The following is a 56,960-nucleotide window of genomic DNA, read 5'->3' as shown; positions in this document are numbered from 1 at the left end:
TCATTGGACAGGCCCTTGATTTGGTATCCCGTTACGATTCTCTGCGTAACCCACTGACTTCTCTGGGGGATTACCTCGACCCCGAACTCATCTCTCGTTGCCTTGCCGAATCAGGTACTGTAACGCTACGCAAGCGCCGTCTTCCCCTCGAAATGATGGTCTGGTGTATTGTTGGCATGGCGCTTGAGCGTAAAGAACCTCTTCACCAGATTGTGAATCGCCTGGACATCATGCTGCCGGGCAATCGCCCCTTCGTTGCCCCCAGTGCCGTTATTCAGGCCCGCCAGCGTCTGGGAAGTGAGGCTGTCCGCCGCGTGTTCACGAAAACAGCGCAGCTCTGGCATAACACCACGCCGCATCCGCACTGGTGCGGCCTGACCCTGCTGGCCATCGATGGTGTGTTCTGGCGCACACCGGATACACCAGAGAACGATGCAGCCTTCCCCCGCCAGACACATGCCGGGAACCCGGCGCTCTACCCGCAGGTCAAAATGGTCTGCCAGATGGAACTGACCAGCCATCTGCTGACGGCTGCAGCCTTCGGCACGATGAAGAACAGCGAAAATGAGCTTGCTGAGCAACTTATAGAACAAACCGGCGATAACACCCTGACGTTAATGGATAAAGGTTATTACTCACTGGGACTGTTAAATGCCTGGAGCCAGGCGGGAGAACACCGCCACTGGATGATCCCTCTCAGAAAGGGAGCGCAATATGAAGAGATCAGAAAACTGGGTAAAGGCGATCATCTGGTGAAGCTGAAAACCAGCCCGCAGGCACGAAAAAAGTGGCCGGGGCTGGGAAATGAGGTGACAGCCCGCCTGCTGACCGTGACGCGCAAAGGAAAAGTCTGCCATCTGCTGACGTCGATGACGGACGCCATGCGCTTCCCCGGAGGAGAAATGGCGGATCTGTACAGTCATCGCTGGGAAATCGAACTGGGATACAGGGAGATAAAACAGACGATGCAACTGAGCAGGCTGACGCTGAGAAGTAAAAAGCCGGAGCTTGTGGAGCAAGAGCTGTGGGGTGTCTTACTGGCTTATAATCTGGTGAGATATCAGATGATTAAAATGGCAGAACATCTGAAAGGTTACTGGCCGAATCAACTGAGTTTCTCAGAATCATGCGGAATGGTGATGAGAATGCTGATGACATTGCAGGGCGCTTCACCGGGACGTATACCGGAGCTGATGCGCGATCTTGCAAGTATGGGACAACTTGTGAAATTACCGACAAGAAGGGAAAGAGCCTTCCCGAGAGTGGTAAAGGAGAGGCCCTGGAAATACCCCACAGCCCCGAAAAAGAGCCAGTCAGTTGCTTAACTGACTGGCATTACGGCGTAATGCCGGTATTTTTTTACAGAAGAGGGTACGAATGCGTTTCATTTTGGTAGGCATCATGGTTGCTTTGCTGAGTGGTTGTGGCAGCATCATCAGTCGCACCATACCGGGGCAGGGGCATGGCAATCAATATTATGAGCCTGTACATAGATTTGTGTAATTGCCTGATTTTGATATGTTCAATCCAGCATCAAATGAAGGTTAATTTATGGACGAAAAACAGTTACAGGCTCTGGCTAACGAACTGGCCAAAAACCTCAAAACCCCTGAAGACCTCAGTCAGTTTGATCGGCTGCTGAAAAAGCTCAGCGTTGAAGCCGCTCTCAATGCAGAGATGACACACCATCCTGGGTATGAGAAAAATCAGTCCAGACCAGGAGCTAACTCCCGCAACGGTTTTTCCACAAAGACCGTTATCACAGGCGACGGTCCACTGGAACTGCGTACTCCGCGCGATCGTGACGGTACCTTCGAACCACAACTGGTAAAGAAAAATCAGACCCGTATTACCGGGATGGATAACCAGATCCTCTCGTTGTATGCCAAAGGGATGACCACCCGTGAGATAGCTGCTGCGTTCAAAGAACTGTATGACGCAGATGTTTCACCGGCACTGATATCAAAGGTTACCGATGCCGTGATGGAGCAGGTTGTAGAATGGCAAAACCGACCACTGGATGCTGTTTACCCCATTGTTTATCTTGACTGTATCGTCCTGAAAGTTCGGCAGGACAGTCGCGTCATCAACAAATCGGTGTTCCTGGCACTGGGCATCAATATCGAAGGTCAGAAAGAACTGCTGGGTATGTGGCTGGCCGAAAATGAAGGGGCGAAGTTCTGGCTCAATGTGCTGACTGAACTGAAAAACCGCGGTCTGAACGATATCCTCATCGCCTGTGTGGATGGCCTGAAAGGCTTCCCGGATGCCATCAACACAGTATATCCGAAGGCCCGCATCCAGTTATGCATCGTGCATATGGTGCGCAACAGCCTGCGCTTCGTGTCATGGAAGGACTACAAAGCCGTCACTCGCGACCTGAAAGCGATTTATCAGGCTCCCACGGAAGAGGCAGGCCAGCAGGCACTGGAAGCGTTCGCTGCGGCCTGGGACTGTCGCTATCCTCAGATAAGCCGAAGCTGGCAGGCTAACTGGCCGAATCTTGCCACGTTCTTCGCTTATCCAACGGACATCCGCAAAGTGATCTATACGACGAATGCCATCGAGTCGCTAAACAGCGTGATCCGCCATGCGCTCAAAAAGCGTAAAGTGTTCCCGACAGACGACTCGGTGAAAAAAGTGGTGTGGCTGGCAATCCAGTCTGCGTCCCAGAAATGGACGATGCCGTTGAAGGACTGGCGAATGGCAATGAGCCGCTTTATTATCGAGTTCGGTGACCGCCTGGACGGTCACTTCTGAGAAAAGGCATTTACACAGAATCTTAAACAGGCTCAATATTATCCAGGTGTGCAATGGGATGTGCGTGACTCCGCATGGCGCTATGTCACGATCCTTGATCTTCCATTCTCTTTAGTCTTTGATACCTTACTGCTGCCGATCGACATTCACCACGGAGCATATGAGTAATTAACGTTCATCCCACTCATCGGCTGCTGTGCGCCCTTCTTCGGTATCCAGCGGAGGCTCAAGCTGGAATTCGCCTTCGTCCCATTCATGCAGAGTATTTTCTTCCTGCCATTCCTGGCGGATTTCAATCTCATCATAATCGCCATCAAATATGCTCTGTGCGGCTTCTCCACTGAACATTGGCAGGCATTCACCTTCTTCGCCTTCATCGGCGTAAAACTCAACCTGCCACATAATGTCGCCATCTTGCAGAATGTATTTTTGGACATTGAACTGTTGCACATTCGCTTCTTCGGCGTCGATGCCGGGATTGTCAGCAAGAAATTCTTCGCGTGCGGCATCAATGGCTTCTTCAAGCGTTGCGTACATAGTCATCACGATTCTCCCTTTGATTTGATGAGGTATTCAGGGAAAGAATAGCTGATTCTCCGCTTTTGCAAGTATGAAAGGCGAAAAATCAGTTCGATACCTGGGGGAATCGGCGGCGACGCAGGCTGTTCCAGGAATAGACAGCGTTAAACAGAACGACTCCGGCAGTAACCAGAAATACTGCCCGGAAGCCATAGTTTGCTGAGATAGCGGCCCCCATCAATGGCCCCGTAACGTTGCCAATATCACGAAACGACTGGTTATAACTGAAAATGCGACCGGCGATTTGGTTGGTCGAATTGTAAACCAGCAGCGTCTGTACGGCGGGGAGCAAAGCACCATCTGCAGCACCGAGTAAAAACCGTAAAATCCCCAGTTGCAATGGCGTCTGGACATAAGACATTGGGATCAACAGCAGTACAGAAAAGATCACCGGACCACATATTCAGCTCACTGTGACCGGTGACGCCAAGTTGCTCAACGTAGAGGGGTAAGAACGGCATCACCAGACTGAAGGCGGCGCCGGTGAGAAAACAACCTAGCCAGGCAACGATCAGGTTTCGTTTCCAGTTTATGGAGGTGTCATTATCAGAGGGTGACATAGCAATCCGCTGTTGGTGCGCCAGGCGCGGTGAACATAAGAAGAAAAAATAAGCACACTAATTATGCGCCTGACTTATAGGTGGTGCAACGCAGAGAGCTTTTATCGCTAAATCAGGGGATTTGATGCTGACAGGCCGGATGTGATGCAGGCATCTTATCCGGCCTGTGAATATGTATTAATAGCGAGAAGGTACGCCTTGCGGGCGCGTTTTAAAGCGACGATGCAGCCACATGTACTGTTCCGGCGCCATCATGATGCATTTTTCTACCACTTTATTCATCCACGCAGCGGTGGTTTCAGCGTTATCCAGCGGAGGTGAACACTCTGGCGGCAGCATGATCAATTGATACCCTTTGCCATCTGGCTTACGACGCGGAACAAACGGCACCAGACACGCACCAGACATTCTGGCCAGCATCCAGGTGCCGCTGGTGGTCGCCGCCTGTTCAACGGCAAACAGCGGCACAAAAACGCTTGAGCGTGGACCGTAATCGTGATCTGGTGCATACCAGACCACTTCGCCTTTCTTCAGTGCTTTAATCATTCCTTTTAAATCTTTGCGATCGAGCATCGATTTATTCGAACGCAGACGCCCCCAGGTTTGCAGCCAGTCGATCAATGGATTATCGTTCGGGCGATAGACACCGATACCCGGTTCCTGCATACCAAATTGCCTTGCGCCCAGTTCCAGAGTCAGAAAATGGATGCCAACTAACAGGATGCCGCGCTTTTGTGCCTGCACGTCACGGATATGTTCCATGCCGATCACTTCTGTCCAACGGGCAACCCGACGGTCCGGCCAGAACCATGCCATGCCAGTCTCCATCAGCCCCATGCCAACGGATTCGAAATTCTTCACCACCATTTCACGGCGTTCCTGTTCACTCATCTCCGGGAAGCACAGTTCCAGGTTGCGGTGCACAATTTTGGCGCGTCGTTTCATAAAACGTAACGCCAGTCGTCCCGCCGCGATGCCGAGGCGGTAGATAATTGGGTAGGGTAACTGAACGACCAACCAAAGTACGCCAATACCCAACCAGGTTAACCAATAACGCGGATGAAGCAGTGCGGTGGAGAACTTGGGTAGATTCGTCATATCAATCCTGTCTTTCAACCTATACGGGCAATTGTATGTATTGTCGCATTTTTTCGTCCGCAACCAAAATTTGTGACCGGGGATTGGGTGAAATTGCCGCGCATGTAAATCATTATTAATTTTTAATGTGCAAATGTAGCGTAAAATGTGTGGATGTTAATTATCGATAATTGCTATATGATGCCGCGGATTTTTACTTACCCACCCGCAGGAACCGTACACCATGCCAGTGTTACACAACCGCATTTCTAATGACGCGCTGAAAGCCAAAATGCTGACCGAGAGCGAACCACGCACCACCATGTCGTTCTATAAATATTTCCAAATTGCCGATCCCAGGGCGACCCGCGATGCTTTATATCAGCTATTTACTGCGTTGAATGTCTTTGGGCGGGTCTATCTGGCACGTGAAGGGATCAACGCACAAATCAGCGTACCGGCGAGCAACGTAGAGACATTTCGCGCACAGCTTTATGCTTTTGACCCTGCTTTAAACGGATTACGTCTGAATATTGCGCTGGATGATGACGGGAAATCCTTCTGGGTGCTGCGCATGAAAGTCCGCGAACGAATTGTTGCCGATGGTATTGACGATCCTCAATTTGACGCCAGTAACGTCGGGGAATATCTACAAGCGGCGGAAGTGAACGCCATGCTTGACGATCCAGATACGCTGTTTATCGACATGCGCAACCACTATGAATACGAAGTGGGGCATTTTGAAAACGCGCTCGAAATTCCGGCTGATACCTTCCGTGAGCAACTGCCGAAAGCGGTTGAGATGATGCAGGCGCATAAAGATAAAAAAATCGTGATGTACTGCACCGGTGGTATTCGTTGCGAAAAGGCCAGTGCCTGGATGAAACATAGCGGATTCAATAAAGTCTGGCATATCGAAGGCGGCATTATTGAATACGCCCGCAAAGCGCGGGAACAAGGTCTGCCGGTCCGCTTTATTGGTAAAAATTTCGTTTTTGATGAGCGGATGGGAGAGCGCATCTCTGATGAAATTATCGCGCATTGTCATCAATGTGGCACACCGTGCGACAGCCATACCAACTGCAAAAATGATGGTTGCCACCTGCTGTTCATTCAGTGTCCGGCGTGCGCCGAGAAATTCAAAGGCTGTTGTAGTGAGATTTGCTGTGAAGAAAGCGCGTTACCGCCAGAAGAACAGCGACGTCTCCGTGCCGGGCGGGAAAATGGCAATAAGATCTTTAATAAATCACGTGGACGCCTGAACATGACACTGGTTATTCCTGATCCAACAGAATAAACATTCGTGCCGGATGCGTGTCATCCGGCAACATCTCAGCACTACTTCTGTTGTATGCCTTCAACCGAAATAATCAGATCAACTTCCTGCGAAGCCGCGCCTAAATCTGTCTTGATATTGAAGTCTTTTAGCTTAATTTTCCCTTCAGCCTCAAAACCCGCACGTTTACCGCCCCATGGATCGTCGCCCTGGCCAATCAATTTCGCTTCCAGCGTTACTGGTTTGGTCACGCCATTCAGCGTCAGATCACCAGTAATATCCAGCTCGTCACCGTTTTTCTTCACGCTGGTGGAGGAGAAGGTTGCCTGTGGATATTTTGCTGTATTAAGGAAATCCGCGCTGCGGAGATGTTTATCGCGCTCGGCGTGATTGGTATCAACACTGGTGGTGTTAATAGTCACATTCACTTTATCGGCTGCAGGATCCTTTTCATCAAACGTAAATGTACCGTCGAAATCTTTAAATGTGCCGTACAACCAACTGTAACCCAGATGCTGGATGCGGAAATTGACAAAGGCGTGCTGGCCTTCTTTGTCAATTTTATAATCGGCGGCGATAGCTGAACCGGCAGAGAACATCAGTGAAGCGAAGGTTAAACCAAGCAGGCTTTTTTTCATTTTTTAAACTCCATAGTCAGATGACGATTTTCCCAGCATGCGCTTCAGGGTGTCGTCTTTATCGATGAAATGATGCTTCAGAGCCATAAATCCGTGCATAACGGACAGAACGATCACGCTCCACGCCAGCCAAAAATGCAGGGCACCGGCTAAGTCAGCCTGCGCTCCAGTATCGGCAAGGGTTGCGGGAACGTCAAACCAGCCAAAAACGCTGATCGGTTTGCCATCGGCGGTAGAGATCAGATAGCCACTGATGCCAATGGCGAAGAGCAAGAGGTACAGCGCAAGATGTCCAGTCTTTGCACCAAGACGAGTCATAAGCGAATAATTTTGCAACGGACCTGGCGGTGGGGATATGACACGCCACAGAATACGAACAACCAGCCCCATCATTAACAGAATACCGATGCTTTTATGCAGTTCTGGTGCTTTGTGATACCAGCCATCGTAATAACTGAGCGTTACCATCCACAGACCCAAAGCAAACATGCCATAGACAATGATTGCACTTAGCCAATGAAAGGCTGTTGATATAACGCCATAGCGTTCAGGGGTATTTGTAAGTGGCATAAGGGCATCCGAAACATATTTGCGAGAGAATGAAAATGGCGTGTCGGAGAATGAATTGCAACTTAAAAATAACAATTCGAATGATATTTATTTTTATTTCAATAATTTTGATTTAATAATGAAGAGATCTTCATAAGATTAGTTGTTTCAGGATGAGTGAAATCTGGTGAATGCGGTTATTGCAGGAATAAGCTTATTCAAATTTTTACACCAAATGAAAGAGATATTAAATATTTGTCAATTTATGTCAGTGATTGCGGGTTAGAAATAAAATACATAGATGAGATCCATAATCGCCAGCAGTGACCAAAGAACAAGATAAAGCATGAAGTGTTCGCGAATATTATTGATGAGATAGTTCACCAAACGACGCATTAAAAAACTCCTGTAAAAACGGCCTCATTTTGGAGTAATGCCAGTCAGTTAAGCAACTGACTGGCTCTTTTTCGGGGCTGTGGGGTATTTCCAGGGCCTCTCCTTTACCACTCTCGGGAAGGCCCTTTCCCTTCTTGTCGGTAATTTCACTAGTTGTCCCATACTTGCAAGATCGCGCATCAGCTCCGGTATACGTCCCGGTGAAGCGCCCTGCAATGTCATCAGCATTCTCATCACCATTCCGCATGATTCTGAGAAACTCAGTTGATTCGGCCAGTAACCTTTCAGATGTTCCGCCATTTTAATCATCTGATATCTCACCAGATTATAAGCCAGTAAGACACCCCACAGCTCTTGCTCCACAAGCTCCGGCTTTTTACTTCTCAGCGTCAGCCTGCTCAGTTGCATCGTCTGTTTTATCTCCCTGTATCCCAGTTCGATTTCTCAGCGATGACTGTACAGATCCGCCATTTCTCCTCCGGGAAAGCGCATGGCGTCCGTCATCGACGTCAGCAGATGGCAGACTTTTCCTTTGCGCGTCACGGTCAGCAGGCGGGCTGTCACCTCATTTCCCAGCCCCGGCCACTTTTTTCGTGCCTGCGGGCTGGTTTTCAGCTTCACCAGATGATCGCCTTTACCCAGTTTTCTGATCTCTTCATATTGCGCTCCCTTTCTGAGAGGGATCATCCAGTGGCGGTGTTCTCCCGCCTGGCTCCAGGCATTTAACAGTCCCAGTGAGTAATAACCTTTATCCATTAACGTCAGGGTGTTATCGCCGGTTTGTTCTATAAGTTGCTCAGCAAGCTCATTTTCGCTGTTCTTCATCGTGCCGAAGGCTGCAGCCGTCAGCAGATGGCTGGTCAGTTCCATCTGGCAGACCATTTTGACCTGCGGGTAGAGCGCCGGGTTCCCGGCATGTGTCTGGCGGGGGAAGGCTGCATCGTTCTCTGGTGTATCCGGTGTGCGCCAGAACACACCATCGATGGCCAGCAGGGTCAGGCCGCACCAGTGCGGATGCGGCGTGGCGTTATGCCAGAGCTGCGCTGTTTTCGTGAACACGCGGCGGACAGCCTCACTTCCCAGGCGCTGGCGGGCCTGAATAACGGCACTGGGGGCAACGAAGGGGCGATTGCCCGGTAGCATGATGTCCAGGCGATTCACAATCTGGTGAAGAGGTTCTTTACGCTCAAGCGCCATGCCAACAATACACCAGACCATCATTTCGAGGGGAAGACGGCGCTTGCGTAGCGTTACAGTACCTGATTCGGCAAGGCAACGAGAGATGAGTTCGGGGTCGAGGTAATCCCCCAGAGAAGTCAGTGAGTTACGCAGAGAATCGTAACGGGATACCAGATCAAGAGCCTGTCCAATGTGCATAAAAAAATCCGGAAACGAGTGAGCGTTTCCGGATTCTTACACAGCCACTGGATCGGTCAACTGATCCTTAACTGATCGGCATTACCTCATTTTGGAGGCCGTAATGATGATTATTGGAAGCGGGAAAGTCTGAATGGCGTCAAATCAAAATTGCTTTTTTTGTCTTGTGCAAAGTCAGCGGCTATTTCCCCTAAAACCGACGCAAATTTAAAGCCGTGCCCACTCAGGCCGGTAATCAGCAGCGTATTATCGTGATCGGGCAGGGTATCGATAATAAAATCTTCGTCAGGCGAATTATCATAGGTGCAGGAAGCGCCGTACAGGCAGCAGCCAATACCTGGCAACACCTGGCGCAAGAATGGGAAGGCTTCAGAACCGTCGCTGGTAATTTCCGCAAATGGAACTCGTTCATCCGCGGAATGAATCACCTGACCACCGTTATGTTTACCAATCTTCAGAGCGTCATTTTCGGCAGGAAAACCGTAATATTGATCGCCATTGGGCAGTTCGCCAGTAAACGCCGGAAATTTATTTTTAATGCTATAACGACCATCTGCCTGATACCAGGCAAATACTTTGCGTACTGGCTGAATCGGGAGTTCTGGTAGCAGGTCTTTTACCCAGGTTCCCGCGCAGACGATCGCTTTCTTTGCCTGATACTCGCCATCAGCCGTTGTAATGGTTACGCCGTTGTCATCATGGTGAATAGCGGTGACCGGGCAATTAAACAGTTGCGCGCAGCCAGCTTCATTCGCCAGTTTGATCCAGGTTTTAATCACCAGTTCACTGCGCAAAAAGCCGGAATCAGCTTCAAATAAGCCGATGTAGTTGTCCGGGACGCGTATTTCCGGCCAGCGGGCCATAATCGCTTGCGCATCCAGTTTTTCGATGTTGAGTTGCCACTGTTCCGCACTGTGGGCAACGTTGGTGAGGAATTTGGAGTCAGAAGGACCAAGGTTGATGACGCCAGAGCGCACAAAAATAGGGTCTTCTTCGTTGTAATGGGAGAGTTCATCCCACAACGTTTGCGCGCGAAGCACTAACGGAACATATTTTTCGCCTTCACCATAAGCATGGCGAATTAATCGCGTATCACCGTGGTGACTGCCGTGTTGATGTGGTGGCATATGGGCGTCGGTCATCAGCACTTTCAAACCGGCCTGGGTGGCATAATACCCGGCTGCAGCACCTACGGAACCGCTGCCAATAATGATGAGATCGTATTTCATTTTTTTCTCTCTGCTCTCATGGTACAAGCAGAGTAATTAAGTGAATGCAGATATACAACCCAGAAATGGTAAAGGCACCGGTCAGGTGCCTTTTGGGTGGATGGTCATGTCATGTTAATGACGCCGATACTCATTTACATGGAAATCACCAGATTCAATTTTGGCGATTCCTGCTTCTAATATCGAAATAAATTGTCTGGCAACATCAGTAGTTAACCAGAGTGTCTGACCAACTTCAGTCCCTTCCTGCTCGGACTTATTTGGGGTCTGGTAGTGCAAACGCAACATCAGCGCATCATAGCTATCAACGGTGCTGATGTCCCACCCTACGAGCGGATGAGTCTGAATGACTTCATTGTTTTTTTCCATCATGGCCCCCTAATTCGTGTTACTAGACAACGTTATTCGAGGTTCAATGCGTTTTTATCTGAAGCAACTTCAGTATACCAATAAGTAAGGGTGTTCACCGAATTTTTAAAGGGGGAAAGAGATATTTTTTTGGTTTTAAGATTTATATGAACAATAAAACAGCATGTCATTCATATTTTTTTAGCATATTGTGCAATTATTTTGAGGAAGTGTAGAAGATTTGTACGCAAAATAAAAAAGCCGGGGCGACCCGGCAAAACAAACATTACTGCATATTATTCGCTAACGAACCAGTCATCTGCGCTTTCCCATGTTTCTTGCAGAATTTCGCTAATACGTTGTTTATCTTCTTTTGTCGCGCCAATAACCGATAAATTATTGGCTGAAGCATAACGAACAGACACATGGCTTTCGTTATCAGGAAACGCATACTGAATACGGCGGGAAAGTTCACCTGCCAGAGCGTCAATAGCCCCGGCAGGTAATGGAGAAGTTTTCGCGATGGTGACTTCAATTCTCATAATAGCCCCCTGTTAAATATGCTGGTTATTTATACAGGTAAAATAACCTAATGACAACAGGATGCTACGTTTTTTTATTGTTTAACTGTCCAGCGAACCGTTTCTCCGGCCAGGAATGGCACCAGCGTGTCGTCGGTCAGAGCGATGCTTTCAGCAACTTGTTGCTCTTCGCGTACCAGTTCAATAAACGATTCGTTGACCGGTAAACCATAGAACTGCGGGCCGTTTAAAGAACAGAACGCTTCAAAGTGCTGCAACGCATCCATTTCTTCAAATACAGTGGCGTAACTGCCCAGCGCCGTTGGTGCATTAAAACAGCCTGCACAACCGCAGCTACTCTCTTTGCGATGACGTGCATGTGGTGCGGAGTCAGTCCCGAGAAAAACGCGATTAAAGCCACTGGCGACCAGCTCACGCAGTGCCTGTTGATGCACATTACGTTTGAGAATGGGCAGGCAGTACAGGTGCGGACGTACACCGCCAACCAGCATATGGTTACGATTAAACATCAGATGCTGGGGGGTAATAGTAGCGGCCAGCAATTCATTACCGTCACGAACATATTCGGCAGCATCTTTAGTGGTGATGTGCTCAAAAACCACTTTCAGCGCAGTCAGGCGCTGGCGCAGTGGCTCCATAACCGTTTCAATAAAGCGGGCTTCACGGTCAAAAATGTCGATATCGGCGTGTGTAACTTCTCCGTGCACCAGCAGCGGCATGCCAATTTTTTCCATTCGCTCAAGTACCGGCATGATAGTGTCAACCGACGTCACACCGTGGCTGGAGTTGGTGGTAGCGTTTGCCGGGTAAAGTTTTGCCGCGGTGAACACGCCTTCGTTAAATCCACGCTCCAATTCATTGGGGGCCAGCGAATCTGTTAAATAACAGGTCATCAGCGGGGTGAAATCGTGTCCGGCAGGTACGGCGTCAAGAATACGCTGGCGATACGCTACGGCAGCTTCGACGGTCGTTATGGGCGGAGCCAGATTGGGCATAACGATGGCCCGGCCATAAGTTTTGCTGGTATACGGCACGACAGTTTTTAACATGTCGCCATCGCGGAGATGAAGGTGCCAGTCGTCTGGGCGGCGGATCTTTAATACCTGGGATGGTGCAGTCATTAATCTCTATGCTCCGGCTGAAGGGATGTTTTTGCCGGACACAAAGGATAAGCGGAAACGTTTTCCTTTGCACGAAAAATAAAGGGCGCGAATGCGCCCTTCGTGTTTAATCAGTAAACGGAATGACAATTTCGCCAGGTTTCACCTCAATACCTTTCGCCAGTTTTTTCGCCATTGCTTCACCCTGACTACCATCTTCGCGCAGAACGTAAGCCGGTTGCTGGTTGAAGTAATTGCGTAGTGCCTGGTTCAAATAGGGAAGCAATGTTTGCATTACCGTTTGCATTTTTTCTGGCTGCACCGTTGCGTCGACCACTTCCATCTCTTTCAGGAAGATCGCGCCTTTTTCTTTATCAAACACCGGCAGCGCCTTCAGCTTCAGTTTCATGGTTGCTTTCTGGCTGCCGAAAAGAGAGTTCATATCCAGATTGGCATCACCGGTTAAGGTGATCTTATTTGGCTCTTCGCGGCCAATTTGACTGGCCAGATTTGTCAGAACGATATGGGCATCAGCCACACCGGGCAAACCGATATCTTTTGAGAAATTATTATGTTTCGCAAGCGACTGGTTAATTTCTTGTTCGCTAATCGTGTACTGGGTGAGTTGATTACAGCCAACGAGCAGGCCGCTGATGATCAATGCAGCGGCAAATAAAAACTTGTTCATGGTAGTCCTCGACATGAAATCTGCGTCAATATCCTGACACAACGCAGCATGTGTCACCAGCGTTAAACCCGCCAGCAGAAAAAACTGAAAACAGCGGCGACAGGTAATAACAGGTTGCTGCGGCGAGTAGATTGACTGGGCGAACAATGGTAACAGAAAGCATGGCATTTTCAGGCGTCGCGTTCCAGCAACCGACGCGTAGCGCGTTTCTGGCTAAATTGCCACCCCATCGCAACGAAGGTGATAATGCCAATAATGCCCAACATTATCCACGGTAGTTCTGGTTGCTGCGCCGATTTACCCAGGTCAAACAGCCAGCCGCCACCGACATAACCGATAGCACCGCCAATCGCCAGGCCCAGACGACTAAACCCCATATAGCTGCCGCGCGCTCGTGCATCTGCCAGCGAGGCGCTTAGGGTTTCACGCGCAGGTTCGGCAATGATTGAACCGACATAAAATAGACAAATCAGGGTGAAGAGTTGTTGCAGATTGCTGACCATTCCAACCGGTATCATGCTTAACGACATGACCAATAGCCCAGCCATTAATCGGTGTTCCAGACGAAAACGTCTTTCGCTCCAGCGGGCGATAGGGTAAAGCAACGTTAAGGAGAGACACGCTTCAATGGCATACATCCATTTAACGGCAGAGGGCGCTCCGGCGATATCGTTGACCATAATCGGCAGCATCAGCATTACCTGAACGGCCAGCATGTAGTAGCCTGCCAGCGTCAGAACATAGGTGACAAAACGTTTATCGCGCATCACGCGGGCCATGCCTTCGCGGACTGGCGTACGCACGGTAGAAAGTTTCCATGCCGGTAACAACCAGGCATTAAATGCCGCACACAGCACAAACAAAATTGCACCCGTCGCGCAGACCAGGCGGAAATCGTATTGCAACAGCCAGCTACCTAATAATGCGCCAATGACCGCACCAGCACTGTCCTGCATCATCAACAGGGAGAAAAAACGTCCACGCTGTTGCGGGCGGATCAATTTGACCACCAGTGCCGAACGCGGCGGATCGAACAGAGTACCGCCAAGACCTGAGAGAAGGCAGGAAAACCACAGCATCCATGGCTCGTGGGCGATCCCCATAGTGGCAAATCCCGCGGCGCGCATCAGCATTCCGGTGACGAGCATCGGTTTTGCGCCAAAGCGGTCGGCAATTGCGCCGCCAAAAATGCCTAAACCTTGCTGAATGAACTGACGCAGACCGAGAGCAATACCGACCATCACGGCTGCCCAGCCCATTTGATCAACGAAGCGGATAGAGATCAGGGGGAAGACAACAAAGAACCCCAGCACGACCAGCATATTATCGATGAGCAGGAAATATTTACCCAGGTTCCTGGCCTGTGAAACGCGCGACATTTCCCCTCCCGGGAAATAAAAGATGAGCACTTTCTATTCTGCATGGTCGCTAATACTTTTCCCATATTTCCCGGGACAATATTTTTTTATCGAAAGTCCTCTTTGATAGAGAGTTTTTATCAAATATGTGAATAATGCAGGAAATGGCATTTTGGACTTTTCACAGGTTCTGGTTGCGCAGGTATAGTAATACTTACAGCGTATTAAAGACGTTACGGGAAGGAGTAGGTATAGAATGTTTGGCTATCGTAGTAACGTGCCAAAAGTGCGCTTAACCACAGACCGACTGGTCGTGCGTCTGGTGCATGAACGTGATGCCTGGCGGCTGGCGGACTATTACGCAGAAAATCGCCATTTTCTCAAGCCCTGGGAACCAGTGCGCGACGAAAGCCACTGCTATCCTTCAGGCTGGCAGGCCAGGTTAAGCATGATTAATGAATTTCATAAACAAGGTTCTGCATTCTATTTTGGGTTGTTCGACCCGGATGAGAAAGAGATTATTGGCGTTGCCAATTTTTCTAATGTGGTGCGAGGATCTTTCCATGCCTGCTATCTCGGTTATTCAATCGGACAAAAATGGCAGGGCAAGGGGCTAATGTTTGAAGCCCTGACCGCCGCCATTCGTTATATGCAGCGTACCCAACACATTCATCGCATTATGGCCAACTATATGCCGCACAATAAACGTAGCGGTGATTTGCTGGCGCGACTGGGTTTTGAAAAAGAAGGTTATGCGAAAGATTATCTGTTGATTGATGGACAATGGCGCGATCACGTGCTGACGGCATTAACCACCCCGGACTGGACGCCTGGCCGCTAAGGAGAATGTTATGAAGTATCAACTTACCGCACTGGAAGCCCGCGTGATTGGCTGTTTACTGGAAAAACAGGTGACGACGCCGGAGCAATACCCGCTCTCCGTGAATAGCGTAGTCACGGCCTGTAATCAGAAAACGAACCGTGAACCGGTAATGAACTTAAGCGAATCTGAAGTGCAGGAGCAGTTGGATAATCTGGTAAAACGTCATTATTTACGCACGGTGAGCGGTTTTGGTAATCGGGTCACCAAATATGAGCAACGCTTTTGTAATTCAGAATTTGGCGATCTGAAACTGAGCGCCGCAGAAGTGGCGTTAATCACCACGTTGTTATTGCGTGGTGCCCAGACGCCGGGTGAACTGCGCAGCCGCGCGGCGCGAATGTATGAATTTAGCGATATGGCGGAAGTGGAGTCGACGCTGGAACAACTGGCGAATCGCGAAGATGGCCCTTTTGTGGTGCGTCTGGCTCGCGAACCGGGTAAACGCGAAAGTCGCTATATGCATCTTTTCAGTGGTGAGATAGATGAGCAACCTGTGGTAACGGAACCGTCGAACGCGGTTGAAGGTGATTTACAGGTCCGTGTCGAAGCACTGGAAATCGAAGTGGCAGAACTGAAACAGCGTCTTGATTCGTTGCTGGCCCATCTGGGAGATTAAAGTGAAAAAATTACGTATCGGCGTAGTGGGGTTAGGAGGGATCGCGCAAAAAGCGTGGTTACCGGTGCTGGCGGCAGCGTCTGACTGGACGTTACAGGGGGCATGGTCGCCAACGCGCGAGAAAGCTCTACCCATTTGTGAAAGCTGGCGCATTCCTTATGCCGATTCGTTATCTAACCTTGCTGCCAGTTGCGATGCAGTTTTTGTCCACTCCAGCACCGCCAGTCATTTTGAAGTGGTCAGTGCGTTATTAAACGCTGGCGTTCATGTCTGTGTCGATAAACCCCTGGCAGAAAATCTGCGCGATGCCGAGCGGCTGGTGGAACTGGCGGCGCGGAAAAAACTGACGTTGATGGTCGGTTTTAACCGTCGCTTTGCACCGCTCTACAGTGAGCTAAAAACGCAACTTGCCACCGCAGTGTCGCTGAGAATGGATAAACATCGTACTCATAGCGTCGGGCCACACGATCTTTATTTCACGTTGCTGGATGATTATCTGCATGTGGTTGACACTGCTCTGTGGCTGTCTGGCGGCAAAGCCTCCCTTGACGGTGGTTCGCTGTTGACTAACGAGTCTGGCGAAATGTTGTTTGCCGAGCACCATTTTTCGGTGGGGCCTTTGCAAATCACCACCTGCATGCATCGCCGTGCTGGTAGCCAGCGTGAAACGGTGCAGGCCGTGACCGACGGCGCGCTCATCGACATTACGGATATGCGTGAATGGCGCGAGGAGCGCGGGCAGGGCGTGGTGCACAAACCGATTCCCGGCTGGCAAAGTACCCTCGAGCAGCGTGGATTTGTTGGCTGCGCGCATCATTTCATCGAATGCGTGCAAAATCAGACAGTTCCACAAACTGCTGGTGAGCAGGCAGTACTGGCGCAGCGCATCGTTGACAAACTCTGGCGAGACGCGATGAGTGAATAAACCCTGTAACATCTGGCGGTAGCAATTCACCATAATCTAGGTAGACTATTCGCCTCTTTCAGCGCCTGCGTTGCAGGCGTTTTGTTCGTGGGTCTGGATTAGAACACCAATGAATTTATTAAAATCGCTGGCCGCCGTCAGCTCGATGACCATGTTTTCGCGTGTGCTTGGCTTTGCACGTGACGCTATTGTCGCCAGAATTTTTGGCGCAGGGATGGCAACCGACGCTTTTTTCGTCGCTTTCAAACTTCCTAACTTGTTGCGCCGTATCTTTGCCGAAGGGGCATTCTCCCAGGCATTCGTGCCGATTCTGGCGGAATATAAAAGCAAGCAAGGTGAAGATGCAACTCGGGTCTTTGTCTCTTATGTCTCGGGCCTGCTGACGCTGGCACTGGCGGTTGTGACCGTTGCCGGGATGCTCGCCGCACCGTGGGTGATAATGGTGACCGCGCCGGGCTTTGCTGACACCGCCGACAAATTCGCGCTGACCACTCAGCTATTGCAGATCACTTTTCCCTATATTTTGCTGATCTCCCTGGCATCGCTGGTGGGGGCTATTTTGAATACCTGGAACCGTTTCTCGATTCCGGCATTTGCCCCGACGTTACTTAACATCAGCATGATTGGTTTTGCGCTGTTTGCTGCACCGTACTTTAATCCGCCGGTGCTGGCGCTGGCGTGGGCTGTTACGGTGGGCGGTATACTGCAACTGGTGTATCAGCTACCGCACCTGAAGAAGATCGGCATGTTGGTTCTGCCGCGCATTAACTTTCACGATGCAGGAGCAATGCGCGTGGTGAAACAGATGGGGCCGGCGATCCTTGGTGTTTCTGTTAGTCAGATCTCCTTGATCATCAACACCATTTTTGCTTCGTTTCTTGCCTCAGGTTCCGTGTCGTGGATGTACTACGCCGACCGTTTAATGGAGTTTCCGTCTGGCGTACTGGGCGTGGCGCTGGGGACTATTTTGCTGCCGTCGCTGTCGAAAAGTTTTGCCAGCGGTAATCATGATGAATACAACCGCTTGATGGACTGGGGCCTGCGTCTTTGTTTCCTGCTGGCGCTGCCGAGCGCGGTAGCGTTGGGTATTCTCTCTGGTCCATTAACTGTTTCGCTGTTCCAGTACGGTAAATTTACCGCCTTTGATGCGCTGATGACTCAGCGGGCATTGATTGCCTATTCAGTGGGGTTGATCGGCCTGATTGTGGTGAAAGTGCTGGCTCCGGGTTTTTATTCCCGCCAGGATATTAAAACACCGGTGAAAATTGCCATCGTCACGCTGATTTTGACGCAGTTGATGAACCTGGCGTTTATCGGCCCGTTGAAACATGCCGGACTGTCGCTTTCCATTGGTCTGGCAGCTTGCCTGAATGCCTCGCTGCTTTACTGGCAGTTGCGTAAGCAGAAAATCTTTACCCCGCAACCCGGTTGGACTGCGTTTCTGCTGCGTCTGGTGGTGGCAGTGCTGGTGATGTCTGGCGTACTTTTAGGTATGTTGCACATCATGCCGGACTGGTCATTGGGTACTATGCCCTGGCGCTTACTGCGTTTGATGGCGGTAGTTGTCGCGGGAATTGCGGCGTACTTTGCCGCGCTGGCGGTGCTGGGCTTCAAAGTCAAAGAGTTTGCCCGTCGGACGGCTTAATAACCAATCCCGGCCTGCATTGCAGGCCGGAGAAAATCTTCAGATAGATATCTTTTTACCGCCGCGATGGGGCGTTGAGGTTTGACCGTTGGCCCCGTACAGCGTCGGCTCCTGATGTGGTTTCAGCATTTCCAGCGCCTGTTGATTGCGCTCAATCTGTCCTTCCAGTAGCCAGCCGTTATGTTGATTTAACTGACGCAGTTGCTGCGTTTTTACGGTAATTTCCTGCCAGCATTGTGCGATATCGTTGCTGTTTGCGGCATCCGGTATTTGCCGACGTAACTGCTCGAGGTAATCCAGCGTCGCCAGCAGTGAGCTTTTTTGTTCTGTAATCCGTTGTAACTGACTGCCGTTGATCTGCCCCATAGAGAGATGTTGCAGCTCTTGCTCCATCACCATTTTAAGATCGTTAAGCACTGCGGACATCTGGTCGAGGATCTCTGCAAGACGCGTCATACGTTTATTTACTCAGTAAGTCTTGTTGCACTTCGCTGATCAGTGCATCGGCAATTTTGCCGACATCTATTTTTAGTTCACCGTTACGAATCGCCAGTTTCAACGCTTCTACGCGCTCAAGATTGATATCACTGCTGCCTGGTTGCATCAGCTTTGCTTGTGCATCGCTTAATGTCACACTGGTACTGGCGGCGGCGGTCGTTTTTGTCGAGCGGGTATTGGCTACCGGAGTGTCACTGGTTTCGCGTGGCTGAACGGTGCTTATGGGCTTCAGGGGAGCGGTGCGGTCAATACTCATGGTTTATTCCTCATTGAGGGCGCTTTTATCATTTGTTGCTTATTTATCGGCAATAGTCGGTCAATCTTTAACAGATTACAGGTTTATAAGAATATTCCCATCCGCATCCACCACACCACTGACCACCTGACCCGACACCATGCGGACACGAGCATTTTGCGCAACCGCCGCGTTGTTCAGCGCCTGACCTTCAGCATTAGCGCTGAAACCATCGCCACTGGCGATCACGTTGACACGCTGTCCGGCTTTTACTCGCCAGGCCTGGCGCAGCATGGTTAGTTGTATTGGCTGCCCGGGCGTCAGATCGCGCAGACTGACTGCATCAACCAGTTGATTAACATCCAGTACAGTACGTGGCGGTAAGGTATCCAGCCGTCCGCGTTTCAGTTTGACGCTGGCAGATTCCAGTTTTCCTCCCCGCACAATGGGCATCGCGGCAACGACATAATTCCCAGTGGCCTGCACATTGACTTGCACATATCGTTTGTCGTTGCCGCAGCGTGCCAGCACATTCACATTGCCCCACAGGCGGGAATTACTGGTGATGGAAAACAATGGCTGTTCACACGCAGGCAGTAAATGGGGGGCGTGCGAATAGAGATACGAACCTCATCACTCAACCCCGCCAGTTGTACCACAAAAAAGGTTTTCAATTGTGATGTGAAATCGCCAGCCGTACTCAGCGGGCTGAACAGTATCGCGATGAGTACCACGCCATGCTTCATTATTTGCATTTCCGCCCCCAGCCATTTCTACAGGCTAAATTGTACCCGCGCGGCGTGACCATCAACGGCATAAATAGCGACCCATTTTGCGTTTATTCCGCCGATAACGCGCGCCTAAAGCCTTTAAGCTGACGGCAGAATTTTGATATCTGCGGAGGAGATATGCTCGATAAGCTCGACGCCGCCTTACGTTTTCAACAAGAGGCGCTCAATCTGCGCGCTCATCGTCAGGAAGTGCTGGCGGCAAACATCGCCAACGCCGATACCCCTGGTTATCAGGCGCGCGATATAGATTTTGCCAGTGAACTTAAAAAAGTAATGCTGCGTGGACGGGATGAAACCAGTGTGGTGGCCCTGACCATGACCTCAACGCAACACATTCCGGCGCAGGCGCTGACGCCTCCTTCCGCAGAACTGCAATACCGTATTCCGGATCAGCCTTCGCTGGACGGCAATACCGTCGATATGGATCGCGAACGCACCCAGTTTGCCGATAACAGCCTGCAATATCAGATGAGCCTTAGCGCGTTGAGTGGGCAAATCAAAGGCATGATGAACGTTTTACAGAGCGGAAATTAACGGATGGCACTGCTGAATATTTTTGAGATCGCCGGGTCGGCGTTAACTGCCCAGTCCCAGCGTCTGAACGTAGCGGCCAGTAATCTGGCGAATGCCGATAGCGTGACAGGGCCAGACGGACAACCTTATCGGGCAAAACAGGTGGTGTTTCAGGTGAACGCCGCGCCGGGAACCGCGACAGGTGGGGTGAAAGTGGCTGACGTGATTGAAAGCCAGGCGCCAGACAAACTGGTATATGAGCCGGGAAATCCACTGGCGGACGCGAAGGGTTACGTGAAAATGCCAAACGTGGATGTGGTTGGGGAGATGGTTAACACCATGTCGGCATCACGCAGTTATCAGGCCAACGTTGAAGTCCTCAACACGGTGAAAAGCATGATGCTGAAGACCCTCACGCTCGGTCAATAAAGGAGAAAACCATGTCCATTGCGGTAACCACTACCGATCCGACAAACACTGGTGTCAGTACTACCAGCAGTAGTTCGCTCACTGGCAGTAACGCTGCAGATTTACAAAGCAGTTTTCTGACGTTGCTGGTGGCGCAACTGAAAAATCAGGATCCGACCAATCCGATGGAGAACAACGAGTTGACATCGCAACTGGCGCAAATCAGCACGGTTAGCGGGATTGAAAAACTCAATACTACACTCGGTTCGATTTCCGGACAGATAGACAACAGTCAGTCGCTACAGGCCAGTAACCTGATTGGTCATGGTGTGATGATCCCCGGCACGACCATTCTTGCCGGTACTGGCAGTGAAGAAGGGGCGGTAACCACGACCACGCCGTTTGGTGTTGAACTGCAACAGGCGGCAGACAAAGTCACCGCCACGATCACTGATAAAAATGGCGCGGTTGTACGCACGATTGATATCGGTGAACTGACCGCCGGAGTCCACAGTTTCACCTGGGACGGCACATTAACTGACGGCACAACCGCACCGAATGGTTCTTATAACGTGGCGATTAGCGCCAGTAACGGTGGTACGCAGTTAGTTGCGCAACCGCTGCAGTTTGCTCTGGTGCAGGGCGTGATCCGCGGTAACAACGGTAATACGCTGGATCTCGGCACTTACGGCACCACCACTCTCGACGAAGTACGGCAGATAATTTAAGCCTTCACATTTCAGGAGTCAGTCATGGCCTTTTCTCAAGCGGTTAGCGGATTAAACGCAGCCGCCACCAACCTCGATGTTATTGGCAACAATATCGCCAACTCCGCCACCTATGGTTTTAAATCCGGTACGGCTTCTTTTGCTGATATGTTCGCGGGTTCTAAAGTGGGGCTGGGGGTAAAAGTTGCCGGCATTACCCAGGATTTTACCGATGGAACGACCACGAATACAGGACGTGGCCTTGACGTTGCCATCAGCCAGAACGGTTTCTTCCGCCTCGTAGACAGTAACGGCTCAGTGTTTTACAGCCGTAACGGGCAATTTAAACTCGATGAAAACCGTAATCTGGTGAATATGCAAGGTTTACAGTTAACGGGTTATCCGGCAACCGGCACACCACCGACTATTCAGCAGGGGGCGAATCCAGGCAATATTTCGATTCCGAATACCCTGATGGCGGCGAAAACGACGACAACGGCGTCAATGCAGATCAACCTTAACTCCAGTGATCCTCTTCCGACAGTCAAAACTTTCGATGCCAGCGATGCGGATAGCTATAACAAAAAAGGTTCGGTAACGGTATTTGACAGCTAGGGGAATGCTCATGACATGAGCGTCTACTTTGTGAAGACCGGGGATAATAACTGGGATGTTTACACCCAGGATAGTAGTGATGCAGCCAGTATCGCTAAGCAAGTAACAACACTGGCGTTTGATGCGAATGGAACTCTGACATCTGGTGCTTCTGCGTTAGTTGCCACCGGTGCAATTAACGGTGCAGATCCCGCCTCATTCTCGTTAAGTTTCCTCAACTCCATGCAACAAAACGCCGGTGCGAACAACATCGTGGCAACCACCCAGAACGGCTACAAACCGGGCGATCTGGTGAGTTACCAAATCAACGATGACGGTACGGTAGTCGGCAACTATTCCAACGAACAAACCCAACTGTTGGGGCAGATTGTGCTGGCTAACTTCGCTAACAACGAAGGACTGGCGTCCGAAGGCGATAATGTCTGGTCTGCGACGCAATCTTCTGGCGTGGCGCTGTTGGGGACTGCCGGAACAGGCAATTTTGGCACGCTGACCAATGGTGCGCTGGAAGCGTCCAATGTCGATCTCAGCAAAGAACTGGTCAATATGATTGTCGCCCAGCGTAACTATCAGTCCAACGCCCAGACTATCAAAACCCAGGACCAGATCCTCAACACGCTGGTTAACTTACGCTAATCGCTGACGGGATAGCTCAATGGATCACGCAATCTATACCGCGATGGGGGCCGCCAGCCAGACGCTGAATCAGCAAGCGGTAACTGCCAGTAATCTGGCGAATGCATCTACACCTGGTTTTCGCGCGCAGATAAACGCCTTACGTGCGGTGCCGGTAGAGGGACTTTCGCTGCCTACACGCACGCTGGTGACGGCATCTACGCCAGGGGCAGACATGACGCCCGGCAAGATGGATTACACCTCACGTCCGCTGGATGTTGCGTTACAGCAAGACGGCTGGCTGGCCGTGCAGACCGCTGACGGTAGCGAAGGATATACGCGTAATGGCAGCATTCAGGTTGATCCCACCGGGCAACTGACGATTCAGGGGCATCCGGTGATTGGTGAGGCGGGGCCGATTGCTGTGCCGGAAGGGGCGGAAATCACTATTGCTGCCGATGGTACTATCTCGGCGCTGAATTCTGGCGATCCGGCAAATACCGTCGCTCCAGTCGGGCGGCTGAAACTGGTGAAAGCTACGGGCAGTGAAGTGCAGCGCGGCGATGACGGCATTTTTCGTTTGACTGCTGAAAGTCAGGCCACACGTGGAGCGGAACTTCAGGCAGACCCGACGTTACGGGTGATGTCGGGCGTGCTGGAAGGCAGTAATGTCAATGCTGTTGCGGCGATGAGCGACATGATTGCCAGCGCGCGGCGTTTTGAAATGCAGATGAAGGTTATCAGCAGCGTTGATGATAACGCAGGCCGTGCCAATCAACTGCTTTCGATGAGTTAATTGAAAGGATAAGTGACAAGCATAAGTTACCTGATGCGCAATTTTATCGGGCTTACGAGTTGCATCGCAATGTATTGAATTTGCGAGATCTTGTAGGCCGGATAAGGCGTTTACGCCGCATCCGGTAAAAAGACATATGCACGTGGTCAGCACTCCACTACAGGACATTTTATGATCAGTTCATTATGGATCGCCAAAACCGGCCTCGACGCCCAGCAAACCAATATGGACGTCATTGCCAACAACCTGGCAAACGTCAGTACCAACGGTTTAAAGCGTCAGCGGGCGGTGTTTGAAGATCTGCTTTATCAAACCATTCGCCAGCCTGGAGCGCAGTCTTCCGAACAAACCACCTTGCCGTCCGGGTTACAAATCGGTACTGGTGTGCGTCCGGTTGCCACTGAACGCCTACACAGTCAGGGCAACCTGTCGCAAACCAATAACAGCAAAGATGTGGCGATTAAAGGGCAGGGCTTTTTCCAGATCATGCTGCCGGATGGCTCATCGGCCTACACCCGCGACGGCTCTTTCCAGGTGGATCAGAACGGGCAGTTGGTGACGGCGGGTGGTTTTCAGGTACAGCCTGCGATCACCATTCCAGCGAATGCGTTAAGCATCACCATCGGTCGTGATGGCGTGGTCAGCGTAACCCAGCAAGGCCAGGCGGCTCCGGTTCAGGTTGGGCAGCTTAATCTCACTACCTTTATGAACGACACTGGGCTGGAGAGCATTGGCGAAAACCTCTACACCGAAACGCAATCCTCCGGCGCACCGAACGAAAGTACACCGGGTCTGAACGGTGCGGGGCTGCTGTATCAAGGGTATGTTGAAACATCTAACGTCAACGTGGCGGAAGAACTGGTCAACATGATTCAGGTACAACGTGCCTACGAAATCAACAGTAAAGCGGTATCTACCACCGATCAGATGCTGCAAAAACTGACGCAACTCTAAGGCATAACCGGTGGCTGGTTCACCGGTTTACTGATTTTTGAAGATGATAGCCATGCAAAAAAACGCTGCGCGCATTTACGCCATTTCCAGCTTGTTGGTGTTTTCACTGACCGGCTGTGCCTGGATACCCTCCACGCCGTTGGTACAGGGGGCGACTACTGCACAGCCGGTTCCTGGTCCGACACCCGTCGCCAACGGTTCCATATTCCAGTCTGCTCAGCCGATTAACTATGGCTATCAACCGCTGTTTGAAGATCGCCGCCCACGTAATATTGGCGATACGCTGACCATTGTGTTGCAGGAAAACGTCAGTGCCAGCAAGAGTTCTTCCGCTAATGCCAGCCGCGACGGTAAAACCAATTTTGGCTTTGATACTGTGCCGCGCTATTTGCAGGGGCTGTTTGGTAATGCCCGCGCTGATGTCGATGCCTCTGGCGGCAATAGCTTCAACGGGAAAGGTGGAGCCAATGCCAGCAATACCTTCAGCGGCACGTTGACGGTGACGGTCGATCAAGTGCTGGTAAACGGTAACCTGCATGTGGTGGGTGAAAAACAGATCGCCATTAATCAGGGCACCGAATTTATTCGCTTCTCCGGCGTGGTCAATCCACGCACTATCAGTGGTAGCAACACCGTACCGTCTACCCAGGTGGCGGATGCGCGCATTGAGTACGTTGGCAATGGCTACATTAACGAAGCACAAAATATGGGCTGGTTACAGCGTTTCTTCCTTAACCTGTCGCCAATGTAAGTGAGGCTGTGGTGATTAAATTTCTCTCTGCATTCATTCTTCTGCTGGTTGCGGTCGTGGCGCAGGCCGACCGTATTCGCGATCTCACCAGCGTTCAGGGCGTACGGCAAAACTCGCTGATTGGTTATGGGTTGGTAGTTGGCCTGGATGGTACGGGTGACCAGACGACCCAGACGCCGTTTACCACGCAAACGCTAAATAACATGCTCTCGCAGTTGGGAATTACCGTTCCGACAGGCACCAATATGCAGTTAAAAAACGTCGCTGCGGTAATGGTGACGGCGTCACTTCCGCCTTTTGGACGCCAGGGGCAAACCATTGATGTCGTGGTGTCGTCGATGGGTAACGCCAAAAGTCTGCGTGGCGGTACGCTGCTGATGACACCGCTTAAGGGTGTCGATAGCCAGGTGTATGCGCTGGCGCAGGGCAATATTCTGGTCGGCGGCGCAGGCGCATCGGCGGGGGGCAGCAGTGTTCAGGTTAACCAATTGAATGGCGGACGGATCACCAATGGTGCAATTATTGAGCGCGAATTGCCCAGCCAGTTTGGTGCTGGCAATACCTTCAATTTGCAGCTAAATGAGGAAGATTTCACCCTGGCGCAGGAAATTGCCGATACCATCAACCGCACACGCGGATACGGCAACGCGACGGCGTTAGATGCGCGAACTATTCAGGTACGCGTGCCGAGTGGCAACAGTTCCCAGGTGCGTTTCCTTGCCGATATCCAGAACATGCAGGTCAATGTCACTCCGCAGGACGCCAAAGTGATTATTAACTCGCGTACCGGTTCAGTGGTGATGAATCGTGAAGTGACCCTCGATAGCTGCGCGGTGGCACAGGGCAACCTCTCGGTTACGGTGAATCGGCAGGTGAATGTCAGCCAGCCAGATACGCCGTTTGGTGGTGGAGAAACCGTGGTAACCCCACAAACGCAGATCGACTTACGTCAGAGCGGTGGTTCGCTGCAAAGCGTGCGTTCAAGCGCCAGCCTCAATAACGTAGTGCGCGCGCTCAATGCATTGGGGGCTACGCCGATGGATCTGATGTCCATACTGCAATCGATGCAAAGCGCGGGATGTCTGCGGGCAAAACTGGAAATCATCTGATGATTAGCGACAGCAAACTGCTGGCCAGTGCCGCCTGGGATGCACAATCGCTTAATGACCTGAAAGCGAAAGTGGGTGAAGATCCGGCGGCAAATATTCGCCCGGTGGCTCGTCAGGTAGAAGGGATGTTCGTGCAGATGATGCTGAAAAGTATGCGTGAAGCCTTACCGAAAGATGGCCTGTTCAGCAGCGAGCATACCCGACTCTACACCAGTATGTATGACCAGCAGATTGCCCAACAGATGACAGCAGGCAAAGGTCTGGGGCTGGCGGAGATGATGGTTAAACAGATGACACCAGAGCAGCCGTTGCCAGATGAAGCAACGCCAGCGGCACCGATGAAATTCCCGCTTGAAACTGTGATGCGTTACCAAAACCAGGCGCTCTCGCAACTGGTGCAAAAAGCCGTACCACGTAACTACGATGATTCGCTACCTGGTGACAGCAAAGCGTTCCTCGCGCAACTCTCGCTTCCCGCCCAACGGGCAAGCCAGCAAAGTGGTGTGCCGCATCATCTGATCCTTGCCCAGGCGGCGCTGGAATCAGGCTGGGGACAACGGCAAATCCGTCGTGAAAATGGTGAGCCAAGCTATAACCTGTTTGGCGTCAAAGCCTCCGGCAATTGGAAAGGGCCGATCACTGAAATTACCACCACCGAATATGAAAATGGCGAAGCGAAGAAAGTAAAGGCGAAGTTCCGGGTTTACAGCTCATATCTTGAAGCGCTTTCAGATTATGTCGGTCTATTAACACGTAACCCGCGTTACGCCGCCGTGACGAATGCCAAAAGCGCTGAGCAGGGGGCGCAGGCATTACAGGACGCGGGATATGCGACCGATCCTCATTATGCCCGCAAACTAACCCATATGATTCAGCAGATGAAATCGGTAAGCGACAAAGTGAGCAAAACTTACAACATGAGTATCGATAATCTGTTCTGAAGAACTCAAGTCCGGCGGGTGTCTGCCGATAATGCTCTGTAATTGAAGGCTTATAAGGAACCTCCATGTCCAGCTTGATCAATAACGCCATGAGCGGACTTAACGCGGCGCAGGCAGCGTTAAATACGGCGAGTAATAATATTTCCAGCTATAACGTTGCCGGATATACCCGCCAAACCACCATTATGGCGCAGGCCAACGCAGGTGGTTGGGTTGGCAATGGTGTCTACGTATCCGGTGTGCAACGTGAGTATGATGCGTTTATTACCAACCAGTTACGTGCGGCGCAAACCCAGAGTAGCGGTCTGACTTCCCGCTATGAACAGATGTCGAAAATCGACAATATGCTCTCTGGCAGCACGACCTCGCTGGCAACACAGATGCAGGATTTCTTCACCAGTCTGCAAACACTGGTCAGTAACGCGGAAGATCCGGCGGCACGTCAGGCGCTGATCGGTAAAGCAGAAGGGCTGGTAAACCAGTTTAAAACCACCGATCAGTATCTGCGCGACCAGGATAAACAGGTCAATATCGCGATAGGTGCCAGCGTTGACCAGATCAACAATTATGCTAAACAAATCGCCAGTCTGAACGATCAAATCTCACGCCTGACAGGTGTGGGGGCAGGGGCGTCACCTAACGAGCTGCTGGATCAACGTGATCAACTGGTGAGCGAATTAAACCAGATCGTTGGTGTAGAAGTCAGCGTTCAGGATGGCGGCACTTACAACATCACGATGGCCAATGGTTACTCACTGGTACAGGGCAGCACGGCGCGTCAGTTGGCGGCAGTACCGTCCAGCGCCGATCCTTCCCGCACGACAGTCGCTTATGTTGATAGTACTGTGGGCAATATTGAGATCCCGGAGAAATTACTGAATACCGGGTCGCTGGGCGGCCTTCTGACGTTCCGTTCTCAGGATCTCGACCAGACGCGCAATACGCTCGGACAACTGGCGCTGGCATTTGCCGGGGCTTTCAATACTCAACACAAAGACGGGTTTGATGCCAATGGCGATACAGGGAAAGATTTTTTTGCCATCGGGAAACCGGCTGTGCTGGAGAATACTAAAAACCAGGGTAGTAGCGCGATCAGCGCCACGGTGACCGACGGCTCCGCGGTTCTGGCAACAGATTACAAAATCTCTTTCAACAATAATCAGTGGCAGGTCACCCGCCTTGCCAGCAATACTACTTTTACGGTGACGCCAGATACCGACGGTAAAGTTTCGTTTGACGGTCTGGAGTTGACGTTTACCGGCACACCAGATGCTAATGACAGCTTCACGTTGAAACCGGTAAGCGATGCCATCGTCAACATGGACGTTTTAATCACCGACGAAGCGAAAATCGCCATGGCGAGCGATAAAACCGCTGGTGAGAGCGATAACCGTAATGGTCAGGCGCTGCTGGATTTGCAAAGCAACAGTAAAACGGTGGGCGGGGCGAAATCCTTCAACGACGCCTATGCCTCGTTAGTGAGTGATATCGGCAATAAAACTGCTACGTTGAAAACCAGCAGTACGACGCAAGGTAATGTGGTGACGCAACTCTCTAATCAGCAGCAATCTATTTCCGGCGTCAACCTTGATGAAGAGTACGGCAACTTGCAACGTTTTCAGCAGTACTACCTGGCGAATGCGCAGGTTCTGCAGACGGCGAACGCCATTTTCGATGCGCTTATTAACATTCGCTAAGGGAGAGAAAAAATGCGTTTCAGTACCCAGATGATGTACCAGCAAAATATGCGCGGTATCACCAGTTCCCAGGCGGAATGGATGAAGTATGGCGAACAGATGTCGACGGGTAAGAGAGTTGTTAACCCTTCTGACGATCCCATTGCTGCATCACAAGCTGTCGTGCTCTCACAAGCGCAGGCGCAAAACAGTCAGTACACGCTGGCGCGTACTTTCGCGACGCAAAAAGTGTCGCTGGAAGAGAGTGTGCTTAGCCAGGTTACTACGGCAATCCAGAATGCCCAGGAAAAAATTGTCTACGCCAGCAACGGCACGTTAAGTGACGATGATCGGGCATCGTTAGCCACGGATATTCAGGGACTCCGCGACCAGTTGTTGAATCTGGCGAATACCACTGACGGTAACGGGCGCTACATTTTTGCTGGTTATAAAACCGAATCCGCACCGTTTAGCGAAGCGAAAGGTGAATATGTCGGCGGAACTGAAAGTATTAAGCAACAGGTTGATGCTTCGCGTTCGATGGTGATAGGGCATACCGGCGACAAAATTTTTAATAGCATTACCAGTAATGCGGTAGCGGAACCAGACGGTAGCGATTCTGAAACCAGCCTTTTTGCTATGTTGGATAGCGCCATCGCTGCGCTGAAAACACCGGTTGCAGATAGTGAAGCGGATAAAGAAACCGCTGCTGCGGCATTAGATAAAACTAACCGTGGCCTGAAAAACTCGCTGAATAATGTGCTCACCGTACGTGCGGAATTAGGCACACAGTTGAACGAACTGGAGTCGCTGGATTCATTAGGTAGCGATCGCGCTTTAGGTCAGACGCAGCAGATGAGTGATTTGGTTGATGTGGACTGGAACGCGACGATTTCATCTTACATCATGCAGCAAACGGCGTTGCAGGCGTCGTACAAAGCGTTTACTGATATGCAAGGATTATCGCTTTTTCAGCTCAATAAATAAGCACTTTTCAAACATATCATGAAACTGGGTATGTTTTGTCTGCCCGCTCTGGGATCGCCTGAGCGGGCATTTTTTTGCCTTATTTTTGAGTGTGGCTGGCAAGAATACCATTGGGTGAAGTTGAATATATTGATTCATAACTGAAATAAAAAAAGCCCCGGCGGTTGCCAGGGCTTGATCGCTTTGAGTTAATGATTACTCAACAGGTTGCGGACGCGCAGGGGCGGCAGAGGCATGATGCGTCGCCGTATGACCACCTGCGGCACCTTTACCTTCGAAGGCAAAGGCTGGACGCTGCCAATCACTGTGGCGCGGCGCTTCCGGAACATATTCCGGTGCCGGAGCACGTGTCATCGGCGCGGTAGCGTGGTTATGCTCTACGACTACCTCGGCTTCAACAGGGGCTACTGTTTCAACCTCTGCTGCAACTTCAGCGACCACAGGCGCGGCAGGTTGAGCAACGACTTCAGGTTCGGCAATCACAACCTCGGCAGTTTCGGCAACTTCTTCAATATCAGCCGTCTCTTCCTGCGGTTCAACCACTGGTTCTGCGTGCTCTGCAACTTCCTGCGCTACGGCAACATCAGCTTCGGCAATCACCTGCGGCTGTTCAGTTACTGCAGCGGCAATCACTTCAGGATGCGTCGTTTCAACCACTTGCGGTTCGGCAACCTGAACAGGTGCTTCTACGACTTCAGTTACTTCTTCAACAACCGGCGCGGCAATGACTGGCTCCACAGCGGCGGCGACAGGGACTTCAGTCATCATCGGCTGAACCTGTACTTCTTCCTGCTCGCGTTGTTCTTCAACCTGTACATCTTGCGGACGTACAACCGGGTAGCGGATCCAGACTTTGCCAGAGGCAAGTTCCGGAGATGCGCACGCTACAGTTAACGGCATTGGTGACTGAACCGGATAACGCTCGTCACGATAGCGGCGACGACGCTGGCCACTTACGCGCAGGTGACGAGGCGAACGACGAGAACGACGTGGCATGCCACCGTTGTCACGGTTATCGGCATTGTTCTCTTCTTGCTGTTCCGGCGCAGTTTGCGCAACCACAGGCAGCGGAACTTTTACCAGTTCAGTTCGCTGGGCAGGCGTTTCCTGCATAACAGGCTCGGTAGCGACGGTTTCTTCAACCACCGGTGCGACTACAACTTCTTCAGCAACGCTTTGCTCGTAACGCACTTTTTGGTTCAGTTGACGCTGTTTACGACGTGGTTGAACCGGACGTACACGTTCTTCCTGGTCGGTTTCCTGAACAGATGGCTCTTCAACATTCAGCGCTTTAGCTTCTTGTTGCACCTGACGTTTATCGTCGTTACGGCGACGGCTACGTTCACGACGCGGTGCTTGCTGCTCGTCAGTGGTGCGTGCTTTTTCAGTTACATCGGTCTGCTGACGGTTCTCACGAGCCTCGGCAGTCTGCTGCTGTGCCTGGCGACGATTACGACGGTTCTCTTCGCGATTATCGCTGCCCTCTGTACGCTCACTACGTGTATCGCGGCGTTCATTACGGTCACGGCGGTTGTTCTGGCGAGGCTTACGGCGATCCTGTTGGCGCTCCGGTTTTGCTTCTGCTTTCGACGCGGGTTGCTCGGCCGGTTTGGTTTCTTCGCCGCCGCTGAACAACGATTTCAGTGCGTTGAAAAGACGGCTCAACAGGCCTGGTTGTGCTGGAGCAGCAGGCGTTGTCGGCGCAGCTTTCGGTGCTGGGGCTGCTGCCGGTGCTACAGTTTCAGCCGGGGTTGGCGCTGGTGGAACATCCGGCATGGCGAAGGTTGCCAGTGCAGGTTGTTCCGGGCGTTTACGTTCAGGGAATTCTTCCTCAGAAGGTAATGCCATCGCTTCTTCATGCAGTTTTGGCAGCATGTAGCTTAAGGTCGGCGTCTCTTCTCCTTTACGCACGCGCAGCACGTGGTAGTGCGGAGTTTCCATCTGATCGTTTGGTACAATCACGCAGCGCACGCCGTCCTGACGGGTTTCAATTGCATTCACCGCAGAACGTTTTTCGTTCAGCAGGTAAGAAGCAATGGGGACAGGAACAATAGCGTGGACTTCCTGAGTGTTCTCTTTCAGGGCTTCTTCTTCAATCAGACGCAGAATAGAGAGCGACAGGGATTCGTTGTCACGCACGGTGCCAGTACCGGAGCAACGCGGGCAGACGTGATGGCTGGATTCACCCAGCGATGGGCTAAGGCGCTGACGGGACATCTCGAGCAGGCCGAAGCGAGAAATATGGCTGATTTGAATACGCGCACGATCCTGACGCACCGCTTCACGCAGACGGTTTTCTACCGCACGCTGGTGGCGTACTGGCGTCATGTCAATAAAGTCGATAACAATCAGGCCGCCGAGGTCACGCAGACGCAACTGACGAGCAATCTCATCAGCAGCTTCCAGGTTAGTGTTAAACGCGGTTTCTTCGATATCACCGCCGCGGGTTGCGCGTGCGGAGTTGATGTCGATGGCGGTTAACGCTTCGGTGCTGTCGATAACAATAGAACCACCGGACGGCAGACGAACTTCACGCTGGAAAGCGGACTCGATCTGCGATTCAATCTGGTAGTGGCTGAACAGTGGAATTTCACCCGTGTACAGTTTGATTTTGCTGCTGAAATCCGGGCGACCCAACGCGGCGATATGCTGACGCGCCAGTTCGAGCACTTTCGGGTTATCAATAAGGATTTCACCTATGTCCTGACGCAGGTAGTCGCGGAAAGCGCGAACGATAACGTTGCTTTCCTGGTGAATCAGGAACGGAGCAGGGCGGCTTTCAGCGGCTTTTTTGATCGCTTCCCAGTGTTTCAGACGGAAGCTCAGATCCCACTGGAGCGCCTCGGCAGATTTGCCGACGCCAGCAGTACGCACGATAAGCCCCATGCCTTCAGGCAGTTCAAGGCTTGCCAGTGCTTCTTTTAATTCGGTACGGTCGTCGCCTTCGATACGGCGAGAAATGCCACCCGCGCGCGGGTTGTTCGGCATCAGAACCAGATAGCTACCCGCCAGGCTGATAAAGGTGGTCAGTGCTGCGCCTTTGTTACCGCGCTCTTCTTTATCGATCTGAACAATAACCTCCTGACCTTCACGCAACACATCTTTAATGTTGGGGCGGCCATGAGCACTGTAGTTAGCAGGGAAATATTCGCGGGCAATTTCTTTTAGTGGGAGGAAACCGTGACGTTCAGCGCCGTAATCAACAAAAGCAGCTTCCAGACTCGGTTCAATGCGGGTGATTTTACCTTTGTAGATGTTCGCCTTTTTCTGTTCATGCCCTGGACTTTCGATATCCAGATCATACAGACGCTGCCCATCTACAAGGGCAACGCGCAACTCTTCCTGCTGAGTTGCGTTGATTAACATTCTTTTCATCGTAACTTACTCATTATTCTTACATTGACGACTAAGCTGCGGGCAAAGTAACGCCTTTCCGGGTGTGAACCGATGGCCTCGTGTCTAGTCGCGTCGCCAACCTCACGGTTATCGTCAGCTCAAAGAGGCGCAGAGTGTCGGTTGCCCGTTTTTCATGCGGAAAAACAGCGCAATTATCAGAGAAACAGACTGGGTATTACTCTCCAGAAATATTTCCATCTACCGGTAAGGACTGCAACCCGCAGCCCGCTAACTGCCTGAAAGATCAATACGTCTTACGCCATTGCTGCGTTGATGATCGGTCGGGCAAAATGGGTTATTCCGTAAAATTTCTTGTTTTAACAAGGTTGGACACGGAAACGTTCTCATTATTCCACTGCAAGCCTTGTTATAGCAAGATGACTTTTACCATTTATCACCCACTTACTCACAGTTTTTTCACTTCTTGCTGGTGATTGGTTTAATAACCAGCAATTAAGTGATTGCGCTGGGAAGTAATAAGGTGCAGAACTAAATATAAGCATAGAAAAATGAGTGGCGCGAATCCTGCTGGCTATTTAGAATCGCCCCCCATGAAAACAGAGACTCCATCCGTAAAAATCGTTGCTATTACCGCTGATGAAGCGGGGCAACGTATCGATAACTTTTTGCGTACCCAATTGAAAGGCGTACCAAAAAGTATGATCTACCGTATTTTGCGTAAAGGCGAAGTACGGGTGAACAAAAAACGTATTAAGCCTGAATATAAACTCGAAGCTGGCGATGAAGTGCGTATTCCGCCGGTTCGCGTTGCTGAACGGGAAGAAGACGCGGTTTCGCCGCATCTGCAAAAAGTCGCTGCGCTGGCGGATGTCATCTTATATGAAGATGATCATATCCTGGTGTTGAATAAACCGTCTGGCACAGCAGTACATGGCGGCAGTGGTTTAAGTTTCGGCGTTATTGAAGGACTGAGGGCGTTGCGCCCGGAAGCGCGGTTCCTTGAACTGGTGCATCGGCTCGACCGGGACACCTCTGGTGTGCTGCTGGTAGCGAAAAAACGCTCGGCGTTACGTTCTCTACATGAGCAATTACGTGAAAAAGGTATGCAAAAAGATTACCTGGCGCTGGTGCGCGGTCAGTGGCAGTCACACGTGAAAAGCGTGCAAGCGCCGTTGCTGAAAAACATTCTGCAAAGCGGCGAGCGTATTGTGCGTGTGAGCCAGGAGGGTAAGCCGTCAGAAACGCGCTTCAAAGTGGAAGAACGCTATGCGTTTGCCACGCTGGTGCGTTGTAGCCCGGTGACCGGTCGTACACACCAGATCCGTGTGCATACGCAATACGCTGGTCATCCGATTGCCTTTGATGATCGTTACGGCGACCGCGAATTTGATAAACAACTCACTGAAGCGGGAACGGGATTAAATCGTTTATTCCTGCACGCCGCGGCGTTGAAGTTTACCCATCCGGGAACGGGTGAGGTGATGCGTATCGAAGCGCCGATGGATGATGGTTTGAAGCGTTGTTTGCAGAAACTGCGTAATACGCGTTAATGCGAGCATATAAATCAGATAGTAGGCGGTAGGCCTGATAAGGCGTTTACGCCGCATCAGGCAGTCAGCACCAATTGCCGGATGCGGCGTAAACGCGTCCGGCTCATAAAATTATCCCATCAGCGGGTTTTTCCCTTCCCGACGTAACATCTGACAGAGCGCAATAAGCGGCAAACCAACCAGCGTGTTAGGGTCACGCCCTTCTAAACGCTCGAATAGCGTAATGCCAAAGCCTTCACTCTTAAAGCTACCTGCACAGTGCAGGGGATGCTCCTTACGCACGTAATTATCAATCTCCGCCTCGCTCAGATGACGGAAATGGACGTCAAATGGTTCCACTTCTGTTTGCAGATGTCCGTTGGCGGAATTATACAATGCCAGCCCGGTATAAAAGGTGACAATATTGCCGCTGGCTTTGCGTAATTGCAGGCGCGCATTGTCTTCCGTTAACGGTTTACCGGTGATTTCACCGTCAAGAACACACACCTGGTCAGAACCAATAATTAAATGGTCTGGATAACGTGATGCTAAGGATTGCGCTTTTTCTTGCGCCAGTCGAAGCACCAGTTGGCGAGGTGATTCATCGCTATGCGGGGTTTCGTCGACCTCCGGCGCGGCACATTCGAAAGAGATTTGCAGTTTTTCAAGTAGAGCGCGGCGCCAGGGCGAGGTGGAGGCTAAAATAAGTTTAGACATATTTTTTTCCATCAGATATAGCGTATTGATGATAGCCATTTTAAACTATGCGCTTCGTTTTGCAGGTTGATGTTCGTTGTCAGCACTGAACGAAAATAAAGCAGTAACCCGCAATGTGTGCGAATTATTGGCAAAAGGCAACCACAGGCTGCCTTTTTCTTTGACTCTATGACGTTACAAAGTTAATATGCGCGCCCTATGCAAAAGGTAAAATTACCCCTGACTCTCGATCCGGTTCGTACGGCTCAAAAACGCCTTGATTACCAGGGTATTTATACTCCTGATCAGGTTGAGCGCGTCGCTGAATCTGTAGTCAGTGTGGACAGTGATGTGGAATGCTCCATGTCGTTCGCTATCGATAACCAACGTCTCGCAGTGTTAAACGGCGATGCGAAGGTGACGGTAACGCTCGAGTGTCAGCGTTGCGGGAAGCCGTTTTCTCATCAGGTCTACACAACGTATTGTTTTAGTCCTGTGCGTTCAGACGAACAGGCTGAAGCACTGCCGGAAACGTATGAACCGATTGAGGTTAACGAATTCGGTGAAATCGATCTGCTTGCAATGGTTGAAGATGAAATCATCCTCGCCTTGCCGGTAGTTCCGGTGCATGATTCTGAACACTGTGAAGTGTCCGAAGCGGACATGGTCTTTGGTGAATTGCCTGATGAAGCGCAAAAACCAAACCCATTTGCCGTATTAGCCAGCTTAAAGCGTAAGTAATTGGTGCTCCCCGTTGGATCGGGGATAAACCGTAATTGAGGAGTAAGGTCCATGGCCGTACAACAGAATAAACCAACCCGTTCCAAACGTGGCATGCGTCGTTCCCATGACGCGCTGACCGCAGTCACCAGCCTGTCTGTAGACAAAACTTCTGGTGAAAAACACCTGCGTCACCACATCACTGCCGACGGTTACTACCGCGGCCGCAAGGTCATCGCTAAGTAATCACGCGTCTGCGTGATGAAGCTTAGTGAGGATTTTCCCCAGGTAACTGGGGAAAGACCAAACCGGGCGGCGACGATACCTTGACACGTCTAACCCTGGCGTTAGATGTCATGGGGGGCGATTTTGGCCCTTCTGTGACAGTGCCTGCAGCTTTGCAGGCACTGAACTCTAATTCGCAACTCACTCTTCTTTTAGTCGGTAATCCCGACGCCATCACGCCATTACTTGCTAAAGCTGACTTCGAACAACGTTCGCGTTTGCAGATTATCCCTGCGCAGTCAGTTATCGCCAGTGATGCCCGGCCTTCGCAAGCTATCCGCGGCAGTCGTGGTAGCTCAATGCGCGTGGCTTTGGAACTAGTGAAAGAGGGGCGAGCGCAGGCCTGTGTCAGTGCCGGTAATACCGGGGCGCTGATGGGACTGGCAAAATTATTGCTCAAACCCCTGGAGGGGATTGAGCGTCCGGCGTTGGTGACGGTGTTACCGCATCAGCAAAAGGGCAAAACGGTGGTTCTCGATTTAGGGGCCAACGTCGATTGTGATAGCACAATGTTGGTGCAATTCGCCATTATGGGCTCTGTTTTGGCAGAAGAGGTGGTGGAAATCCCTAACCCTCGCGTGGCGTTGCTCAATATTGGTGAAGAAGAAGTAAAGGGTCTCGACAGTATTCGGGACGCCTCAGCTGTGCTTAAAACAATCCCTTCTGTCAATTATATCGGCTATCTTGAAGCCAATGAGTTATTAACTGGCAAGACAGATGTGTTGGTCTGTGACGGTTTTACAGGAAATGTCACATTAAAGACGATGGAAGGTGTTGTCAGGATGTTCCTTTCTCTGCTGAAATCCCAGGGAGAAGGGAAAAAACGGTCGTGGTGGCTACTGTTATTAAAGCGTTGGCTACAAAAGAGCCTGACGAGGCGATTCAGTCACCTCAACCCCGACCAGTATAACGGCGCCTGTCTGTTAGGATTGCGCGGCACGGTGATAAAAAGTCATGGTGCGGCCAATCAGCGAGCTTTTGCGGTCGCGATTGAACAGGCAGTGCAGGCGGTGCAGCGACAAGTTCCTCAGCGAATTGCCGCTCGCCTGAAATCTGTATACCCAGCTGGTTTTGAGCTGCTGGACGGTGGCAAAAGCGGAACTCTGCGGTAGCAGGACGCTGCCAGCGAACTCGCAGTTTGCAAGTGACGGTATATAACCGAAAAGTGACTGAGCGTACATGTATACGAAGATTATTGGTACTGGCAGCTATCTGCCCGAACAAGTGCGGACAAACGCCGATCTGGAAAAAATGGTGGATACCTCTGACGAGTGGATTGTTACTCGTACTGGCATCCGTGAACGTCATATTGCTGCACCAAACGAAACCGTTTCTACCATGGGCTTCGAAGCGGCGACACGTGCAATTGAAATGGCGGGTATCGACAAAGACCAGATTGGCCTGATTGTTGTGGCAACGACTTCTGCCACGCACGCCTTCCCGAGCGCAGCATGTCAGATTCAAAGCATGTTGGGCATTAAAGGTTGCCCGGCGTTTGACGTTGCCGCAGCCTGTGCAGGTTTCACATACGCCCTGAGCGTAGCTGATCAATATGTGAAATCTGGTGCGGTGAAGTATGCTCTGGTCGTCGGTTCCGATGTACTGGCGCGCACCTGCGATCCAACAGATCGCGGGACCATTATCATTTTTGGTGATGGTGCGGGCGCTGCGGTGCTGGCCGCCTCTGAAGAGCCAGGAATTATCTCCACCCATCTGCATGCCGACGGCAGCTATGGTGAATTGCTGACGCTGCCTAACGCTGACCGTGTGAATCCAGAGAATTCAATTCATCTGACTATGGCAGGCAACGAAGTCTTCAAGGTCGCGGTAACTGAGCTTGCGCACATCGTTGATGAGACGCTGGCGGCGAATAATCTTGACCGTTCTCAACTGGACTGGCTGGTTCCGCATCAGGCGAACCTGCGTATTATCAGCGCAACGGCGAAAAAACTCGGCATGTCGATGGACAATGTCGTCGTGACCCTGGATCGCCATGGTAATACCTCTGCTGCTTCTGTGCCTTGTGCACTTGATGAAGCGGTACGCGATGGGCGTATTAAGCCTGGTCAGTTGGTCCTGCTTGAAGCCTTTGGCGGTGGGTTTACCTGGGGCTCCGCGCTGGTTCGTTTCTAGGATAAGGATTTAAAAATGACGCAATTTGCATTTGTGTTCCCTGGACAGGGTTCTCAAACCGTTGGAATGCTGGCTGATATGGCGGCGAGCTATCCCATTGTTGAAGAAACGTTTGCTGAAGCTTCTGCAGCGCTGGGCTACGACCTGTGGGCGCTGACCCAGCAGGGGCCAGCCGAAGAACTGAATAAAACCTGGCAAACCCAGCCAGCACTGTTAGCTGCATCTGTTGCGCTGTATCGCGTATGGCAGCAGCAAGGCGGCAAAGCTCCAGCAATGATGGCTGGTCACAGCCTGGGCGAATACTCCGCGCTGGTTTGTGCTGGTGTGATTGATTTTGCTGATGCGGTGCGTCTGGTTGAGATGCGCGGCAAGTTCATGCAGGAAGCTGTACCGGAAGGGACTGGCGCAATGGCGGCAATCATCGGTCTGGATGATGCGTCTATTGCTAAGGCTTGTGAAGAAGCAGCGGAAGGCCAGGTGGTTTCTCCGGTAAACTTCAACTCTCCGGGCCAGGTGGTTATTGCCGGTCATAAAGAAGCGGTTGAGCGTGCAGGTGCTGCCTGTAAAGCTGCTGGCGCAAAACGTGCGTTGCCGTTGCCAGTGAGCGTTCCGTCTCATTGTGCGTTGATGAAACCGGCTGCCGACAAGCTGGCTGTTGAATTAGCAAAAATCACTTTTAACGCCCCAACCGTTCCGGTTGTGAACAACGTTGATGTGAAATGCGAAACCAATGGTGATGCCATCCGTGATGCCCTGGTGCGCCAGCTTTATAACCCAGTTCAGTGGACGAAGTCCGTTGAATACATGGCAACGCAAGGCGTAGAACATCTTTATGAAGTCGGCCCGGGCAAAGTGCTTACTGGCCTGACAAAACGCATTGTCGACACCCTGACCGCCTCGGCGCTGAATGAACCTTCAGCGATGGCAGCGGCGCTCGAGCTTTAAAAGAGGAAAATCATGAATTTTGAAGGAAAAATCGCACTGGTAACCGGTGCAAGCCGTGGGATTGGCCGCGCAATTGCTGAAACGCTCGCAGCCCGTGGTGCGAAAGTTATCGGCACTGCGACCAGTGAAAGCGGCGCTCAGGCGATCAGTGATTATTTAGGTGCTAACGGTAAAGGTCTGATGTTGAATGTGACCGACCCGGCATCTATCGAATCTGTTCTGGAAAAAATTCGCGCAGAATTTGGTGAAGTCGATATCCTGGTCAATAATGCCGGTATCACTCGTGATAACCTGTTAATGCGAATGAAAGATGATGAGTGGAACGATATTATCGAAACCAACCTTTCATCTGTTTTCCGTCTGTCAAAAGCGGTAATGCGCGCTATGATGAAAAAGCGTCATGGTCGTATTATCACTATCGGTTCTGTGGTTGGTACCATGGGAAATGGCGGTCAGGCCAACTACGCTGCGGCGAAAGCGGGCTTGATCGGCTTCAGTAAATCACTGGCGCGCGAAGTTGCGTCACGCGGTATTACTGTAAACGTTGTTGCTCCGGGCTTTATTGAAACGGACATGACACGTGCGCTGAGCGATGACCAGCGTGCGGGTATCCTGGCGCAGGTTCCTGCGGGTCGCCTTGGCGGCGCACAGGAAATCGCCAACGCGGTTGCATTCCTGGCATCCGACGAAGCAGCTTACATCACGGGTGAAACTTTGCATGTGAACGGCGGGATGTACATGGTCTGACCGCGAATTGCACAAAATGCTCATGTTGCGCGCAGTCTGCGTGGTTATGAGTAATAATTAGTGCAAAATGATTTGCGTTGTTGGGGGGTATGGCCTCAAAATAGCGTAAAATCGTGGTAAGACCTGCCGGGATTTAGTTGCAAATTTTTCAACATTTTATACACTACGAAAACCATCGCGAAAGCGAGTTTTGATAGGAAATTTAAGAGTATGAGCACTATCGAAGAACGCGTTAAGAAAATTATCGGCGAACAGCTGGGCGTTAAGCAGGAAGAAGTTACCAACAATGCTTCTTTCGTTGAAGACCTGGGCGCGGATTCTCTTGACACCGTTGAGCTGGTAATGGCTCTGGAAGAAGAGTTTGATACTGAGATTCCGGACGAAGAAGCTGAGAAAATCACCACCGTTCAGGCTGCCATTGATTACATCAACGGCCACCAGGCGTAAGTGAACATCTCCAGGCGGTCGTTCGACCGCCTGAGTTTTATCTTTTTGTCCCACTAGAATCATTTTTTCCCTCCCTGGAGGACAAACGTGTCTAAGCGTCGTGTAGTTGTGACCGGACTGGGCATGTTGTCTCCTGTCGGCAATACCGTAGAGTCTACCTGGAAAGCTCTGCTTGCCGGTCAGAGTGGCATCAGCCTAATCGACCATTTCGATACTAGCGCCTATGCAACGAAATTTGCTGGCTTAGTAAAGGATTTTAACTGTGAGGACATTATCTCGCGCAAAGAACAGCGCAAGATGGATGCCTTCATTCAATATGGAATTGTCGCTGGCGTTCAGGCCATGCAGGATTCTGGCCTTGAAATAACGGAAGAGAACGCAACCCGCATTGGTGCCGCAATTGGCTCCGGGATTGGCGGCCTCGGACTGATCGAAGAAAACCACACATCTCTGATGAACGGTGGTCCACGTAAGATCAGCCCATTCTTCGTTCCGTCAACGATTGTGAACATGGTGGCAGGTCACCTGACTATCATGTATGGCCTGCGTGGCCCAAGCATCTCTATCGCGACCGCCTGTACGTCTGGCGTGCATAACATTGGCCATGCTGCGCGTATTATCGCGTATGGCGATGCTGACGTGATGGTTGCAGGTGGCGCAGAGAAAGCCAGTACGCCGCTGGGCGTTGGTGGTTTCGGCGCGGCACGTGCATTATCTACCCGCAATGATAACCCGCAAGCGGCCAGCCGCCCGTGGGATAAAGAGCGTGATGGTTTCGTACTGGGCGATGGCGCCGGTATGCTGGTGCTCGAAGAGTACGAACACGCAAAAAAACGCGGTGCGAAAATTTACGCTGAACTTGTCGGCTTTGGTATGAGCAGCGATGCCTACCATATGACGTCGCCGCCGGAAAATGGCGCAGGCGCAGCACTGGCAATGGCGAATGCTTTGCGTGATGCAGGCATTGAAGCGAGCCAGATTGGCTACGTTAACGCGCACGGTACTTCAACGCCAGCAGGCGATAAGGCCGAAGCGCAGGCAGTGAAAACCATCTTCGGTGAAGCTGCAAGCCGTGTGCTGGTAAGTTCCACGAAATCCATGACTGGTCACCTGTTAGGTGCAGCGGGTGCAGTAGAGTCTATCTACTCCATCCTGGCCCTGCGCGATCAGGCTGTTCCGCCGACCATCAACCTGGATAACCCGGATGAAGGCTGCGACCTGGATTTTGTGCCGCATGAAGCGCGCCAGGTAAGCGGAATGGAGTACACCTTGTGTAACTCCTTCGGCTTCGGTGGCACTAACGGTTCGTTGATCTTTAAACGCGTTTAAAGATTCGCGAAGCAAATAAAAAAGCGGAACGCTCAGGCGCTCCGCTTTTTTTTGTCTTCCGATAGATTTACTGGTAGGTAAAAGAAAACTGCACAACCGTTTTAAACTCACCTGCCGTTACTACGCCAGTAGGAGTGTACAAGCGGGCAGAGAGTGGAAATATCACGCTATTCTGTGTGCTGTTAACGCCTACGGTCAATGCGCCCAGCGGCTGGATTTCAGTCAAATGGTCGCGCGTCATTATCTGCAACGCCATCCCTGTGGCATTTCCCAGACTGTTGCTAAATTTCGTTGGATCTACAGTATCTGCATCGCCACTGAATGATGCTGTAACCTGCGTAGTAGAAGCAGGGCAGCCGGAAAGCGACAGTTGGAAATCCTGCCATTCACTGGTACTGCCTACCGTTTTATAATCTACGGCGCGCGCCTGTTGAAACGTCACTGTCTGCGCTTTGGTATTCGTATCAACGGTACAGGCCGCCGCTACTACCGTTCCACTGAGATTAATATCTGCAGCGGGTGCCCCGGTAACCCACATGCATACCAGTGCGGGAATGTATTTGAGAACCTGTCGCGTCATGATGCCTTCCTGCATTTACTGGTAGGTAAAGGTTGCCTGAACCTGACCTTGAATAGAACCAGGCATCACGTTGCCTTTGGAGACCGCGCGAGAGCGCATCTTCAAATCGTAAGTGTGAGTACCAGGGATAATGACATTTTGCAGAGACGCACCGTTTTTAAATGACACATCGCCAGCCTGATTTGTAAGCTCCAGTTTTAGATTGGTTGCACCACCAGTATTTTTATAGTAATCGGTATCGGTATCAGTTGTGCCGGAAAAAGCCACGCTAAAAGAGGTGGTGGAGGCAGGGCAGTTAGTCAGGGAAAGGGTGAAATCTTTCCAGCTTGTAGCACTACCCGCTGTGGACAGACTATCGGCTAAAATATCATTACCCAGATTAACGTCTAATGACGGATTATTGCCATTCACAATGCATGGCGAAGCGATGACTAACCCTGTGATATTAATATCGACAGCATAACTGTTGATAGAAAATAAACTTACTAACGCAGCTGCTATTATACCAATCTTTTTATCCATAATAATATTCTCCTTTAGGTTCAGTTATAAGTCACGTCGAGTTGAAGCGCGGAGTTTACCTTTCCGGCAGTGACTGTATTTATATCGTCGATGAAATAACCAACTTTAAAATCAGGCAAATCGTAATTTCCTGAACCAATATAACTCGTTAATTTTTTAGGGCTGTTTAATTGGTTGTAGGGAGTATTATCGCCATTCATAAATCTTATATAGACATTTTTGGCATAATCATTACCGGTTTGTGCCTTCATAACGCCATTTGCCGCGTCATGTGTGCCGTAGGTTGCTGTGAATTTATAGTTGATGCTATCCATTGCTCCCGGGCAATTGGTTAAACTTATTTTTGGAACACTTGTCTCACCCTGGACACCATTAACTAAATCTTTGCCATAAAGCGTTGGCAGTTTTATCTCTTTTGGTGCCGTGATGGTGCAGGCCGTGTACTTTGGTTGACCGCTAGTACCCGAGCGGGCAGTAAACGTCTTACTGGTTCCATCGGGATTATGATAAGTCACCGTAACTGTAGGTGGAACAATCTGCCCGGCAGGCAAGAAGTCAGTCAGTCTGATAAGTTCATAGCGAACAATGAAGAATCCACCCGCGCCTGCACCGGAAAAATCCAGCCGGAATGGCGGGTTGAAAACCTTTATCGGTGTTGAGACGTCAGGCCTGTAAGTTACTTGATAGGCAATACCAATACCAGGGTTACTCGTTTTATAAACGGTAGCGCCATCATCTCCAGTAAAACCTGCTACCTCTTGCCCATTAATCGTCACTTCTGCATAAGCAGTACCCGACCCGCCCCCAGAAACTTTTAGCGACCAGTTCTGCCCCCAGTCATCAAACCAGGTTTTTCCCCCTACCTGCGCAGGAATACCGGTATTAGATAATATATATGGTTTGGTTGACGTATCAGCGGCGCTTAAATCAAATGTGGTTGCAGATACTATTACCGGGCTTGTTGCCATCCCAATGGCGGCAAACAGACGGAGGATAGTGGTGCGGCGGAAAGTTTTTTTTCCATTATGATTGAAAATTGTATATTGCATTATTTACAGACCCCGTTTGTCTGAATGACACCACCCGTTTGTGCGGTGACGGGTAAATTAAATGATACCTGGCAAGAGTCACCCACACCATTTCCCCACTTCACTTTTAGCGCACCGCTTTCTGGCATACCTGTGAGATATACCTGACCGTTATCGCCCACAATAAAGCCTTGTGCGCTGGTGCTCTTATCGATGGATGCCAGTGCGCCAAATGGTACTGCTGTTCCACCTGGTCGGGTTAAGTTTATGAGTACGCGCTTACCCACTTGTGTGTTGAAGGTGGCGCGTACAATTGCTCCACGGGTTGGTGTAACTGTTCTGCTGGAAATGGTGAGATCGGCATCATCAGGTAGTGTCTCGGTTTCCAGTGAAATGGCATTTTCCTTATATGCGTTGACGAACGGAACGATTGTGTAGCCACGGTAATCCGTTTTGACGCCAGTTTGGTTGGACACGCTAACCCCATTGGCACCAGGTGCCTGCACCAGGGCGACGGTTTCCCCTAACGACTGACTCAATGTAATACCGTCGGCATGTGCTACAACGCCACCTTCAATACCGTAGTTCACACGTTGCTGGTTTTGATCATAGCTGTAGGCTGCATTGAGTCTGGCGTAAGTTCCCTGGTAATCCACACTGGCGTAGCCGCCGTTACCCTCTCCATGGTTTGTTTGGCTTTCCTGCAAGCTCCAGTTCAAATTTTGTTGCTCGAGGGCACTGCCATTTAACCCAATTGAATGGTTGGTATTGCCTTTTTTACTGGTGTTCAGGTTATAACTTGCCGAACTATTACTTAGCCAACGATCGAGCGGAAGGCTGATACTCAGTGAGAGGATCTGATCTTCGTCGTAGATCGTCTGTCCATTATTATTGGCCGTGATGCTGCTGTTGCTCGTGTTGCGGTTATAACTGTAATTGATGTTGAAAGTAATGTTATTCCAGCTATTGCTATAGCCTGCGCCAATCGAACGCATCTTCCGATCGCTGTTCCAGTAATCTTCACTGATTGCGTTTAGCGAGAGGGAGCCATAGTTTAAACCGAGGTTTTGCGCGAGCAAAAATTCTGCGCGATTGCGCCGCCGATCGTCAGTCGTATTCTTGTTGCTATCACGCCAGGTATCCAGCACTTCCTGCAAGCTGTAGTAGCCAGATGTCGAGTAGCGATAACCAGATATCGAAATATTCGTGCCAGTCTCAAGGAAATTCTTGCTGTAACGAATTCGCCATGACTGACCTCCTATTTTGTCTTGATCCTGCTGCTGTGACCAGGCTTGTGCGACATCAACGGAAACTGCGCCTAAGGTACCGAAGTTTTTACCCAAACCGCCTAATAGCGATTGATAATGTTGAGAGAACTGACCGCCGCCATAGAGTGTGAAACCGGCTGGCAGGCCGTAGATAGCCGTGCTTTGTGTGAACCATGGCGTTTCAACATTGTTATCGTAGGGGCGATATTGTCCACTGGTCAGGCTATATTTCAGCCGGCCTTCACGTTGCAATATCGGTACGGATGCAAACGGAATAATCTGGTGCTGTTCACTGCCGTCGGCTTCTTTGACCGTGACATCCAGATCGCCGCTGCTGCCGGTAGGGTACATATCGGTAATTTCAAACGCACCCGGCGAGACATAAGTCTGATAAATGGTGTAGCCGTTCTGTTTGATAATCACCTGGGCATTGGTACGGGCGATTCCGCGTACCATAGGGGCATACCCGCGCATGCTATCAGGTAACATATCGTCATCGGAGGCTATTTGAGCGCCGCGAAAAGGCACGCTGTCAAACATGTCCGACGCGGAAGTGCTATCGCCGACGGTCAATTGGCTTTTCAGTGCGATAATATTACGCTGCGCGTAAGTATAAATTGAATCCCAGTTTTCCTGCTTATCTCCACCGGAGGTGTCTCGACTCCAGGTACTATAGTTACGCACTCGCCATGGGCCAATGTTGAGGCCGGGAAGCAGGTTGAGATAGTAGCTGTCGGTGTCTGTACCGTCGGAATTTCGCGTGGCGGTATTCGCGCCCGAGAAATTGTAGTTGAGCAGTAGCGCGTTTATGCCTTCATCAAGCCGTTCAGGGGGAACAAAGCCACGCACTGAATTGTTCATTGCGGCTTGTGGCACAGTGATCATCAATTGCTGACGGTTGAATATAAACTCAGTGCTGGCCATCGGAATGGCGGACAAATTGGCGCACTCGCTGCTGTTGTTCAGTTGTGGAAATTGTTCGGTACGAACACCAAATGTCTTTAACATTTCCGGGCTAATGCAAGGTTGTAATGAAGAATTTCCGTTCGTCTCTTTTTGCATCGTAAACGGAATATCATATGTGCCCTGAGCCATCTGGTTGATGATTATATCAACACGATAAGTCCCAGGCATTTGCCCAATTCCTTCGCTGAAAGAACTCAAATCGATTAGGTCTGTATTCGGGCCGTCAATACCGAGCAGGGCGGGGTTGAAATATTCGCGTGCAAATGCAGGATTAGACGCCGAAATTGAGCATTGCAAGGCAATAAAGCAAGCTATCTTGCTGAGAATTTTTCTTTTTTGTCTGACGTCTGCGGACATTCCGTTATCCTTCGGGTTAGAGTAAAAATTTACAACGTGGCGCGATGTTCGTTACCTGTGGAACCAAAATCTGAGATCAGTGTCCAGGTGACGTTGCCTGTCGCATTTGAAGGAATAGTGAAGCTCGCGCTATCCATTGGTGCAACATAAGTGGCGTCTTTGACCATCGTGTTACCAATGTTGACGGTGCTAAAGTTCATGTAATAGGGCGTTGGATTGGTGACGACCAACTGCTGACCATTCCGCCGCCAGGACAGCTTATCCGTTGACTTTTCCGGTACGTCAGACAGACCCACCGGGCGATAAATGAGTTTGATGCGTGTCTTTATCGCAATTTGTAACGTATTTGTGGTCGGTGTCGCTTCCGTCGCAGGAACCGTTTTTATATTCATCCAGTACATGGATTCACGATCGGTGGGTAAATTGTCACCGGTGTGAATAATTCGCAGCATGTTTTCTTCGTTTGCACCTAAACGGAACAATGGAGGTGTGATGATAAAAGAGGTTTTTTTGTTGTTGCTGTCATCCTCGTCAATCCATGACTGCACCAGGTATGAGTATTTGTCGGGATTTTTAATGTTTAGTGAGGTTTCTTTTTTCTCACCCTGATACACAACCCTTGTGCTGCCAATAATAACACCCGCATGCGCTATGTTTATGGTTAAAAATAATGCCGTAGCAATCAGTGTCTTTAATGATTTCATTAATTAACCTCGAAAGTAAAACCGGAATGCTCCGGTTTTACCTTAATAAAATGCGAGTATTAGTTATATGCCAGCGTAAAGTTCACGGTGCTGTTAGCAGTACCAGCGCTAACGACGGCGTCAGTTGCGATATAACGCGCAAAGAAGGTCAACTTAGCATCACCGGTTGCGCTAATGTTCTTAGCTTCGGAAGAGGTTGCTAACGGTAATGCAGTACCGGAGGCATTAAGTAGCTGGATAGCGACACCTTTAGCAACGCCAGCAGTACCGTAGCCAGTTAATTGAAGATAATCACCGTTAGTACTGTCCGGCGTGCCGTCGTATTTTACGACAACCGCTTTGCTTTTGAGAGCATCTGGGCAGTTGCTCAAAGCAAGGATAAAACGGGTATTTGCGGCAGTAGTACCTGCGCCATTAAATGCGGTTTTTGCAACATCGCCTAATTTAACTGTTTGAGGTGTAGTAAGAGTACTGTCTACAGTACAACCGGCTTCAATAATATTGCCAGTAAAATCGATTTTACCGTCATCTGCATAGGCGTTTGCGGAAAGCCCCACGGTTGTTGCTAAAGCCAGTGCGGCTAGTTTAACTTTCATTAACATTGTCCTTGTATTTGTTTATTTTCACAGCGAAAAATATTCACCATCCAGTGAACATTAAATGTCACAGGCTTTTTCATTATATTAATATTATTGCTTTTAACAAATTATTTCTTCTAAATGTATTTTTAAATTTATCTTAAATAATAATTTGTGTGTATATGTTGTGGAGAATTTGAATAATGATTTGGATGAATGTAAGGCGGCAGATGACATGATGTCACCTCGAACATTGATATGTTTTATTGAATGTGTGAATATATTGCAAGGATAAAACTGACAAACTTTCAGATGTAAGACACAAATGGTGAAAAATAATCTAAACTCTTGCCAAAATGGAAATTAAGCTGATTCAGTATATTTAAGTCCGGAGATAAAAATGCCTTTAATTAATGGGTATTGTAATGAAAATCTGCCAGTTGGCGATAGAAGTATTCAGTTTGGTGATGGATGTTTTACCACCGCGCGTATTGTTGACGGGCAAGTCGTGTTGCTGTCCTCCCATCTGTCTCGTCTTCGCGATGCGTGTTCGCGGTTAAATATTCTATATACAGATTGGGAACTCCTGGCAGACGAAATGCAATGTTTAGCACAAAAATCACAGAATGGTGTTCTGAAAGTGATCATTAGCCGAGGCTGTGGAGGTCGAGGATACAGTGCAGTCAGTTGCTATACACCAACCCGTATTTTGACTGTATCTGAATATCCAGAGCATTATGCCCGCTGGCGGCAAGAGGGCATTTCCCTAGCACTGAGCCCTGTACGTCTGGGGCGCAATCCTCATCTTGCAGGTATTAAACATCTGAATCGCCTTGAGCAAGTACTGATCCGCTCTCATCTTGAGCAGACAAACGCTGATGAGGCGCTGGTTCTTGACAGCGAAGGGTGGGTTACGGAATGCTGTGCGGCTAATTTGTTCTGGCGCAAGAACAACGTAGTTTATACGCCGCGTCTGGATCAGGCTGGTGTCAACGGCATTATGCGACAATTCTGTATTCGTTTACTGGCACAATCCTCTTATCAGGTTGTCGAAGTGCAAGCCACACTGGAAGAAGTGATGCAGGCGGATGAGATGATAGTTTGTAATGCGCTAATGCCGATTATCCCTGTACGCGCTTGTGACGATGTCTCCTTTTCGTCAACAACGCTATATGAATATTTAGCCCCACTTTGTGAGCACCCGAATTAGTCATGAAAAAAGTGTTATTGATTGTCTTGTTATTGCTGGTGGTACTGGGTATCGCCGCTGGTGTGGGCGTCTGGAAAGTTCGCCACCTTGCTGACAGCAAATTACTTATTAAAGAAGAGACTATATTTACCTTGAAACCGGGGACCGGGCGACGGGGGCTCGGTGAACAACTTTATGCCGATAAGATCATCAATCGCCCACGTGTATTTCAATGGTTGCTGCGTATCGAGCCGGATCTTTCTCATTTCAAAGCCGGTACTTACCGTTTTACACCACAGATGACCGTGCGCGAGATGCTGAAATTGCTGGAAAGCGGTAAAGAAGCGCAGTTCCCGCTACGCCTGGTGGAAGGGATGCGTCTGAGCGATTACCTCAAACAATTGCGTGAGGCACCGTATGTTAAGCACACGTTGAGCGACGATAAATACGCCACCGTGGCACAGGCGCTGGAGCTGGAAAACCCGGAGTGGATTGAAGGCTGGTTCTGGCCAGATACCTGGATGTATACCGCCAATACCACTGATGTCGCGTTACTCAAACGAGCGCACAAGAAAATGGTGAAAGCGGTCGATAGCGCCTGGGAAGGCCGTGCAGATGGGCTGCCCTATAAAGATAAAAACCAACTGGTGACCATGGCGTCGATTATCGAAAAAGAAACGGCCGTTGCCAGTGAACGCGATCAGGTTGCCTCGGTATTTATCAACCGTTTACGTATTGGCATGCGTCTGCAGACCGACCCGACGGTGATTTACGGGATGGGAGAGCGTTATAATGGCAAGCTCTCCCGTGCAGATCTGGAAGCACCAACAGCGTATAACACTTATACCATTACCGGTCTGCCGCCAGGCGCAATTGCAACGCCGGGGGCGGATTCGCTGAAGGCTGCTGCGCATCCGGCAAAAACGCCGTATCTCTATTTTGTGGCCGATGGTAAAGGCGGTCACACGTTTAATACCAATCTTGCCAGTCATAACAAGTCTGTGCAGGATTATCTGAAAGTGCTTAAGGAAAAAAATGCGCAGTAAGTATATCGTCATTGAAGGGCTGGAAGGTGCAGGCAAAACTACCGCGCGTAACGTGGTGGTCGAGACGCTTGAGCAACTGGGTATCCGTGACATGGTTTTCACTCGGGAACCTGGCGGCACGCAACTTGCCGAAAAGTTAAGAAGCCTGGTGCTGGATATCAAATCGGTAGGCGATGAAGTCATTACCGATAAAGCCGAAGTGCTGATGTTTTATGCCGCGCGCGTTCAGTTGGTCGAGACTGTCATCAAACCCGCGCTGGCTAATGGAACCTGGGTGATTGGCGATCGCCACGATCTCTCCACTCAGGCGTATCAGGGCGGTGGCCGTGGTATTGACCAGCATATGCTGGCAACGTTACGTGATGCCGTTCTTGGGGATTTTCGCCCTGACTTAACGCTCTATCTCGATGTTACCCCAGAAGTCGGCCTTAAGCGCGCACGTGCGCGTGGCGAGCTGGATCGCATTGAGCAAGAGTCTTTTGATTTCTTTAATCGTACCCGCGCCCGCTACCTGGAACTGGCCGCACAAGATAAAAGCATTCATACCATTGATGCTACCCAGCCGCTGGAAGCCGTTATGGACGCGATTCGCACCACCGTGACTCACTGGGTTAAGGAGCAGGACGCATGAGATGGTATCCATGGTTACGACCTGATTTCGAAAAACTGGTAGCCAGCTATCAGGCCGGAAGGGGTCACCATGCGCTACTGATTCAGGCGTTACCCAGTATGGGCGATGATGCCTTAATCTATGCTCTGAGCCGTTATTTACTTTGCCAACAACCGCAGGGCCACAAAAGCTGTGGTCACTGTCGTGGATGCCAGTTGATGCAGGCGGGGACACATCCCGATTATTACACTCTTGCACCTGAAAAAGGAAAGAACGCGCTGGGCATTGATGCTGTGCGTGAAGTCACTGAAAAATTGAATGAGCACGCACGATTAGGCGGTGCAAAAGTTGTCTGGGTCACCGATGCTGCCTTGCTGACCGATGCTGCTGCTAATGCCTTGCTGAAAACTCTGGAAGAGCCGCCAGCGGAAACCTGGTTTTTCCTCGCTACACGAGAAATTGAACGCTTACTGGCCACACTGCGCAGCCGTTGTCGCTTGCATTACCTTGCACCACCGCCAGAACAGTACGCGGTGAGCTGGCTTGCGCGTGAAGTGACAATGTCACCAGAGGCCATACTCACCGCATTGCGCCTGAGCGCCGGTTCGCCTGGTGCGGCGTTGGTGTTGTTTCAGGGAGATACCTGGCAGGCACGTGAGACTCTTTGTCAGGCGTTGGCACATAGCGTGCAATCTGGCGACTGGTATTCGATGTTGTCGGCACTTAATCACGAACAAGCTCCGGCGCGTTTACATTGGCTGGCAACTTTGTTGATGGATGCGCTCAAACGCCATTATGACGCCTCACACGTCACCAATGTTGATGTTCCTGGCGTTGTCACCGCGCTGGCAAACCAGCTTTCTCCCTCTCGCCTGCAGGCTATACTGGGGGATGTTTGCCAAAGTCGTGAACAGTTAATTTCTGTCACAGGCGTAAACCGCGAGCTTCTCATCACCGATCTTTTACTGCGTATTGAGCATTACCTGCAACCGGGCGTTGTGTTACCGGTTCCTCATCTTTAAGAGAGACATTATGTTTTTAGTCGACTCACACTGCCATCTTGATGGTCTGAATTATGAATCTTTGCATAAGGACGTGGATGACGTTCTGGCGAAAGCCGCCGCGCGCGATGTGAAATTTTGTCTGGCGGTTGCCACGACATTACCGGGTTACTTGCATATGCGAGATCTGGTAGGCGAACGTGACAACGTTGCATTTTCTTGCGGTGTACATCCGCTCAACCAGAACGATCCCTACGATGTGGAAGATTTACGCCGCCTGGCGGCAGAAGAGGGGGTTGTTGCGCTGGGTGAAACCGGGCTGGATTATTATTACACGCCGGAAACCAAAGTGCGTCAGCAAGAGTCCTTTATTCACCATATCCAGATTGGCCGCGAACTGAACAAACCGGTTATCGTTCATACGCGCGATGCCCGTGCCGATACGCTGGCAATTCTGCGCGAAGAAAGAGTGACGGATTGCGGTGGCGTACTACACTGTTTTACAGAGGACAGAGAAACAGCGGGCAAGTTACTGGATCTCGGATTTTACATCTCCTTCTCCGGCATTGTGACCTTCCGAAATGCGGAACAACTACGCGATGCCGCGCGCTATGTGCCTCTGGATCGGTTGTTGGTCGAAACTGACTCACCTTATCTGGCACCCGTACCGCATCGAGGAAAAGAGAATCAACCTGCGATGGTTCGTGACGTTGCAGAATACATGGCTGTGTTGAAAGGTGTTGCCGTTGAAGAACTGGCGCAGGTAACCACCGATAACTTCGCCCGTCTGTTTCACATCGACGCTTCCCGCCTTCAATCCATCTGTTGAATGAATTTTTTTTAAGCTCGTAATTAATGGGTAAAACGAGTAAAGTTCACCGCCGCAAATTGGGCGGTGGATAACCACGTTTGAAATATCTTGACATATGTTTTGTCAAAATGTGCAACTTCTCTCATGACCAGAAGTTGAAACGTGATAACCGTCAAACAAATCAACATTGAATTATTTTACTCTGTGTAATAAATAAGGGGCGCTTAGATGCCCTGTATACGGTAAGGCTCTCCCCCCTTGCCACGCGTGAGAACGTTAAAAAAGCACCCATACTCAGGAGCACTCTCAATTATGTTTAAGAATGCATTTGCTAACCTGCAAAAGGTCGGTAAATCGCTGATGCTGCCGGTATCCGTACTGCCTATCGCAGGTATTCTGCTGGGCGTCGGTTCCGCGAATTTCAGCTGGCTACCCGCCGTTGTATCGCATGTTATGGCAGAAGCAGGCGGTTCCGTCTTTGCAAACATGCCACTGATTTTTGCGATTGGTGTTGCCCTCGGCTTTACCAATAACGATGGCGTATCTGCGCTGGCCGCAGTTGTTGCCTATGGCATCATGGTAAAAACCATGGCCGTGGTTGCGCCGCTGGTACTACATTTACCTGCTGAAGAAATTGCCGCTAAACATCTGGCGGATACAGGCGTACTCGGGGGGATCATCTCCGGTGCGATTGCAGCGTACATGTTTAACCGTTTCTACCGTATTAAGCTGCCTGAGTATCTTGGCTTCTTTGCCGGTAAACGCTTTGTGCCGATCATTTCTGGCCTGGCTGCCATCTTTACTGGCGTTGTGCTGTCCTTCATTTGGCCGCCAATTGGTTCCGCAATCCAGACCTTCTCCCAGTGGGCTGCTTACCAGAACCCGGTAGTTGCGTTTGGTATCTACGGCTTCATCGAACGCTGCCTGGTACCGTTTGGTCTGCACCACATCTGGAACGTACCTTTCCAGATGCAGATTGGTGAATACACCAATGCCGCAGGTCAGGTGTTCCACGGCGATATTCCGCGTTATATGGCGGGTGACCCGACTGCGGGTAAACTGTCTGGCGGCTTCCTGTTCAAAATGTACGGTCTGCCGGCTGCCGCGATTGCTATCTGGCACTCTGCTAAACCAGAAAACCGCGCTAAAGTGGGCGGTATCATGATCTCCGCGGCACTGACCTCGTTCCTGACCGGTATCACCGAGCCGATCGAGTTCTCCTTCATGTTCGTTGCGCCGATCCTGTACATCATCCACGCGATTTTGGCAGGTCTGGCATTCCCAATCTGTATTCTGCTGGGGATGCGTGACGGTACTTCGTTCTCGCACGGTCTGATTGACTTTATCGTACTGTCTGGTAACAGCAGCAACCTGTGGCTGTTCCCGATTGTCGGTATCGGTTATGCGATTGTTTACTACACTATCTTCCGCGTGCTGATTAAAGCTCTGGATCTGAAAACGCCGGGCCGTGAAGACGCAACTGAAGATGCGAAAGCAACCGGTACTAGCGAAATGGCACCGGCTCTGGTTGCCGCATTTGGCGGTAAAGAAAACATCACTAACCTCGACGCATGTATTACCCGTTTGCGCGTCAGCGTTGCTGATGTGTCCAAAGTGGATCAGGCTGGCCTGAAAAAACTGGGCGCAGCGGGCGTAGTGGTTGCTGGTTCTGGTGTTCAGGCGATTTTCGGTACTAAATCCGATAACCTGAAAACTGAAATGGATGAGTACATCCGTAACCACTAATCCGTAAGATGTTGGGGAGACTAAGGCAGCCGAATGGCTGCCTTTTTTACTGGCGCCAATCAGAACGGGTACGTTCCGGTAATGCTGAAATTACGCGGTGCGCTGTAGACGATAGAACCTTCTACGTTGGTATCATAGGTTTTATCGAACAGGTTATTGACGTTCCCCTGTAACGAGAAGTTTTTTGTCACCTGATAACGGGTGAACAGATCAACTGTCGTTTTCGGCGCGAAAGAATAATGCCAACGCAATACAGGCGGGTAACAATGGCGGCTGTGTATCCCTGTTTAATATATAAACTAAAGAGAAATCATGTTTTCGGTTCATTAGCAGGCGGAAATGGGAATAATAGCGATGTATGCGGCAGTAAAGCGATTTTTTGCTTAATAAATCGTGAGTTAAGGTTGAAAGAGCGGGTTTAACTCGACCATACTCTATACTCGCAGTGTGGCGCGGCGTAGCATGGCGCAACGCATGGCTATTATGAAAAAGGAAAATGTCGTGGCAGAAGAAACTATTTTCAGCAAAATTATTCGTCGTGAGATCCCCTCCGATATCGTTTACCAGGATGATCTGGTAACGGCGTTTCGCGATATTTCGCCGCAAGCGCCAACACATATTCTGATCATTCCTAATATCCTCATTCCTACCGTGAATGACGTGTCAACCGAGCATGAGCAGGCGCTGGGGCGCATGATCACCGTGGCGGCAAAAATCGCTGAGCAGGAAGGGATTGCCGAAGATGGTTACCGTTTGATCATGAATACCAACCGTCATGGTGGACAAGAGGTGTACCACATCCATATGCACCTGCTGGGTGGCCGTCCGTTGGGGCCAATGCTGGCGCATAAAGGTCTGTAACGATGAGAAAAGGATGCTTTGGGCTGGTGTCTCTGGCGCTGTTATTGCTGGTGGGTTGTCGCTCACATCCGGAAATTCCGGTGAATGATGAACAATCTCTGGTGATGGAGTCATCACTTCTGGCTGCTGGTATCAGCGCAGAAAAGCCTGTTTTTTCAATGTCTGACATTCAGTCTTCAGCATCCTCGACGCTCTATAACGAAAGGCAAGAACCCGTTACCGTTCATTATCGTTTTTATTGGTATGACGCCAGAGGGCTGGAGATGCATCCTCTGGAAACGCCACGCAGTGTCACAATTCCCGCGCGTTCAGCGGTGACTCTGTACGGCAGCGCCAATTATCTTGGGGCGCACAAAGTCAGACTTTATATTTATTTGTAAGGGGTGAATCTTGATGACAAAAATGAGTCGCTACGCCTTAATCACCGCGCTGGCGATGTTTCTCGCCGGGTGTGTGGGGCCACGTGAACCCGCACCGGTAGAAGAGGTGAAACCTGCGCCGGAGCAACCTGCCGAGCCGCAACAGCCAGTACCCACGGTGCCATCGGTGCCGACGATCCCGCAGCAGCCAGGGCCAATTGAGCACGAAGATCAAACCGCGCCTCCTGCACCGCATATTCGTCATTATGACTGGAATGGCGCAATGCAACCAATGGTCAGTAAGATGCTTGGGGCTGATGGCGTGACTGCGGGGAGCGTTCTGCTGGTTGATAGCGTTAACAACCGTACTAACGGTTCGCTGAATACCGGAGAAGCGACTGAAACGCTGCGTAATGCGCTGGCCAATAACGGTAAATTTACCCTTGTTTCCGCCCAGCAGCTTTCTATGGCTAAGCAGCAGCTAGGTTTGTCGCCGCAGGACAGCTTAGGCACGCGTAGTAAAGCCATAGGCATTGCTCGCAATGTCGGAGCTCATTACGTGCTTTACTCCAGTGCCTCTGGCAACGTCAATGCACCGACCCTACAAATGCAACTGATGTTGGTGCAGACGGGCGAAATTATTTGGTCAGGTAAAGGTGCCGTTCAGCAGCAATAATCCCATCACGCGCGACGAATTACTGTCGCGCTATTTTCCGCAGTATCATCCCGTCGCGACGTTTAATCATGGGCTTAGCGGCGGGAGTTTTCTCATTGAATATAAGGATCAGCGTTTTGTTGTGCGTCAGCCGCACGATCCTGATGCGTCGCAGTCCGCGTTTTTACGTCAGTATCGGGTGTTATCACAATTACCTGCATACCTTGCGCCAAAGCCGCATTTATATCTTCGTGGCTGGATGGTGGTTGACTATTTACCCGGCGAGGTAAAAACGCAATTGCCAGATACCGACGAACTGGCTGGCTTGCTGTATTATTTGCATCAACAA

Annotated in this window: 57 protein-coding genes and 7 pseudogenes (2 of these 64 cut by a window edge); 39 read left to right on the top strand and 25 right to left on the bottom strand. The window is 50.6% G+C overall.

Annotated features, from left to right (window positions below):
* The 4 genes and pseudogenes from C1192_RS07030 to C1192_RS07015 form a co-directional block, all read left to right on the top strand.
* Positions 1-1,325, top strand: partial view of an IS4-like element IS4 family transposase gene (locus C1192_RS07030; protein WP_103194760.1) — the 3' portion only. 4 nt of this gene lie to the left of the window's left edge; the window shows 1,325 of its 1,329 coding nt (coding positions 5-1,329); its start codon lies beyond the left edge, outside the window; the stop codon is at positions 1,323-1,325.
* Positions 1,326-1,377: 52 nt separating this feature from the next.
* Positions 1,378-1,488: pseudogene (locus tag C1192_RS07025) on the top strand (YceK/YidQ family lipoprotein); the annotation flags it as partial.
* Positions 1,489-1,551: 63 nt separating this feature from the next.
* Positions 1,552-2,760, top strand: a complete 1,209-nt coding sequence (locus tag C1192_RS07020) for an IS256-like element IS1414 family transposase (protein WP_103194764.1) — start codon at positions 1,552-1,554, stop codon at positions 2,758-2,760.
* Positions 2,761-2,793: 33 nt separating this feature from the next.
* Positions 2,794-2,928: pseudogene (locus C1192_RS07015) on the top strand (YceK/YidQ family lipoprotein); the annotation flags it as partial.
* Here the strand turns inward: C1192_RS07015 and C1192_RS07010 are convergent.
* The 3 genes and pseudogenes from C1192_RS07010 to lpxL all read right to left on the bottom strand — a co-directional run bounded on the left by C1192_RS07010 (position 2,929) and on the right by lpxL (position 4,997).
* On the bottom strand, positions 2,929-3,303 hold the full coding sequence (locus C1192_RS07010) for a MysB family protein (protein WP_001516169.1): 375 nt from the start codon (positions 3,301-3,303) through the stop codon (positions 2,929-2,931).
* A gap of 82 nt (positions 3,304-3,385) precedes the next feature.
* A pseudogene (locus tag C1192_RS07005) lies at positions 3,386-3,899 on the bottom strand (MFS transporter).
* A gap of 177 nt (positions 3,900-4,076) precedes the next feature.
* The gene (gene lpxL / locus C1192_RS07000; RefSeq protein ID WP_001516170.1) at positions 4,077-4,997 is read right to left on the bottom strand and encodes a kdo(2)-lipid IV(A) lauroyltransferase; all 921 of its coding nucleotides are present in this window, start codon (positions 4,995-4,997) and stop codon (positions 4,077-4,079) included.
* Between the two features lie 223 nt (positions 4,998-5,220).
* On the opposite strand from lpxL, the gene trhO reads away from it, so the two are divergent.
* Entirely contained in the window at positions 5,221-6,273 is a 1,053-nt protein-coding gene (gene trhO, locus C1192_RS06995) for an oxygen-dependent tRNA uridine(34) hydroxylase TrhO (protein WP_038354857.1), read from the top strand.
* A gap of 41 nt (positions 6,274-6,314) precedes the next feature.
* Here trhO and C1192_RS06990 read toward each other — a convergent pair whose 3' ends face one another.
* From C1192_RS06990 to mdtH, 10 genes and pseudogenes are all read right to left on the bottom strand, one after another.
* Positions 6,315-6,890, bottom strand: a complete 576-nt coding sequence (locus C1192_RS06990) for a YceI family protein (RefSeq protein WP_000749251.1) — start codon at positions 6,888-6,890, stop codon at positions 6,315-6,317.
* A 3-nt stretch (positions 6,891-6,893) separates the two neighbouring features.
* A complete protein-coding gene (locus tag C1192_RS06985; RefSeq protein WP_038354856.1) occupies positions 6,894-7,460 on the bottom strand; it encodes a cytochrome b in 567 nt (188 codons plus the stop codon).
* Positions 7,461-7,721: 261 nt separating this feature from the next.
* On the bottom strand, positions 7,722-7,835 hold the full coding sequence (locus C1192_RS06980) for a YceO family protein (protein ID WP_001253738.1): 114 nt from the start codon (positions 7,833-7,835) through the stop codon (positions 7,722-7,724).
* A gap of 48 nt (positions 7,836-7,883) precedes the next feature.
* Positions 7,884-9,212: pseudogene (locus C1192_RS06975) on the bottom strand (IS4-like element IS4 family transposase).
* A 110-nt stretch (positions 9,213-9,322) separates the two neighbouring features.
* A complete protein-coding gene (solA, locus tag C1192_RS06970) occupies positions 9,323-10,441 on the bottom strand; it encodes an N-methyl-L-tryptophan oxidase (RefSeq protein ID WP_038354441.1) in 1,119 nt (372 codons plus the stop codon).
* A 114-nt stretch (positions 10,442-10,555) separates the two neighbouring features.
* Complete coding sequence (gene bssS, locus C1192_RS06965) at positions 10,556-10,810, bottom strand: biofilm formation regulator BssS (RefSeq protein ID WP_000414435.1); 255 nt, start codon at positions 10,808-10,810, stop codon at positions 10,556-10,558.
* 275 nt (positions 10,811-11,085) lie between these two features.
* Positions 11,086-11,331: a DNA damage-inducible protein I gene (gene dinI, locus C1192_RS06960; RefSeq protein WP_001217758.1), complete on the bottom strand. Its 246-nt coding sequence runs from the start codon at positions 11,329-11,331 to the stop codon at positions 11,086-11,088.
* Positions 11,332-11,405: 74 nt separating this feature from the next.
* Positions 11,406-12,452: a dihydroorotase gene (gene pyrC / locus C1192_RS06955; RefSeq protein WP_000126569.1), complete on the bottom strand. Its 1,047-nt coding sequence runs from the start codon at positions 12,450-12,452 to the stop codon at positions 11,406-11,408.
* Between the two features lie 106 nt (positions 12,453-12,558).
* Positions 12,559-13,119 carry a lipoprotein gene (locus C1192_RS06950; protein ID WP_010377240.1) on the bottom strand — a complete coding sequence of 187 codons (561 nt, stop codon included), beginning with the start codon at positions 13,117-13,119 and terminating at the stop codon, positions 12,559-12,561.
* 170 nt (positions 13,120-13,289) lie between these two features.
* On the bottom strand, positions 13,290-14,498 hold the full coding sequence (gene mdtH, locus C1192_RS06945) for a multidrug efflux MFS transporter MdtH (protein WP_038354440.1): 1,209 nt from the start codon (positions 14,496-14,498) through the stop codon (positions 13,290-13,292).
* Between the two features lie 235 nt (positions 14,499-14,733).
* Between mdtH and rimJ the strand changes: the two genes are divergently transcribed.
* The 4 genes from rimJ to murJ all read left to right on the top strand — a co-directional run bounded on the left by rimJ (position 14,734) and on the right by murJ (position 18,546).
* Positions 14,734-15,318 carry a ribosomal protein S5-alanine N-acetyltransferase gene (rimJ, locus tag C1192_RS06940; protein WP_000468210.1) on the top strand — a complete coding sequence of 195 codons (585 nt, stop codon included), beginning with the start codon at positions 14,734-14,736 and terminating at the stop codon, positions 15,316-15,318.
* 10 nt (positions 15,319-15,328) lie between these two features.
* Entirely contained in the window at positions 15,329-15,976 is a 648-nt protein-coding gene (locus C1192_RS06935; protein WP_016261907.1) for a YceH family protein, read from the top strand.
* Between the two features lies 1 nt (position 15,977).
* On the top strand, positions 15,978-16,901 hold the full coding sequence (locus C1192_RS06930) for a Gfo/Idh/MocA family protein (RefSeq protein ID WP_016261908.1): 924 nt from the start codon (positions 15,978-15,980) through the stop codon (positions 16,899-16,901).
* A 109-nt stretch (positions 16,902-17,010) separates the two neighbouring features.
* A complete protein-coding gene (murJ, locus tag C1192_RS06925) occupies positions 17,011-18,546 on the top strand; it encodes a murein biosynthesis integral membrane protein MurJ (RefSeq protein WP_001050690.1) in 1,536 nt (511 codons plus the stop codon).
* Positions 18,547-18,585: 39 nt separating this feature from the next.
* Here murJ and flgN read toward each other — a convergent pair whose 3' ends face one another.
* The 3 genes and pseudogenes from flgN to flgA all read right to left on the bottom strand — a co-directional run bounded on the left by flgN (position 18,586) and on the right by flgA (position 20,034).
* A complete protein-coding gene (gene flgN, locus C1192_RS06920) occupies positions 18,586-19,002 on the bottom strand; it encodes a flagella biosynthesis chaperone FlgN (RefSeq protein ID WP_000197329.1) in 417 nt (138 codons plus the stop codon).
* A 4-nt stretch (positions 19,003-19,006) separates the two neighbouring features.
* The gene (gene flgM / locus C1192_RS06915; protein ID WP_000020864.1) at positions 19,007-19,300 is read right to left on the bottom strand and encodes a flagellar biosynthesis anti-sigma factor FlgM; all 294 of its coding nucleotides are present in this window, start codon (positions 19,298-19,300) and stop codon (positions 19,007-19,009) included.
* 75 nt (positions 19,301-19,375) lie between these two features.
* A pseudogene (gene flgA, locus C1192_RS06910) lies at positions 19,376-20,034 on the bottom strand (flagellar basal body P-ring formation chaperone FlgA).
* A gap of 153 nt (positions 20,035-20,187) precedes the next feature.
* On the opposite strand from flgA, the gene flgB reads away from it, so the two are divergent.
* The 11 genes and pseudogenes from flgB to flgL all read left to right on the top strand — a co-directional run bounded on the left by flgB (position 20,188) and on the right by flgL (position 30,142).
* Positions 20,188-20,604 (top strand): flagellar basal body rod protein FlgB, encoded by a 417-nt coding sequence (flgB, locus tag C1192_RS06905; RefSeq protein WP_000884689.1) that lies wholly within the window; start codon positions 20,188-20,190, stop codon positions 20,602-20,604.
* 3 nt (positions 20,605-20,607) lie between these two features.
* Positions 20,608-21,012 (top strand): flagellar basal body rod protein FlgC, encoded by a 405-nt coding sequence (flgC, locus tag C1192_RS06900; RefSeq protein WP_001196470.1) that lies wholly within the window; start codon positions 20,608-20,610, stop codon positions 21,010-21,012.
* An 11-nt stretch (positions 21,013-21,023) separates the two neighbouring features.
* Complete coding sequence (flgD, locus tag C1192_RS06895) at positions 21,024-21,719, top strand: flagellar hook assembly protein FlgD (RefSeq protein ID WP_000020468.1); 696 nt, start codon at positions 21,024-21,026, stop codon at positions 21,717-21,719.
* 24 nt (positions 21,720-21,743) lie between these two features.
* Positions 21,744-22,949: pseudogene (flgE, locus tag C1192_RS06890) on the top strand (flagellar hook protein FlgE).
* A gap of 19 nt (positions 22,950-22,968) precedes the next feature.
* The gene (gene flgF, locus C1192_RS06885; RefSeq protein WP_000349270.1) at positions 22,969-23,724 is read left to right on the top strand and encodes a flagellar basal-body rod protein FlgF; all 756 of its coding nucleotides are present in this window, start codon (positions 22,969-22,971) and stop codon (positions 23,722-23,724) included.
* Between the two features lie 171 nt (positions 23,725-23,895).
* Positions 23,896-24,678 (top strand): flagellar basal-body rod protein FlgG, encoded by a 783-nt coding sequence (flgG, locus tag C1192_RS06880; RefSeq protein WP_038354438.1) that lies wholly within the window; start codon positions 23,896-23,898, stop codon positions 24,676-24,678.
* 52 nt (positions 24,679-24,730) lie between these two features.
* On the top strand, positions 24,731-25,429 hold the full coding sequence (gene flgH / locus C1192_RS06875) for a flagellar basal body L-ring protein FlgH (RefSeq protein ID WP_016248589.1): 699 nt from the start codon (positions 24,731-24,733) through the stop codon (positions 25,427-25,429).
* An 11-nt stretch (positions 25,430-25,440) separates the two neighbouring features.
* Positions 25,441-26,538 carry a flagellar basal body P-ring protein FlgI gene (gene flgI, locus C1192_RS06870; RefSeq protein WP_001516179.1) on the top strand — a complete coding sequence of 366 codons (1,098 nt, stop codon included), beginning with the start codon at positions 25,441-25,443 and terminating at the stop codon, positions 26,536-26,538.
* Positions 26,538-27,479: a flagellar assembly peptidoglycan hydrolase FlgJ gene (gene flgJ, locus C1192_RS06865; RefSeq protein WP_001516180.1), complete on the top strand. Its 942-nt coding sequence runs from the start codon at positions 26,538-26,540 to the stop codon at positions 27,477-27,479. Before flgI ends, flgJ begins: the two co-directional genes overlap by 1 nt.
* A 65-nt stretch (positions 27,480-27,544) precedes the next feature.
* The gene (gene flgK / locus C1192_RS06860; protein WP_038354437.1) at positions 27,545-29,176 is read left to right on the top strand and encodes a flagellar hook-associated protein FlgK; all 1,632 of its coding nucleotides are present in this window, start codon (positions 27,545-27,547) and stop codon (positions 29,174-29,176) included.
* Between the two features lie 12 nt (positions 29,177-29,188).
* Positions 29,189-30,142 (top strand): flagellar hook-associated protein FlgL, encoded by a 954-nt coding sequence (gene flgL, locus C1192_RS06855; protein ID WP_001212793.1) that lies wholly within the window; start codon positions 29,189-29,191, stop codon positions 30,140-30,142.
* Positions 30,143-30,337: 195 nt separating this feature from the next.
* Here flgL and rne read toward each other — a convergent pair whose 3' ends face one another.
* Complete coding sequence (gene rne, locus C1192_RS06850) at positions 30,338-33,517, bottom strand: ribonuclease E (protein ID WP_038354436.1); 3,180 nt, start codon at positions 33,515-33,517, stop codon at positions 30,338-30,340.
* 572 nt (positions 33,518-34,089) lie between these two features.
* Between rne and rluC the strand changes: the two genes are divergently transcribed.
* Positions 34,090-35,049, top strand: a complete 960-nt coding sequence (gene rluC, locus C1192_RS06840) for a 23S rRNA pseudouridine(955/2504/2580) synthase RluC (protein WP_024191859.1) — start codon at positions 34,090-34,092, stop codon at positions 35,047-35,049.
* A 111-nt stretch (positions 35,050-35,160) separates the two neighbouring features.
* Here the strand turns inward: rluC and yceF are convergent, their stop codons facing one another.
* Complete coding sequence (gene yceF, locus C1192_RS06835) at positions 35,161-35,745, bottom strand: 7-methyl-GTP pyrophosphatase (protein ID WP_038354435.1); 585 nt, start codon at positions 35,743-35,745, stop codon at positions 35,161-35,163.
* Positions 35,746-35,943: 198 nt separating this feature from the next.
* Between yceF and yceD the strand changes: the two genes are divergently transcribed.
* The 8 genes from yceD to fabF all read left to right on the top strand — a co-directional run bounded on the left by yceD (position 35,944) and on the right by fabF (position 42,330).
* Positions 35,944-36,465, top strand: a complete 522-nt coding sequence (gene yceD, locus C1192_RS06830; RefSeq protein ID WP_001174477.1) for a 23S rRNA accumulation protein YceD — start codon at positions 35,944-35,946, stop codon at positions 36,463-36,465.
* Positions 36,466-36,516: 51 nt separating this feature from the next.
* Entirely contained in the window at positions 36,517-36,690 is a 174-nt protein-coding gene (gene rpmF / locus C1192_RS06825; protein ID WP_000290727.1) for a 50S ribosomal protein L32, read from the top strand.
* A gap of 80 nt (positions 36,691-36,770) precedes the next feature.
* Positions 36,771-37,841 carry a phosphate acyltransferase PlsX gene (gene plsX, locus C1192_RS06820; RefSeq protein ID WP_000197582.1) on the top strand — a complete coding sequence of 357 codons (1,071 nt, stop codon included), beginning with the start codon at positions 36,771-36,773 and terminating at the stop codon, positions 37,839-37,841.
* 67 nt (positions 37,842-37,908) lie between these two features.
* The gene (fabH, locus tag C1192_RS06815) at positions 37,909-38,862 is read left to right on the top strand and encodes a beta-ketoacyl-ACP synthase III (RefSeq protein ID WP_000288127.1); all 954 of its coding nucleotides are present in this window, start codon (positions 37,909-37,911) and stop codon (positions 38,860-38,862) included.
* Between the two features lie 15 nt (positions 38,863-38,877).
* Complete coding sequence (gene fabD / locus C1192_RS06810; protein WP_001516187.1) at positions 38,878-39,807, top strand: ACP S-malonyltransferase; 930 nt, start codon at positions 38,878-38,880, stop codon at positions 39,805-39,807.
* Between the two features lie 12 nt (positions 39,808-39,819).
* Complete coding sequence (fabG, locus tag C1192_RS06805; RefSeq protein ID WP_001008542.1) at positions 39,820-40,554, top strand: 3-oxoacyl-ACP reductase FabG; 735 nt, start codon at positions 39,820-39,822, stop codon at positions 40,552-40,554.
* Between the two features lie 210 nt (positions 40,555-40,764).
* Positions 40,765-41,001 carry an acyl carrier protein gene (gene acpP / locus C1192_RS06800; protein ID WP_000103754.1) on the top strand — a complete coding sequence of 79 codons (237 nt, stop codon included), beginning with the start codon at positions 40,765-40,767 and terminating at the stop codon, positions 40,999-41,001.
* Between the two features lie 87 nt (positions 41,002-41,088).
* On the top strand, positions 41,089-42,330 hold the full coding sequence (gene fabF, locus C1192_RS06795; RefSeq protein ID WP_000044680.1) for a beta-ketoacyl-ACP synthase II: 1,242 nt from the start codon (positions 41,089-41,091) through the stop codon (positions 42,328-42,330).
* Between the two features lie 67 nt (positions 42,331-42,397).
* Here fabF and C1192_RS06790 read toward each other — a convergent pair whose 3' ends face one another.
* From C1192_RS06790 to C1192_RS06765, 6 genes are read right to left on the bottom strand one after another with little or no spacing between them, the layout of a single operon-like run.
* Positions 42,398-42,910 (bottom strand): fimbrial protein, encoded by a 513-nt coding sequence (locus C1192_RS06790; RefSeq protein ID WP_038354434.1) that lies wholly within the window; start codon positions 42,908-42,910, stop codon positions 42,398-42,400.
* Positions 42,911-42,925: 15 nt separating this feature from the next.
* Positions 42,926-43,432 carry a fimbrial protein gene (locus C1192_RS06785; RefSeq protein WP_038354433.1) on the bottom strand — a complete coding sequence of 169 codons (507 nt, stop codon included), beginning with the start codon at positions 43,430-43,432 and terminating at the stop codon, positions 42,926-42,928.
* A 20-nt stretch (positions 43,433-43,452) separates the two neighbouring features.
* On the bottom strand, positions 43,453-44,481 hold the full coding sequence (locus tag C1192_RS06780; RefSeq protein WP_072041559.1) for a fimbrial protein: 1,029 nt from the start codon (positions 44,479-44,481) through the stop codon (positions 43,453-43,455).
* Positions 44,481-47,051, bottom strand: coding sequence for a fimbria/pilus outer membrane usher protein (locus C1192_RS06775; protein WP_038354432.1), 2,571 nt, complete (start codon positions 47,049-47,051; stop codon positions 44,481-44,483). The genes C1192_RS06780 and C1192_RS06775 overlap by 1 nt, the downstream gene beginning before the upstream one ends.
* Before the next feature lie 29 nt (positions 47,052-47,080).
* Positions 47,081-47,755 (bottom strand): fimbrial biogenesis chaperone, encoded by a 675-nt coding sequence (locus tag C1192_RS06770; protein ID WP_038354431.1) that lies wholly within the window; start codon positions 47,753-47,755, stop codon positions 47,081-47,083.
* A 59-nt stretch (positions 47,756-47,814) separates the two neighbouring features.
* Positions 47,815-48,351, bottom strand: a complete 537-nt coding sequence (locus C1192_RS06765) for a fimbrial protein (protein ID WP_038354430.1) — start codon at positions 48,349-48,351, stop codon at positions 47,815-47,817.
* A gap of 382 nt (positions 48,352-48,733) precedes the next feature.
* Here C1192_RS06765 and pabC point away from each other — a divergent pair, with 382 nt between their 5' ends.
* The 6 genes from pabC to ptsG all read left to right on the top strand — a co-directional run bounded on the left by pabC (position 48,734) and on the right by ptsG (position 54,736).
* A complete protein-coding gene (gene pabC, locus C1192_RS06760; protein WP_038354429.1) occupies positions 48,734-49,543 on the top strand; it encodes an aminodeoxychorismate lyase in 810 nt (269 codons plus the stop codon).
* Between the two features lie 2 nt (positions 49,544-49,545).
* Positions 49,546-50,568: a cell division protein YceG gene (yceG, locus tag C1192_RS06755; protein ID WP_000756887.1), complete on the top strand. Its 1,023-nt coding sequence runs from the start codon at positions 49,546-49,548 to the stop codon at positions 50,566-50,568.
* Positions 50,558-51,199 carry a dTMP kinase gene (gene tmk, locus C1192_RS06750; RefSeq protein ID WP_001257001.1) on the top strand — a complete coding sequence of 214 codons (642 nt, stop codon included), beginning with the start codon at positions 50,558-50,560 and terminating at the stop codon, positions 51,197-51,199. Before yceG ends, tmk begins: the two co-directional genes overlap by 11 nt.
* A complete protein-coding gene (holB, locus tag C1192_RS06745; RefSeq protein ID WP_038354428.1) occupies positions 51,196-52,200 on the top strand; it encodes a DNA polymerase III subunit delta' in 1,005 nt (334 codons plus the stop codon). The genes tmk and holB overlap by 4 nt, the downstream gene beginning before the upstream one ends.
* A 10-nt stretch (positions 52,201-52,210) precedes the next feature.
* Complete coding sequence (locus C1192_RS06740; RefSeq protein WP_000480281.1) at positions 52,211-53,008, top strand: metal-dependent hydrolase; 798 nt, start codon at positions 52,211-52,213, stop codon at positions 53,006-53,008.
* Positions 53,009-53,302: 294 nt separating this feature from the next.
* Complete coding sequence (gene ptsG / locus C1192_RS06735; protein WP_000475699.1) at positions 53,303-54,736, top strand: PTS glucose transporter subunit IIBC; 1,434 nt, start codon at positions 53,303-53,305, stop codon at positions 54,734-54,736.
* 59 nt (positions 54,737-54,795) lie between these two features.
* On the opposite strand, the pseudogene C1192_RS06730 reads toward ptsG, so the two are convergent.
* A pseudogene (locus C1192_RS06730) lies at positions 54,796-54,951 on the bottom strand (TonB-dependent siderophore receptor); the annotation flags it as partial.
* A gap of 286 nt (positions 54,952-55,237) precedes the next feature.
* Between C1192_RS06730 and hinT the strand changes: the two are divergent.
* The 4 genes in view from hinT to thiK are tightly spaced (at most 13 nt apart) and all read left to right on the top strand, a layout consistent with a single transcriptional unit that may run on beyond the window.
* The gene (gene hinT, locus C1192_RS06725) at positions 55,238-55,597 is read left to right on the top strand and encodes a purine nucleoside phosphoramidase (RefSeq protein ID WP_010377279.1); all 360 of its coding nucleotides are present in this window, start codon (positions 55,238-55,240) and stop codon (positions 55,595-55,597) included.
* 2 nt (positions 55,598-55,599) lie between these two features.
* On the top strand, positions 55,600-55,977 hold the full coding sequence (locus C1192_RS06720; protein ID WP_001225274.1) for a YcfL family putative periplasmic lipoprotein: 378 nt from the start codon (positions 55,600-55,602) through the stop codon (positions 55,975-55,977).
* Positions 55,978-55,990: 13 nt separating this feature from the next.
* Complete coding sequence (lpoB, locus tag C1192_RS06715) at positions 55,991-56,632, top strand: penicillin-binding protein activator LpoB (protein WP_001516192.1); 642 nt, start codon at positions 55,991-55,993, stop codon at positions 56,630-56,632.
* On the top strand, positions 56,613-56,960 hold the start of the coding sequence (thiK, locus tag C1192_RS06710) for a thiamine kinase (protein ID WP_001516193.1). 477 nt of this gene lie beyond the right edge of the window; 348 of the gene's 825 nt are visible here — the first part of the coding sequence; its start codon is at positions 56,613-56,615; its stop codon lies beyond the right edge, outside the window. Before lpoB ends, thiK begins: the two co-directional genes overlap by 20 nt.

Origin of the sequence: Escherichia marmotae, assembly GCF_002900365.1 — a bacterium.
GTDB classification, from domain to species: Bacteria; Pseudomonadota; Gammaproteobacteria; order Enterobacterales; family Enterobacteriaceae; genus Escherichia; species Escherichia marmotae.
Note: the sequence above shows the minus strand (reverse complement) of the source record. Positions and strands in the feature narration are given on the sequence as shown.

Excerpts from the sequence above, each read along its gene's own strand:
- C1192_RS07020 (WP_103194764.1), top strand. The coding sequence starts at position 1,552 with ATGGACGAAAAACAGTTACAGGCTCTGGCTAACGAACTGGCCAAAAAC.
- C1192_RS07010 (WP_001516169.1), bottom strand. The coding sequence starts at position 3,303 with ATGACTATGTACGCAACGCTTGAAGAAGCCATTGATGCCGCACGCGAA.
- lpxL (WP_001516170.1), bottom strand. The coding sequence starts at position 4,997 with ATGACGAATCTACCCAAGTTCTCCACCGCACTGCTTCATCCGCGTTAT.
- trhO (WP_038354857.1), top strand. The coding sequence starts at position 5,221 with ATGCCAGTGTTACACAACCGCATTTCTAATGACGCGCTGAAAGCCAAA.
- C1192_RS06990 (WP_000749251.1), bottom strand. The coding sequence starts at position 6,890 with ATGAAAAAAAGCCTGCTTGGTTTAACCTTCGCTTCACTGATGTTCTCT.
- C1192_RS06985 (WP_038354856.1), bottom strand. The coding sequence starts at position 7,460 with ATGCCACTTACAAATACCCCTGAACGCTATGGCGTTATATCAACAGCC.
- C1192_RS06980 (WP_001253738.1), bottom strand. The coding sequence starts at position 7,835 with ATGCGTCGTTTGGTGAACTATCTCATCAATAATATTCGCGAACACTTC.
- solA (WP_038354441.1), bottom strand. The coding sequence starts at position 10,441 with ATGAAATACGATCTCATCATTATTGGCAGCGGTTCCGTAGGTGCTGCA.
- bssS (WP_000414435.1), bottom strand. The coding sequence starts at position 10,810 with ATGGAAAAAAACAATGAAGTCATTCAGACTCATCCGCTCGTAGGGTGG.
- dinI (WP_001217758.1), bottom strand. The coding sequence starts at position 11,331 with ATGAGAATTGAAGTCACCATCGCGAAAACTTCTCCATTACCTGCCGGG.
- pyrC (WP_000126569.1), bottom strand. The coding sequence starts at position 12,452 with ATGACTGCACCATCCCAGGTATTAAAGATCCGCCGCCCAGACGACTGG.
- C1192_RS06950 (WP_010377240.1), bottom strand. The coding sequence starts at position 13,119 with ATGAACAAGTTTTTATTTGCCGCTGCATTGATCATCAGCGGCCTGCTC.
- mdtH (WP_038354440.1), bottom strand. The coding sequence starts at position 14,498 with ATGTCGCGCGTTTCACAGGCCAGGAACCTGGGTAAATATTTCCTGCTC.
- rimJ (WP_000468210.1), top strand. The coding sequence starts at position 14,734 with ATGTTTGGCTATCGTAGTAACGTGCCAAAAGTGCGCTTAACCACAGAC.
- C1192_RS06935 (WP_016261907.1), top strand. The coding sequence starts at position 15,329 with ATGAAGTATCAACTTACCGCACTGGAAGCCCGCGTGATTGGCTGTTTA.
- murJ (WP_001050690.1), top strand. The coding sequence starts at position 17,011 with ATGAATTTATTAAAATCGCTGGCCGCCGTCAGCTCGATGACCATGTTT.
- flgN (WP_000197329.1), bottom strand. The coding sequence starts at position 19,002 with ATGACGCGTCTTGCAGAGATCCTCGACCAGATGTCCGCAGTGCTTAAC.
- flgM (WP_000020864.1), bottom strand. The coding sequence starts at position 19,300 with ATGAGTATTGACCGCACCGCTCCCCTGAAGCCCATAAGCACCGTTCAG.
- flgB (WP_000884689.1), top strand. The coding sequence starts at position 20,188 with ATGCTCGATAAGCTCGACGCCGCCTTACGTTTTCAACAAGAGGCGCTC.
- flgC (WP_001196470.1), top strand. The coding sequence starts at position 20,608 with ATGGCACTGCTGAATATTTTTGAGATCGCCGGGTCGGCGTTAACTGCC.
- flgD (WP_000020468.1), top strand. The coding sequence starts at position 21,024 with ATGTCCATTGCGGTAACCACTACCGATCCGACAAACACTGGTGTCAGT.
- flgF (WP_000349270.1), top strand. The coding sequence starts at position 22,969 with ATGGATCACGCAATCTATACCGCGATGGGGGCCGCCAGCCAGACGCTG.
- flgG (WP_038354438.1), top strand. The coding sequence starts at position 23,896 with ATGATCAGTTCATTATGGATCGCCAAAACCGGCCTCGACGCCCAGCAA.
- flgH (WP_016248589.1), top strand. The coding sequence starts at position 24,731 with ATGCAAAAAAACGCTGCGCGCATTTACGCCATTTCCAGCTTGTTGGTG.
- flgJ (WP_001516180.1), top strand. The coding sequence starts at position 26,538 with ATGATTAGCGACAGCAAACTGCTGGCCAGTGCCGCCTGGGATGCACAA.
- flgK (WP_038354437.1), top strand. The coding sequence starts at position 27,545 with ATGTCCAGCTTGATCAATAACGCCATGAGCGGACTTAACGCGGCGCAG.
- flgL (WP_001212793.1), top strand. The coding sequence starts at position 29,189 with ATGCGTTTCAGTACCCAGATGATGTACCAGCAAAATATGCGCGGTATC.
- rne (WP_038354436.1), bottom strand. The coding sequence starts at position 33,517 with ATGAAAAGAATGTTAATCAACGCAACTCAGCAGGAAGAGTTGCGCGTT.
- rluC (WP_024191859.1), top strand. The coding sequence starts at position 34,090 with ATGAAAACAGAGACTCCATCCGTAAAAATCGTTGCTATTACCGCTGAT.
- yceF (WP_038354435.1), bottom strand. The coding sequence starts at position 35,745 with ATGTCTAAACTTATTTTAGCCTCCACCTCGCCCTGGCGCCGCGCTCTA.
- yceD (WP_001174477.1), top strand. The coding sequence starts at position 35,944 with ATGCAAAAGGTAAAATTACCCCTGACTCTCGATCCGGTTCGTACGGCT.
- rpmF (WP_000290727.1), top strand. The coding sequence starts at position 36,517 with ATGGCCGTACAACAGAATAAACCAACCCGTTCCAAACGTGGCATGCGT.
- fabH (WP_000288127.1), top strand. The coding sequence starts at position 37,909 with ATGTATACGAAGATTATTGGTACTGGCAGCTATCTGCCCGAACAAGTG.
- fabD (WP_001516187.1), top strand. The coding sequence starts at position 38,878 with ATGACGCAATTTGCATTTGTGTTCCCTGGACAGGGTTCTCAAACCGTT.
- fabG (WP_001008542.1), top strand. The coding sequence starts at position 39,820 with ATGAATTTTGAAGGAAAAATCGCACTGGTAACCGGTGCAAGCCGTGGG.
- acpP (WP_000103754.1), top strand. The coding sequence starts at position 40,765 with ATGAGCACTATCGAAGAACGCGTTAAGAAAATTATCGGCGAACAGCTG.
- C1192_RS06790 (WP_038354434.1), bottom strand. The coding sequence starts at position 42,910 with ATGACGCGACAGGTTCTCAAATACATTCCCGCACTGGTATGCATGTGG.
- C1192_RS06785 (WP_038354433.1), bottom strand. The coding sequence starts at position 43,432 with ATGGATAAAAAGATTGGTATAATAGCAGCTGCGTTAGTAAGTTTATTT.
- C1192_RS06780 (WP_072041559.1), bottom strand. The coding sequence starts at position 44,481 with ATGCAATATACAATTTTCAATCATAATGGAAAAAAAACTTTCCGCCGC.
- C1192_RS06775 (WP_038354432.1), bottom strand. The coding sequence starts at position 47,051 with ATGTCCGCAGACGTCAGACAAAAAAGAAAAATTCTCAGCAAGATAGCT.
- C1192_RS06770 (WP_038354431.1), bottom strand. The coding sequence starts at position 47,755 with ATGAAATCATTAAAGACACTGATTGCTACGGCATTATTTTTAACCATA.
- C1192_RS06765 (WP_038354430.1), bottom strand. The coding sequence starts at position 48,351 with ATGAAAGTTAAACTAGCCGCACTGGCTTTAGCAACAACCGTGGGGCTT.
- pabC (WP_038354429.1), top strand. The coding sequence starts at position 48,734 with ATGCCTTTAATTAATGGGTATTGTAATGAAAATCTGCCAGTTGGCGAT.
- yceG (WP_000756887.1), top strand. The coding sequence starts at position 49,546 with ATGAAAAAAGTGTTATTGATTGTCTTGTTATTGCTGGTGGTACTGGGT.
- tmk (WP_001257001.1), top strand. The coding sequence starts at position 50,558 with ATGCGCAGTAAGTATATCGTCATTGAAGGGCTGGAAGGTGCAGGCAAA.
- holB (WP_038354428.1), top strand. The coding sequence starts at position 51,196 with ATGAGATGGTATCCATGGTTACGACCTGATTTCGAAAAACTGGTAGCC.
- C1192_RS06740 (WP_000480281.1), top strand. The coding sequence starts at position 52,211 with ATGTTTTTAGTCGACTCACACTGCCATCTTGATGGTCTGAATTATGAA.
- ptsG (WP_000475699.1), top strand. The coding sequence starts at position 53,303 with ATGTTTAAGAATGCATTTGCTAACCTGCAAAAGGTCGGTAAATCGCTG.
- C1192_RS06720 (WP_001225274.1), top strand. The coding sequence starts at position 55,600 with ATGAGAAAAGGATGCTTTGGGCTGGTGTCTCTGGCGCTGTTATTGCTG.
- lpoB (WP_001516192.1), top strand. The coding sequence starts at position 55,991 with ATGACAAAAATGAGTCGCTACGCCTTAATCACCGCGCTGGCGATGTTT.